Annotated in this window: 54 protein-coding genes (1 of these 54 only partly in view); 41 read left to right on the forward strand and 13 right to left on the reverse strand. The window is 60.2% G+C overall.

Features of this window, described 5'->3' with window-relative positions; all coding sequences use genetic code 11:
* Nucleotides 1–346: 346 nt before the first annotated feature.
* The 7 genes from ACFPB1_RS07950 (at nucleotide 347) to ACFPB1_RS07980 (ending at nucleotide 6004) form a co-directional block, all read left to right on the forward strand.
* Complete coding sequence (locus tag ACFPB1_RS07950) at nucleotides 347–1324, forward strand: putative sporulation protein YtxC (protein ID WP_379223783.1); 978 nt, start codon at nucleotides 347–349, stop codon at nucleotides 1322–1324.
* Between the two features lie 384 nt (nucleotides 1325–1708).
* Nucleotides 1709–3646, forward strand: coding sequence for a threonine--tRNA ligase (gene thrS / locus ACFPB1_RS07955; protein ID WP_379223785.1), 1938 nt, complete (start codon nucleotides 1709–1711; stop codon nucleotides 3644–3646).
* 198 nt (nucleotides 3647–3844) lie between these two features.
* The gene (locus ACFPB1_RS07960) at nucleotides 3845–4312 is read left to right on the forward strand and encodes a 3D domain-containing protein (protein ID WP_379223937.1); all 468 of its coding nucleotides are present in this window, start codon (nucleotides 3845–3847) and stop codon (nucleotides 4310–4312) included.
* Nucleotides 4313–4425: 113 nt separating this feature from the next.
* On the forward strand, nucleotides 4426–4950 hold the full coding sequence (locus ACFPB1_RS07965; RefSeq protein WP_379223787.1) for an RNA polymerase sigma factor: 525 nt from the start codon (nucleotides 4426–4428) through the stop codon (nucleotides 4948–4950).
* A 139-nt stretch (nucleotides 4951–5089) separates the two neighbouring features.
* Nucleotides 5090–5218, forward strand: coding sequence for a hypothetical protein (locus ACFPB1_RS07970; protein ID WP_379223789.1), 129 nt, complete (start codon nucleotides 5090–5092; stop codon nucleotides 5216–5218).
* Between the two features lie 216 nt (nucleotides 5219–5434).
* On the forward strand, nucleotides 5435–5812 hold the full coding sequence (locus ACFPB1_RS07975; RefSeq protein ID WP_379223791.1) for a hypothetical protein: 378 nt from the start codon (nucleotides 5435–5437) through the stop codon (nucleotides 5810–5812).
* A complete protein-coding gene (locus ACFPB1_RS07980) occupies nucleotides 5813–6004 on the forward strand; it encodes a hypothetical protein (RefSeq protein ID WP_379223793.1) in 192 nt (63 codons plus the stop codon).
* Here the strand turns inward: ACFPB1_RS07980 and ACFPB1_RS07985 are convergent.
* Nucleotides 6001–7299: an ammonium transporter gene (locus ACFPB1_RS07985; RefSeq protein WP_379223795.1), complete on the reverse strand. Its 1299-nt coding sequence runs from the start codon at nucleotides 7297–7299 to the stop codon at nucleotides 6001–6003. The two genes, ACFPB1_RS07980 and ACFPB1_RS07985, sit on opposite strands and share 4 nt — an antisense overlap.
* A 263-nt stretch (nucleotides 7300–7562) precedes the next feature.
* On the opposite strand from ACFPB1_RS07985, the gene liaF reads away from it, so the two are divergent.
* The 12 genes from liaF (at nucleotide 7563) to serC (ending at nucleotide 20850) form a co-directional block, all read left to right on the forward strand.
* A complete protein-coding gene (gene liaF / locus ACFPB1_RS07990) occupies nucleotides 7563–8792 on the forward strand; it encodes a cell wall-active antibiotics response protein LiaF (RefSeq protein ID WP_379223797.1) in 1230 nt (409 codons plus the stop codon).
* A gap of 7 nt (nucleotides 8793–8799) precedes the next feature.
* Nucleotides 8800–9846 carry a histidine kinase gene (locus tag ACFPB1_RS07995; RefSeq protein WP_379223799.1) on the forward strand — a complete coding sequence of 349 codons (1047 nt, stop codon included), beginning with the start codon at nucleotides 8800–8802 and terminating at the stop codon, nucleotides 9844–9846.
* Nucleotides 9833–10498 (forward strand): response regulator, encoded by a 666-nt coding sequence (locus tag ACFPB1_RS08000; protein ID WP_379223801.1) that lies wholly within the window; start codon nucleotides 9833–9835, stop codon nucleotides 10496–10498. Before ACFPB1_RS07995 ends, ACFPB1_RS08000 begins: the two co-directional genes overlap by 14 nt.
* Nucleotides 10499–10555: 57 nt before the next feature.
* Entirely contained in the window at nucleotides 10556–10969 is a 414-nt protein-coding gene (locus ACFPB1_RS08005) for a YugN-like family protein (RefSeq protein ID WP_379223803.1), read from the forward strand.
* A 184-nt stretch (nucleotides 10970–11153) separates the two neighbouring features.
* Nucleotides 11154–12776 carry a S1C family serine protease gene (locus ACFPB1_RS08010; RefSeq protein ID WP_379223805.1) on the forward strand — a complete coding sequence of 541 codons (1623 nt, stop codon included), beginning with the start codon at nucleotides 11154–11156 and terminating at the stop codon, nucleotides 12774–12776.
* A 173-nt stretch (nucleotides 12777–12949) separates the two neighbouring features.
* On the forward strand, nucleotides 12950–13642 hold the full coding sequence (locus tag ACFPB1_RS08015) for a response regulator transcription factor (protein ID WP_379223807.1): 693 nt from the start codon (nucleotides 12950–12952) through the stop codon (nucleotides 13640–13642).
* Between the two features lie 6 nt (nucleotides 13643–13648).
* Entirely contained in the window at nucleotides 13649–15112 is a 1464-nt protein-coding gene (locus tag ACFPB1_RS08020; RefSeq protein WP_379223809.1) for a sensor histidine kinase, read from the forward strand.
* 68 nt (nucleotides 15113–15180) lie between these two features.
* Nucleotides 15181–16131 carry a 4-hydroxy-3-methylbut-2-enyl diphosphate reductase gene (locus tag ACFPB1_RS08025; RefSeq protein ID WP_379223811.1) on the forward strand — a complete coding sequence of 317 codons (951 nt, stop codon included), beginning with the start codon at nucleotides 15181–15183 and terminating at the stop codon, nucleotides 16129–16131.
* A gap of 19 nt (nucleotides 16132–16150) precedes the next feature.
* Entirely contained in the window at nucleotides 16151–16660 is a 510-nt protein-coding gene (locus tag ACFPB1_RS08030; protein WP_379223813.1) for a DUF2062 domain-containing protein, read from the forward strand.
* A 134-nt stretch (nucleotides 16661–16794) separates the two neighbouring features.
* Nucleotides 16795–17856 (forward strand): 3-deoxy-7-phosphoheptulonate synthase, encoded by a 1062-nt coding sequence (gene aroF / locus ACFPB1_RS08035; protein WP_379223815.1) that lies wholly within the window; start codon nucleotides 16795–16797, stop codon nucleotides 17854–17856.
* 269 nt (nucleotides 17857–18125) lie between these two features.
* Nucleotides 18126–19550 (forward strand): type I glutamate--ammonia ligase, encoded by a 1425-nt coding sequence (gene glnA, locus ACFPB1_RS08040; protein WP_379223818.1) that lies wholly within the window; start codon nucleotides 18126–18128, stop codon nucleotides 19548–19550.
* A gap of 211 nt (nucleotides 19551–19761) precedes the next feature.
* Nucleotides 19762–20850 (forward strand): 3-phosphoserine/phosphohydroxythreonine transaminase, encoded by a 1089-nt coding sequence (gene serC, locus ACFPB1_RS08045; RefSeq protein ID WP_379223939.1) that lies wholly within the window; start codon nucleotides 19762–19764, stop codon nucleotides 20848–20850.
* A gap of 157 nt (nucleotides 20851–21007) precedes the next feature.
* Here serC and ACFPB1_RS08050 read toward each other — a convergent pair whose 3' ends face one another.
* Nucleotides 21008–21733 (reverse strand): response regulator transcription factor, encoded by a 726-nt coding sequence (locus ACFPB1_RS08050; protein WP_379223820.1) that lies wholly within the window; start codon nucleotides 21731–21733, stop codon nucleotides 21008–21010.
* Between the two features lie 112 nt (nucleotides 21734–21845).
* On the opposite strand from ACFPB1_RS08050, the gene trmL reads away from it, so the two are divergent.
* From trmL to ACFPB1_RS08065, 3 genes are all read left to right on the forward strand, one after another.
* The gene (gene trmL / locus ACFPB1_RS08055; protein ID WP_379223822.1) at nucleotides 21846–22310 is read left to right on the forward strand and encodes a tRNA (uridine(34)/cytosine(34)/5-carboxymethylaminomethyluridine(34)-2'-O)-methyltransferase TrmL; all 465 of its coding nucleotides are present in this window, start codon (nucleotides 21846–21848) and stop codon (nucleotides 22308–22310) included.
* A 149-nt stretch (nucleotides 22311–22459) separates the two neighbouring features.
* Nucleotides 22460–22708, forward strand: a complete 249-nt coding sequence (locus tag ACFPB1_RS08060) for an AbrB/MazE/SpoVT family DNA-binding domain-containing protein (RefSeq protein WP_379223941.1) — start codon at nucleotides 22460–22462, stop codon at nucleotides 22706–22708.
* Nucleotides 22709–23118: 410 nt separating this feature from the next.
* The gene (locus ACFPB1_RS08065; protein WP_379223824.1) at nucleotides 23119–24444 is read left to right on the forward strand and encodes a PLP-dependent aminotransferase family protein; all 1326 of its coding nucleotides are present in this window, start codon (nucleotides 23119–23121) and stop codon (nucleotides 24442–24444) included.
* A gap of 136 nt (nucleotides 24445–24580) precedes the next feature.
* On the opposite strand, the gene ACFPB1_RS08070 is transcribed toward ACFPB1_RS08065, so the two are convergent.
* Nucleotides 24581–24901 carry a Rieske (2Fe-2S) protein gene (locus tag ACFPB1_RS08070; RefSeq protein WP_379223825.1) on the reverse strand — a complete coding sequence of 107 codons (321 nt, stop codon included), beginning with the start codon at nucleotides 24899–24901 and terminating at the stop codon, nucleotides 24581–24583.
* Nucleotides 24898–25665, reverse strand: a complete 768-nt coding sequence (locus tag ACFPB1_RS08075) for a DUF2161 family putative PD-(D/E)XK-type phosphodiesterase (protein ID WP_379223827.1) — start codon at nucleotides 25663–25665, stop codon at nucleotides 24898–24900. Before ACFPB1_RS08075 ends, ACFPB1_RS08070 begins: the two co-directional genes overlap by 4 nt.
* Nucleotides 25666–26121: 456 nt before the next feature.
* On the opposite strand from ACFPB1_RS08075, the gene ACFPB1_RS08080 reads away from it, so the two are divergent.
* The 5 genes from ACFPB1_RS08080 (at nucleotide 26122) to ACFPB1_RS08100 (ending at nucleotide 32104) form a co-directional block, all read left to right on the forward strand.
* Entirely contained in the window at nucleotides 26122–28017 is a 1896-nt protein-coding gene (locus tag ACFPB1_RS08080) for a PrkA family serine protein kinase (RefSeq protein WP_379223829.1), read from the forward strand.
* A gap of 167 nt (nucleotides 28018–28184) precedes the next feature.
* Complete coding sequence (locus ACFPB1_RS08085) at nucleotides 28185–28571, forward strand: hypothetical protein (protein WP_379223831.1); 387 nt, start codon at nucleotides 28185–28187, stop codon at nucleotides 28569–28571.
* A 158-nt stretch (nucleotides 28572–28729) separates the two neighbouring features.
* On the forward strand, nucleotides 28730–30190 hold the full coding sequence (locus ACFPB1_RS08090; RefSeq protein ID WP_379223833.1) for a circularly permuted type 2 ATP-grasp protein: 1461 nt from the start codon (nucleotides 28730–28732) through the stop codon (nucleotides 30188–30190).
* 25 nt (nucleotides 30191–30215) lie between these two features.
* Complete coding sequence (locus ACFPB1_RS08095; RefSeq protein ID WP_379223835.1) at nucleotides 30216–31217, forward strand: alpha-E domain-containing protein; 1002 nt, start codon at nucleotides 30216–30218, stop codon at nucleotides 31215–31217.
* Nucleotides 31214–32104 (forward strand): transglutaminase family protein, encoded by an 891-nt coding sequence (locus ACFPB1_RS08100; protein WP_379223837.1) that lies wholly within the window; start codon nucleotides 31214–31216, stop codon nucleotides 32102–32104. The genes ACFPB1_RS08095 and ACFPB1_RS08100 overlap by 4 nt, the downstream gene beginning before the upstream one ends.
* Before the next feature lie 141 nt (nucleotides 32105–32245).
* On the opposite strand, the gene ACFPB1_RS08105 is transcribed toward ACFPB1_RS08100, so the two are convergent.
* Nucleotides 32246–33691 carry a SpoVR family protein gene (locus ACFPB1_RS08105; RefSeq protein WP_379223839.1) on the reverse strand — a complete coding sequence of 482 codons (1446 nt, stop codon included), beginning with the start codon at nucleotides 33689–33691 and terminating at the stop codon, nucleotides 32246–32248.
* Between the two features lie 313 nt (nucleotides 33692–34004).
* Nucleotides 34005–35861: an LTA synthase family protein gene (locus ACFPB1_RS08110; RefSeq protein ID WP_379223841.1), complete on the reverse strand. Its 1857-nt coding sequence runs from the start codon at nucleotides 35859–35861 to the stop codon at nucleotides 34005–34007.
* Between the two features lie 160 nt (nucleotides 35862–36021).
* Between ACFPB1_RS08110 and ACFPB1_RS08115 the strand changes: the two genes are divergently transcribed.
* Nucleotides 36022–37260 (forward strand): MFS transporter, encoded by a 1239-nt coding sequence (locus ACFPB1_RS08115; RefSeq protein ID WP_379223844.1) that lies wholly within the window; start codon nucleotides 36022–36024, stop codon nucleotides 37258–37260.
* A 107-nt stretch (nucleotides 37261–37367) separates the two neighbouring features.
* On the opposite strand, the gene yhbH is transcribed toward ACFPB1_RS08115, so the two are convergent.
* The gene (gene yhbH / locus ACFPB1_RS08120; RefSeq protein WP_379223846.1) at nucleotides 37368–38528 is read right to left on the reverse strand and encodes a sporulation protein YhbH; all 1161 of its coding nucleotides are present in this window, start codon (nucleotides 38526–38528) and stop codon (nucleotides 37368–37370) included.
* Between the two features lie 178 nt (nucleotides 38529–38706).
* Nucleotides 38707–39162: a hypothetical protein gene (locus ACFPB1_RS08125; RefSeq protein ID WP_379223848.1), complete on the reverse strand. Its 456-nt coding sequence runs from the start codon at nucleotides 39160–39162 to the stop codon at nucleotides 38707–38709.
* Nucleotides 39163–39242: 80 nt separating this feature from the next.
* Between ACFPB1_RS08125 and ACFPB1_RS08130 the strand changes: the two genes are divergently transcribed.
* Together ACFPB1_RS08130 and ACFPB1_RS08135 are read left to right on the forward strand one after the other, a co-directional pair.
* On the forward strand, nucleotides 39243–39629 hold the full coding sequence (locus ACFPB1_RS08130) for a DUF423 domain-containing protein (protein WP_379223850.1): 387 nt from the start codon (nucleotides 39243–39245) through the stop codon (nucleotides 39627–39629).
* Between the two features lie 174 nt (nucleotides 39630–39803).
* Nucleotides 39804–40448, forward strand: coding sequence for a DUF2238 domain-containing protein (locus ACFPB1_RS08135; protein ID WP_379223852.1), 645 nt, complete (start codon nucleotides 39804–39806; stop codon nucleotides 40446–40448).
* 79 nt (nucleotides 40449–40527) lie between these two features.
* On the opposite strand, the gene ACFPB1_RS08140 is transcribed toward ACFPB1_RS08135, so the two are convergent.
* A complete protein-coding gene (locus tag ACFPB1_RS08140; protein ID WP_379223854.1) occupies nucleotides 40528–40992 on the reverse strand; it encodes a hypothetical protein in 465 nt (154 codons plus the stop codon).
* A gap of 208 nt (nucleotides 40993–41200) precedes the next feature.
* Between ACFPB1_RS08140 and ACFPB1_RS08145 the strand changes: the two genes are divergently transcribed.
* Complete coding sequence (locus ACFPB1_RS08145) at nucleotides 41201–41506, forward strand: YunC family protein (protein ID WP_090640838.1); 306 nt, start codon at nucleotides 41201–41203, stop codon at nucleotides 41504–41506.
* Between the two features lie 93 nt (nucleotides 41507–41599).
* Here ACFPB1_RS08145 and mtnA read toward each other — a convergent pair whose 3' ends face one another.
* Both mtnA and mtnK read right to left on the reverse strand, forming a co-directional pair.
* Nucleotides 41600–42667, reverse strand: coding sequence for an S-methyl-5-thioribose-1-phosphate isomerase (gene mtnA, locus ACFPB1_RS08150; RefSeq protein WP_379223857.1), 1068 nt, complete (start codon nucleotides 42665–42667; stop codon nucleotides 41600–41602).
* Between the two features lie 17 nt (nucleotides 42668–42684).
* Nucleotides 42685–43905, reverse strand: coding sequence for an S-methyl-5-thioribose kinase (gene mtnK, locus ACFPB1_RS08155; protein WP_379223859.1), 1221 nt, complete (start codon nucleotides 43903–43905; stop codon nucleotides 42685–42687).
* A 156-nt stretch (nucleotides 43906–44061) separates the two neighbouring features.
* Here mtnK and ACFPB1_RS08160 point away from each other — a divergent pair, with 156 nt between their 5' ends.
* The 6 genes from ACFPB1_RS08160 (at nucleotide 44062) to sufB (ending at nucleotide 50068) form a co-directional block, all read left to right on the forward strand.
* Nucleotides 44062–44697, forward strand: a complete 636-nt coding sequence (locus ACFPB1_RS08160) for a DUF1802 family protein (protein WP_379223861.1) — start codon at nucleotides 44062–44064, stop codon at nucleotides 44695–44697.
* A 158-nt stretch (nucleotides 44698–44855) separates the two neighbouring features.
* Nucleotides 44856–45635: a Fe-S cluster assembly ATPase SufC gene (gene sufC, locus ACFPB1_RS08165; RefSeq protein WP_379223863.1), complete on the forward strand. Its 780-nt coding sequence runs from the start codon at nucleotides 44856–44858 to the stop codon at nucleotides 45633–45635.
* A 21-nt stretch (nucleotides 45636–45656) separates the two neighbouring features.
* Nucleotides 45657–46964 carry a Fe-S cluster assembly protein SufD gene (gene sufD, locus ACFPB1_RS08170; RefSeq protein WP_379223865.1) on the forward strand — a complete coding sequence of 436 codons (1308 nt, stop codon included), beginning with the start codon at nucleotides 45657–45659 and terminating at the stop codon, nucleotides 46962–46964.
* The gene (locus tag ACFPB1_RS08175; RefSeq protein ID WP_379223867.1) at nucleotides 46961–48187 is read left to right on the forward strand and encodes a cysteine desulfurase; all 1227 of its coding nucleotides are present in this window, start codon (nucleotides 46961–46963) and stop codon (nucleotides 48185–48187) included. The genes sufD and ACFPB1_RS08175 overlap by 4 nt, the downstream gene beginning before the upstream one ends.
* Entirely contained in the window at nucleotides 48174–48602 is a 429-nt protein-coding gene (gene sufU / locus ACFPB1_RS08180; RefSeq protein WP_379223870.1) for a Fe-S cluster assembly sulfur transfer protein SufU, read from the forward strand. The genes ACFPB1_RS08175 and sufU overlap by 14 nt, the downstream gene beginning before the upstream one ends.
* Nucleotides 48603–48670: 68 nt before the next feature.
* Nucleotides 48671–50068 carry a Fe-S cluster assembly protein SufB gene (sufB, locus tag ACFPB1_RS08185; RefSeq protein ID WP_379223872.1) on the forward strand — a complete coding sequence of 466 codons (1398 nt, stop codon included), beginning with the start codon at nucleotides 48671–48673 and terminating at the stop codon, nucleotides 50066–50068.
* A gap of 128 nt (nucleotides 50069–50196) precedes the next feature.
* Here the strand turns inward: sufB and ACFPB1_RS08190 are convergent, their stop codons facing one another.
* Together ACFPB1_RS08190 and ACFPB1_RS08195 are read right to left on the reverse strand one after the other, a co-directional pair.
* Nucleotides 50197–51252, reverse strand: coding sequence for an HD-GYP domain-containing protein (locus ACFPB1_RS08190; RefSeq protein WP_379223874.1), 1056 nt, complete (start codon nucleotides 51250–51252; stop codon nucleotides 50197–50199).
* Between the two features lie 149 nt (nucleotides 51253–51401).
* Nucleotides 51402–52148 carry a molybdenum cofactor biosynthesis protein gene (locus ACFPB1_RS08195; RefSeq protein ID WP_379223876.1) on the reverse strand — a complete coding sequence of 249 codons (747 nt, stop codon included), beginning with the start codon at nucleotides 52146–52148 and terminating at the stop codon, nucleotides 51402–51404.
* A 112-nt stretch (nucleotides 52149–52260) separates the two neighbouring features.
* Between ACFPB1_RS08195 and moaA the strand changes: the two genes are divergently transcribed.
* From moaA to ACFPB1_RS08215, 4 genes are all read left to right on the forward strand, one after another.
* Entirely contained in the window at nucleotides 52261–53262 is a 1002-nt protein-coding gene (gene moaA, locus ACFPB1_RS08200; RefSeq protein ID WP_379223879.1) for a GTP 3',8-cyclase MoaA, read from the forward strand.
* A gap of 125 nt (nucleotides 53263–53387) precedes the next feature.
* Complete coding sequence (locus ACFPB1_RS08205; protein ID WP_379223881.1) at nucleotides 53388–53870, forward strand: hypothetical protein; 483 nt, start codon at nucleotides 53388–53390, stop codon at nucleotides 53868–53870.
* Nucleotides 53871–53899: 29 nt separating this feature from the next.
* Nucleotides 53900–55342, forward strand: coding sequence for a bifunctional metallophosphatase/5'-nucleotidase (locus ACFPB1_RS08210; protein WP_379223883.1), 1443 nt, complete (start codon nucleotides 53900–53902; stop codon nucleotides 55340–55342).
* A gap of 109 nt (nucleotides 55343–55451) precedes the next feature.
* Nucleotides 55452–56175, forward strand: the 5' portion of a protein-coding gene (locus ACFPB1_RS08215; protein WP_379223885.1) for an undecaprenyl-diphosphate phosphatase. The gene runs 128 nt beyond the window's last position; only the first 724 of its 852 coding nucleotides appear in the window; the start codon lies at nucleotides 55452–55454; the stop codon falls past the right edge of the window.

A 56175-nucleotide genomic window follows, 5' to 3' on the forward strand; every position in this document is an offset into this window, starting at 1 on the left:
GAAGATATTTATGTCCGTATGAGCGGCCGCCAATGACGCACCATATAGCTTCCACACCGGTTTTTGCACAAAAAAGGCAAGAGAAATCGGCCTCTGCATTCGCAAAAACTTAAGCCTATGCTTTCGAAGTTAGTTTTTGCTCTAACTGGTCGGCCCACCCCCGACCAATCAATAACGCAAAAACTTACGCTTATGCTTTCGAAGTTAGTTTTTGCTCTAACAGGCCGAGAAATATCGGCCTCTGCATTCGCAAAAACTTAAGCCTATGCTTTCGAAGTTAGTTTTTGCTCTAACTGGTCGGCCCACCCGACCAATCAATAACGCAAAAACTTTTAGGAGTGAGCCTATGGAACTTTTCACCGTTTCTTTGCACTCGGCTTCTACCGAAGCGATCGATCGGCTCCACCGGTATTTATGCGAAGAACTTGCCGATTTACATAGCGCCGGTCACGCTGCCTTCGCCGGATTCAGCCGACCTTCCCATACGGGCATGGAGATCGTCTGCGTCGCCGACCTGCCGCGGTTCCGGCTGCAGGACGACGGGCCGGCGGTTTACCGGACGGCGTCGGTCGCGTTCGCGCGCTATATTATGAACGAGCTCGAGCCCATGCTGCTGCGGGCGATCATCCGCAAGCAGTACCGCTACGAGGAAGCGGGGGAGATCGAGACGGTGTCGCGCTACTGCCACAACATTTTGTATGGCTCCGGAACCGCGGCGCCGCAGGAGGAAGACAACGCCGCGGATATGCGCCATTCGGACCGTGAACGCAGACTGGGCAAAATCGCCGACGAGCTGGAACTGTTCCTGGCGAGCAACACGCGCCTTCATCTGGACGGGTTCGTCTCGTTCCGGCTGGCATCCTACTGGCAGGAGCTGCGCGACGTCGTGGCTTATGCCGTCGACGAATACGTGATGGATAAACAGTACCAGGAGTTCATCTCGCTGCTAAAATATTTCGTGCGCATGCAGGAAGTGAAGCTGCCGATCGTGCACGTGCTCCATCGGGGCGGCAGCGAATTCGTGCTCTATGATCAGGAATTCCAGCTGCTCGATACGGTGCCGGCCGACCGCATCGTGGCCGAGATGCTGGAATCCGAGATGAATATGGAGGACATGATCGTCAGCACGCTGATCACCGTGTCCCCGCAGCAGATCGTCATCCACACCAGGCAGCCGGAGCTTCCCGTCATGCGGACGCTGGAGACGATTTTCGAGCAGCGGGTCCGACTGTGCTGCTCGTGCGGCCAATGCGGCCATCTTTTCGACGAATCCGGCCGCCCGAGTCCCGAGTCCGGGAAGCGGGTCCGCAACGTCAGCCCGTAAGCTGGAAGCGGGTCGGGCTTGACCTTGCCGTCCCCGCGTCATATAATTAAGGTATCTAAAAGCATTGACAAAGACATGTATCTCCGTGATCGCACGGCCCAGAGAGAGGAGCCTCGGCTGAAAGTTCCTCGCGCTGCAGCGGCGATATACCCCTTTGTAGCTGTGAGGTTGAAACCAAGCGTCACGTTTGGCGGTAAGCCGCACCGGTTCGTTCCCGTTACGGAACGTCGACAAGGATCGGCCCCTCGCTTCAACGCGGAGACCGCCGATTGAATTAGGGTGGAACCACGGGTCAATGACAAGCACTCGTCCCTTCGCGGGATGCGTGCTTTTTTTATTGCGCGCAAGTCCGCAGCCAATAACGATCTGGGAGGAACGAAGGACATGGCAATTCAAATCAAGCTGCCGGACGGCGCCGTCCGGGAATACGCGCAGGGTACGACGATCGAAGACGTCGCGGGCTCGATCAGCAGCGGGCTGAGGAAGAACGCCGTCGCCGGCAAAGTGGACGGCAAGGTGGTCGACCTGTACACGCCGCTCGAAGGCGATGCCGCGCTCGAAATCGTGACGCTGGATTCCGCCGACGGGCTCGAGGTGTACCGGCACAGCACGGCGCATCTGATGGCGCAGGCGATCAAGCGGCTGTTCAAGGACCGCAGCGTGAAGCTCGGCATCGGTCCGGTCATCGAAGACGGCTTCTACTACGACATCGATATGGAAGAGCCGCTGACGGCCGATGATTTGGCGAAGATCGAGAAGGAAATGGAGCGCATCGTGCAGGAGGATCTGCCGATCCGCCGCCGCGCGGTCAGGCGCGAAGAAGCGGTGGCGATTTTTACGGAAATCAACGACCCGCTGAAGCTGGAGCTGATCCGCGACCTGCCGGAGAGCGCGCAAATCACCATTTATGACCAGGGTGAATTCTTCGATCTGTGCCGCGGCCCGCATCTGCCGTCCACCGGCCGGATCAAGGCATTCAAGCTGCTCAGCGTGGCCGGCGCTTACTGGCGCGGCGATGCCAAGAACAAGATGCTGCAGCGCATCTACGGCACGGCGTTTCCGAAGAAAGCGCAGCTCGACGAACATCTGCATTTCCTCGAAGAAGCGAAGAAGCGCGATCACCGCAAGCTCGGCCGTGAGCTGAAGATGTTCACGTTCTCGCGCGAAGTCGGCCAAGGTCTGCCGCTCTGGCTGCCGAACGGCGCCCGCGTGCGCAGAACGATGGAGCGTTATATCGTCGATCTCGAGGAGCGTCTCGGCTACCAGCATGTCTACACGCCGGTATTGGCGAACGTGGAGCTGTACAAGACGAGCGGCCACTGGGAGCACTACCAGGAAGACATGTTCCCGAAAATGATCATGGACAACGAGGAGCTCGTGCTTCGTCCGATGAACTGCCCGCACCATATGATGGTGTACAAGAGCGAAATGCGGTCGTACCGCGATCTGCCGGTCCGCGTCGCCGAGCTCGGCACGATGCACCGCTACGAAATGTCCGGGGCGCTGACGGGCCTCCATCGCGTGCGGGCGATGACGCTGAACGACGCGCATATCTTCGCCCGTCCGGACCAGATCAAGGAAGAATTTGCCCGCGTCATCAATCTGATTCGCCAGGTGTACGAGGACTTCGGCATTAAGGAATACCGGTTCCGTCTGTCCTACCGCGATCCGCAGGACACGGAGAAGTACTTCCAGAACGACGAGATGTGGGAAATGTCGCAGCGCATGCTGCGCGAGGTCGTCGAGGAGCTCGGCCTGCCGTTCTACGAGGCGGAAGGCGAAGCGGCCTTCTATGGTCCGAAGCTGGACGTGCAGATCAAGACGGCGCTCGGCAAGGAAGAGACGCTGTCGACGGCGCAGCTCGACTTCCTGCTGCCGGAACGCTTCGAGCTCGAGTACGTCGGCGACGACGGCAAGAAGCACCGTCCGGTCGTCATTCACCGCGGCATCATCAGCACGATGGAGCGCATGACGGCGTTCCTGCTCGAGAATTTCGCGGGCGCGCTGCCGCTCTGGCTGTCCCCGGTGCAGGCGAAGATCATCCCGGTCTCAACGGCTTACGAAGCGTACGCGCGCGAAGTCGAGGAGAAGCTTCAGCACGCCGGCATCCGCGTGGAGAGCGACCTGCGCAACGAGAAGCTCGGCTACAAAATCCGCGAGGCGCAGCTCGAGAAGGCGCCGTACATGCTCGTCGTCGGCGAGAACGAGGCGAATTCGGGATCCGTATCCGTGCGCAAGCGCGGAGAAGGCGATCTCGGCTCGAAGCCGGTCGCGGAGCTGATCGCGCTGCTGCAGGCTGAAATCGCGTCGAAACAGATTTAACGCCGGACGCGGCAGTATCACATGCCGCATAATGCTTGTCGTCATGGGGAATCCTTCGTGGTAAGGAGGCTACTAATCCACATGACGACAAGCTTTTTACCGCTTTACCGGATCTTGGCGGCTTGCGCCGCGGCGATCCTGTTGCTGAACCAAGTTTTCGAACTGGAATGTACGGCAGCCGGCACCGTCCGCGCGAACATGCCGAAGGAGGAGCGGGAAGTCCGCGAATCGGTCATGGCATCCGTCACGGCGAACAACGTACGTCCGATGCAAGTCGTGGCGACCGGCTATACCGCCGGCGTGGAATCGACGGGCAAGCGGCCGGGACATCCCCAATACGGGATCACGTATTCCGGCGTCAAGGTACGCCGCGATTTCGTATCCACGATCGCCGCGGATCCGAAAGTCTTCCCCATCGGGACCGTGCTGTACGTACCGGGTTACGGCTACGGCATCGTTGCGGACACGGGGTCCAAGATAAAAGGGAAGAAGATCGATCTGTATTTCGAAACGAGGAAGCAGGTCTTCACGCAATGGGGCAAACGCAAAGTGACGGTATACGTGCTGAAGCGCGGCAACGGCAAGCTGACCGAAGCCAGATTAACCCAGCTGAACGAGGCGGTTACCGCCGAGAAGACGCTGCCTCGGGCGTTGCTGGAGTCCTAACGATAGAAGCGGGAATGTTCGACGCGAGCCGTTGAACATTCTCTTTTTTTTGCGGAATCGCTGTGCTACAATTATTGTAAACGGTATCATGGGCGGAGTGGAGGCGGTTAGGCATGAACGGCGATCTGGGGCCTTCAGATGAACGGAGCCGGGCGGATAGGCGGCCATTCGACATGTTCGAGGACAAGCTGCTGCAGTTGTACCAGGAGATGATCGCGGTCGCGCTCGCCAAAGTGTACAACAAGTCGGATGCCCAGGACGTCGTTCAGGAAGCGTGGGTGCGGATCTTGACGAAGCGGCACTCGCTTCGCGAGACGGACAAGCTGCAGGCGTGGGCGAAGGCGATCACGGCCAATACCGCCTCCAACGCGAACCGGCGGTCGCGCCGCGTGCTGCCGTCCGGAGACCGGGAGTGGAGCGACGGACTTCCGGCCGCGCGCGACGAAGCCGACATCATCCTGGAGATCCGGGAGCTGCTGGGCGAGCTGGATCCCAAGACGAGGGCGCTGCTGCTGTACAAGTTCTACTACGGCTACAAGGACCGGGAGATCGCGGCCGCTTGGCAGGTGCCCGTCGGCACGATCAAGGCGCGGATTCACCGCACGAAGCTCCGGTTGAAGCAATGGATGATGCCCTGAAGGCAGGGAACAATCCCTTTGCACAGAGCATGCTTGAGCATTGGGCAGCTCCCGGTTAGCCGGCCCCGACTCGAACGGCCCATTACATAAACGCTTTGCGCTCCTGCCATACTAATTAACGTACGGGAGGTGAGCAGCAATGGCGAAAAACAAAAACAACAAAATGAACGCGTCGACGCAATCGAAGTTCAATGCGGAGTTCGCGTCCGAAAACGCATCGATCAACAACGGGAAGTCGAAGGCCGCTTCGCAAAAAGCGGAGAAATAACATAAACTCGCCTTGCGGCGCGAAGAGGGACCAGCAGCGGTCCCTCTTTTCATTTGCGGCCGCGCCGGCACCGGCCCATGGATCTGTGTGATGGGAGCTGACATCGGCGACAATTTATTGCCGTTTTTTCAGCGGATAAATGGTTTTCAAACGGCGGCGGATCAGGTAAGATAGGAATTGTAACGATTTATGACATGCAAGGATAGAGGGGTTGTCATGACGGATCCAATTTCCTACATTCCGCCTTCGCGCATGAGACATCGCAAGGCCGCCGAAGTCATTCCGTTCCTAAGCTCATACATCGCCAAGCGCGAACAGGAAATCGCGGAGATCGAACAGATGGTCGAACGCTACGAGAAGCGGCGGCAGCAGGAGGAACGCAGCTACCAGTCGATGTCGACGCTTCGCCGGCTGCTCTCCGGGAAGAAGCCCGCGCATCATCTGGCCGTCGAGTACATCCACTACGTGAAGCGCCCCATGGAGAAGGTCCGCACCCTGCGTCTTGAGATCGAGCAGGCGCGCGCCATCCTGAATACGCCCGATCCTTCCGCGATCGTCGCCGTCTCGAGCGACATGGCGGACGAGATGAACTAAATGGCCTTGAAGGGAACGAAGGCCAATATTGAGGAATCAAACGATGAAGTGAAAGCCGAACATGCAAGGAATCCAGACCGCTCCGAGCCGGGGCGGTTTTTGTTTGCTTCCAAGCATGCCAATAACGCCGGCTCCCCGCCAGACCTCTCGGTCTCGTTCGGTAAGCCGGCGTTCTCGGAAGATCGCGCCTAGTCGTGTCTTGGCGTCAAGCGTTCCACGTCGAGGAAATCGTGATCTTGGTTGTAGGCGGGCACGCCGTGGATGCCGACGTCAAGCCCGATCAGCTCCTCGTCCTTCGAGACGCGGACCGGCATGACGCGCTTGATGAGCAGGAACGACAGCCAAGTCAGCCCGAAGCCCCAGACGCAGACGACGGCGAGACCGAGCGCCTGTACGCCGAGCAGCTGCCAGCCGCCGCCGTAGAACAAGGCGGCATACTCCTGGCCGACTCCTTTGGTCATCGACGGCATGGCGAACAACCCAACAGCCAGCGTGCCCAGCGAGCCGCTGACGCCGTGGACGGCGAAGGCCCCTACGGGATCGTCGATGCCTCTGCTCTCGAGCAGCTCCGTCGCGAACACCATCGCAACGCCGCAGACGGCGCCGATCACCATGGCGGCGCCGTCGGAGACGAACGAGCAGCCGGCGGTGATGCCGACGAGCCCGGCCAGCGAGCCGTTGATGACCATCGGCGGGTCTGCCTTCTGGTAGCGGAACATCGTGAATAGGATGCATGCCGCGCCGCCGGCTGCCGCGGATAGCATCGTCGTGACGGCGATATGGCCGATGGCGCCGTTCGTTGCGCTGAGCGTGCTGCCCGAGTTGAAGCCGAACCAGCCGAACCAGAGAATGAAGGCGCCGACGGACGCGAGCGGAAGGTTGGAAGGGGGGACGATGTTGCTTTTGCCGTCCGCCGTGAATTTGCCGATCCGGGGACCGATGAAGATGGCGGCCGCCAGCGCGGCGAAGCCGCCGAGCGCGTGAATGACCGCAGAGCCGGCGAAGTCGATCATGCCGAGCTTGCCGAGCCAGCCGCCGACGCCCCAGACCCAGTGGCCGGCGAGGGGATAGATGAGACCGGTCATCGCGATGGCGTATAGGATATACGCTTTGAAATGAATGCGTTCCGCGACCGCACCGGAGACGATGGAGATGACCGCGATGACGAACGCGCACTGGAACAGCCAATACGTTTCATGCGAGATGTCGAGCTGGATATGCGACAAATCCCCGCGCAGCAAAAACCCGGACCAGCCGATCAAGCCGCCGGCGTCCTTGCCGTACATCAGCCCGAAGCCGAGGAAATAAAAAACGAGCGCCCCGAACGTGATGTCGACGAATACCTTCATAATGATACTGACGGCGTTCTTCTGCCTGACGAAGCCGGCCTCGAGCAGGGCGAACCCGCCTTCCATGAGCAGGATCATCGCGGCGGTGAGCACGACCCAGATCGTATTGAGTCCGGAGGAAAGCACTGCCGTATCCATGATCACCAACTCCTTCCAAATCTGATGTAAGGTATTAGAGGTAGTTCGTAGTCCGACACTCATTATATAAGCGCCGCGTAAGCGATGTCAACGCGCGAAGTGACAAGATGTGACATCAGTATGTAAGCGCTAACGGGATGAAGCCGGCTCTCCGTCTCGAGACGTAGCCGGCGTTCAATCGTCAGACCCTTTTATGCCGCTTGCGCCTTCCGTTATACTGGGAGTACAAACCTTGCACTACGATTTGGGAGCTGGTGGCGTTAATGAATGGTAATTTTATCAATCGTTTAATGTGGGGCCTCTTGATCATCGTCGTCGGCGTCGGGCTTCTGCTCCGTCAGGGAGGCTACGCCGACTTCGACATCGGGGCGATTTTCTCCGTCTACTGGCCCGTCATTCTGATGTTTCTGGGGGTTCAGGGGCTGCTCCAGCGGATGGCGTACGGACGCGGAAGCGCATTTGGGTCCGGTGTGCTGCTCGTACTCGGGTTTCTCTTCCTCGGACGCAATCTGGACCTGTTCGTCTGGTCGGTCGGCGACATGATCAAATTCGCCGGTCCGCTCATTCTCATTGTCTTCGGAATCTCCATGATCTTTAAGCCGAAGGCCAAGAAACGCGGCGACGAAGCGAAGGACAAGTGGAAGGACGACTGGCAGGCGTACAACTACGGGCCGACCGAGGAGCCGCCTGCACCGCCGCAAGCGCCGCCGCCGCCGCCGCTGCATCCGGATCCGACGAAGGCGTCGTTCGATTTCGGCGACGGCGGGGCGGATGGGATGGAAGCGCCGTCCGGTCAAGGCGGCGAGCAGGCGCAGGGACCGCGCCAATCGGCACCGGAACGCGCGCAAGACCCGCGTCAAGGCCCGCACCAAGGCCAAGGGCCTTATCAAGGTCCGCGGCGGGAACGGCCGGAGGGCGAAGCGGGCGGAGGCGTGCCCCCGTACGGCCAAGGGTTCCCGAACCATCCGCATCATCATAAGCGGATGAGCCACGCCGAGCGTCACGCGATCCACGCGGCGAAAGTCCGCGAACGGATCGAGCGCCGGCACTACCAGCGTTATCAGCGGCATCTGCAGCGCAAAGACCGCGTGGAATGGTGGAATCACGATCCGAACGTTCAGACCCGTTCGGGCTTCATCGGCGACATTTATTTGGGGCACGATTACTGGGAGCTCAAACCGATGAACATTTCCCACTTTATCGGCGACACGGTGCTGGACCTCACGAAGGCACAGATCGTGCCTGGCGAGACGGTGATCAATATCTCGTCCTTCATCGGCGACGTGAAGGTGTACCTCCCGAACGATTACGAATTCGGCGTGCACGTGGTATCGAGCGCGTTCGTGGGCGACGTGGCGGTGCTGGAGCAGAAGGAAGGCGGCATCTTCAAAAACATCGATGTGGAAACGCCGTATTTCCAGGAGATGGACAAAAAAATCATTCTGCACGTCAGTACGTTCATCGGCGATGTGCGGGTCACGAAAGTAGGCTGATCCGCGGATGATGGTGCGTTTGTTTCGCAACAGCAAGTGGGACATGATATTGCTCTTCGTCTGTTCCTCCGTCGTATCGGTGCTGATCTGGGAGCTCGGCTGCGGCCTGCTGCCGGACGAGGGACCGCAAAACGACTGGTGGATCGGGATCGCCGCCTTGTTCCTGCTCGTCAGCGCCGGCTTCGGCTACTGGGCGGCCAAGCGGATCCAGCGCCAGATCGACATGATGGTCATCGGCCTCAAGCAGGCCGCCCACGGCAATTACGGCACGCGGCTCCCGGAGGAAGGGGCGTTCACGCCGGCGTTTCGCGAGTTCAACGATATGCTGGAATCGCTGGACGAGCGCATGCAGTGGATCCAGCGTTCCGGCGAGGAACAGGTCATGCGCGAGACGGCCTCCAACGAGGCGGCCGTGCTGGAAGAACGCCGCAGGCTGGCGCGCGATTTGCACGACACGGTCAGCCAGCAGCTGTTCGCCATTCATATGTCCGCCTCTTCGCTGCCCAAGCTGCTGGAGCTGAATCCCGACCGCGCGAGCGGCGTTATGGATCAGCTCATCAGCATGTCTTCGATGGCGCAGAAGCAGATGCGCGGCTTCATCGCCCAGCTCCGTCCGATGGAGCTCGAGGGCCGCTCGCTGCAGGAGGCGCTGGACAAATGGTTTCCCGATTACTGCCGGCAAAACGGCCTTCAAGGCGTGCTGGAGTGGCGGGTCAAGGAAAAGCTGTCGGAAGCGAAGGAGCATCAATTGTTTCTCATCGTCCAGGAGGCGATGGCCAATATCGTCAAGCACGCGGGCGCGCAGACGGCGCTGCTCACGGTGGCCGAGACCGAACGGCAAATCGTCATGACCTTGCAGGACGACGGCGCGGGCTTCCGGGCCGATCAAGTGAAGCGCGGATCGTACGGTCTGTCCACGATGCGCGAGCGGGCAAGCAAGCTGGGCGGCGACGCCTCGATCATCAGCAAGCCGGGAAGCGGAACGAGAGTCCGCGTCACGCTGCCGAATTACGTGAACCATAAAGGAGCCGATCGAAACGATGAGCGCGAATGACGGATGGAAAATCATGATTGTCGACGACCATGACATGGTGCGGGCGGGCTTGCGCACGTATTTAATGCTGGACCCGAAGTTCGAGGTCGTCGCTGAAGCCGCGAACGGCCAGGACGCGATCGACCAGCTGCGCGCCGGCATTCCGGGCGGTCCGCCGCAGCTCATGCTGATGGACCTCATGATGCCGGTCATGGACGGCGTGGAAGCGACCCGGATCATCATGCAGGAGTATCCGCAGCTCAAGATCGTCATGCTGACTAGCTTCCTCGAGGACGAGAAGGTCGTCGCGGCCGTCGAAGCCGGCGCGGTCAGCTACGTGCTCAAGACCGTGTCCGCGGAAGAGCTGATCTATGCGCTGAACGGCGCGGTGAAAGGCATGCCGGTCATGACGCACGACGTCTCCCAGGCGCTCACGCGCGGCCTTCGGCAGCGGAGCGCGCAAGGCGCGGACGAAGGCTTGACCGACCGGGAGAAGGAGGTACTGCTCTTGATCGCCGAAGGCATGTCGAACAAGGAAATCGCCGACGAGCTGCATATCAGCATCAAGACGGTCAAGACGCACGTCAGCAACCTCTTAATGAAGTGCGAGCTGGAGGACCGGACGCAGCTGGCCGTCTACGCGCATCGAAAAGGTTGGGTAAAAACGGGATAAGGGTTAGCGAGGAGGGGCATCTTACCGGTATACCAAGGCTAAGAGGAGAATGCCCCGATGATCCCCCTGGAATCGAAGCTGGAGTCAAGCGAGAAGGAATTTACCGAAGTGAGAGACATGCTCGAAGAGCATGCGTTTGCGTTGGGCGGCAACTGGGACTACGCACACGGTTATTTCGACCGCTCCTTGGACGAGGAACGGATGGTATGGCTGCGCATGCCGTTCAACGTGATCAACGGCAGCATCGACGAGGATACGCAGGATTTGGACGCCAAGATCCGGATCGGCCGTCCGTTCGTGCTCAAGCATGTGTACAACGAAGGGCTCGACGCGGAAGCGCATGTCAGTCCGATCGGCAGCCTGATGGACCAATTCCAGGAGCCGGTCGACGCCGACGCCGAAGTGGAGTCCAAGTGGGTCACCCAAGCGAAAAAAGTGCTTGCCGAAGTAGAGGAACGCCTGCTGCACTAGCGAAGTTGATAGACAACGTATCGAGCCGGGTAAGCTGCACAGACAGCTTCCCGGTTTTTTATGTGCCATTATAATAATTTTAAGTTTGATTTAAGGTAGATTGTGCAAGATAGAACTATAGAACGAACCAACCAAAACGTAAGTCAGCGTCAACACCCATGGGAACTTTAAGGAGGAATGCAGGATGGACGATCAGAACAAGAAGAACGACTACGACGATTTCTTCAAACCGGCGGACGGCCGCGACGCCGGAAACGATGACGGGTCGACCCATAGAGCGCAAGACGACGAGCACGAGGGAGAAGGCGCCGGCAAAGCGTCCTACTATTATTCGTACGGGCCGTTCAAGCCCGGCTCCGACGCCGGCCGCGGCGAGGACGATGACATGCGGGATCGGCAAACGAGCACCTCGCCGAGCGCGCACAACGTGGAAGTGACGCCGCCGGCGCAGCTCCGGCCGTTCGCGCCGTCCCAATCGGCGCGCGGCTGGCAGCCGAAGGAATCGCGCCGCTCGCCGTTCAAGGCGATGTTCGCTTCGTTCCTCGTCGGCGTCGTCGCCGTCGGCTCGCTTATGTACGTGTCCGATAAGCAAAATTGGTTCACGTCGGAGCAGGCGTTGTCCCAGCAAGCACCAAGCTCGGCCTCCTCGGCGATCGGCAAGGCGGGCGACAACGGCAGCGTGTCTTCTGCGGCGGACGTCGTCCGGCCGAACAATATCGCCCAGCTGTTCGAGAAATCGAGTCCGGCCGTCGTCAAGATCGAGACGTTCACGCGGCAGTCGTCGCAAGGCCAGCAAGGCGGCTCCGGCAGCTTCGACGATTTCTTCAGCCAATTTTTCGGCGACCAGTTCGGCGGGCAAGGTCAAGGCGGCGGCCAGGATAACGGCAGCCAGGATAACGGCGGCCAAGGCTCCGGCGAGCTGACGCCGGAAGGGATCGGAACCGGATTCTTCTTCGATGCCAGCGGCTATATTCTGACCAATGAGCACGTCGTCGACGGGGCGGACGAAATCCGCGTCACCGTGCAGGGCACGAGCCAGCCGTACGTGGCCAAGAAACTCGGCTCGGACTACAACCTCGACCTCGCGGTGCTGAAGGTCGAAGGCAAGAACCCGTTCCCGACGCTGCCGCTCGGCGATTCCAACAAAATCAACATTGGCGACTGGGTCGTCGCGATCGGCAACCCGTACGGCTTCGACCATACGGTGACGGTCGGCGTGCTGAGCGCCAAGGAACGTCCGATCAGCATTCCAGATAGCCAAGGCACCCGCGAATACCAGCACTTGCTGCAAACGGACGCGTCGATCAATCCCGGCAACTCCGGCGGGCCGCTGCTGAACCTGAACGGCGAAGTCGTCGGCATCAATACGGCGGTGAGCTCCCAGGCACAGGGCATTGGCTTCGCGATTCCGACGAGCACGATCACCGAGGTGCTCGATAACTTGAAGTCGAACACGGCCATTCCGAAGAAGCCGATCCCATTCATCGGGGCGACGTTGGCGCCGATCAACGACGCGCTGCAGAAGGAGCTTGAACTGTCGAACAACAAGGGCTCCGTCGTCTCCGACATTATCTACAAATCCCCGGCCTATATGGCCGACCTGAGACAGTACGACGTGATCACGGGCATGGACGGCAAGAGCTACGACTCGCCGGATGACCTGATCGCCGCGATCAAGACGAAATCGGTCGGCGACAAGGTGACGCTGAACATCGTGCGCAACGGCCAGAAGATGGACCTCAGCGTCACGATCGGCAACAAGAACGATTTCGAAGCGCAAACGCAGCAACAGCAGCAGAACCAATAACGCAGCCTGTCGTACCCGAGCAACGACCGAACCAAGGGGCGCAAGCAGTCTTGATGGCTGTTCTTGCGCCTCTTTTTGCGCATGGCGGAACGGATGCGTTTCACCGCCGCGCTGAAGTACGATATAATGTAGAAAGTTTTGGACGAATCGATATTTGACCCTGGGGGATTGCCATGAGACCGCATATCTTGGTAGTGGACGACGACGAGAAGATCACCTCTTTGCTCCGGCGCAGTCTGGCGTTCGAGGGCTATGAGGTGGCAACGGCCAACAACGGCCTGGAGGGCTTGAAGCAGATGCTGTCCAGCGACCCGAATTTGCTGATATTGGACGTGATGATGCCGCAGGTGGACGGCTGGGAAGTGTGCCGCCGGGTCCGGGAGGGCGGCAGCTCCGTGCCGATTCTGATGCTGACCGCCAAGGACGACATCCAGGACCGGGTGCGCGGGCTCGATCTCGGCGCCGACGATTATCTCGTTAAGCCGTTCGCGCTGGAGGAGTTGCTCGCCCGCGTCCGGGCGCTGCTCCGCCGCAAGCCGGATAAGCTCGAGGAGAGCGCGAGCCGGCTGCAGTTCGAGGACCTGACGCTGGACCTCGATTCGCGCGAAGCGATCCGCAACGGAAGACGGATCGACCTGACGGCGAAGGAGTTCGATCTGCTGCAGCTGCTGATGCAAAATCCGCGCCGGGTGCTGACCCGCGACGCGATCATGGATAAAATTTGGGGTTACGACTACAGCGGGGAATCCAACGTGCTCGAGGTTTATATCGCCATGCTGCGCCAGAAAACGGAAGACGGCCGCGGCTCGAGGCTGATCCAAACGGTGCGCGGGACGGGCTACGTGCTGCGGGGAGAAGGAGGCTGAGGCGCGATGTCTATCCGGCTTCGGCTGACGCTGTGGTATTCGGCGCTGCTTGCCGTGACGCTGTTTATATTCAGCGTGTCGATCTATCTGTTCGTCAATTACAATTCCTATCGTGACGCGAAGAACGAAATCCAGGAGCAGCTCCGCAATATGAACATCGTCGGTTCCCTGGATTATTTCAACGGACTTAATTTGGATTTTGATAATCCGTTCGCGAGCAACGTCTACATCCAAGTATCCAACTACACGAATGGCAATATCGTGCAATCGGACAATTTGACGCGGGCGAAAAAGAAGTTTCCGGTACCGGACGCGAACACGGCCCGCGAAGGCTACGTGACGCTCAAAGTCGACCAGTACAAATTTCTCACCTATCAATATCCGCTGCATCTGAAGCAGAACAAGCAGCTGGTCGGCTTGCTGCAGATCGGCGTCTATACGGGCCCGATCGACAATTACATGCGCAACCTTCGTACGATTCTTATCATCGCGTCGTTCGCCGTGATCGCGATCGCCTTCACGATAGGTCTGTTCCTCGCGCGGCAGGCGTTCCGGCCGGTCGAAAACGTCATCCGCGCCGCGAAGAGCATCCAAAACGAGTCGGATCTCAGCATGCGGATTCCGCGGATCGGCCCGAACGACGAGCTCGGCCGCCTGACCGACACGCTGAACGGCATGCTCGGCCGGATCGAGACGACGTACAACGAGCTCGACGACGCCTACAAGGCGCAGCGGCGGTTCGTGTCGGACGCGTCGCACGAGCTGCGCACGCCGCTCACAACCATTCGCGGCAACATCGAGCTGTTGGAGCGGATGTGGCCGCCGGCGCTGGAATCGGGACACCCGGAGACGGGCGGCGAGACCGAGGAGGACCGCCGGATGGCGATGACGCGCGAGGCGATGCACGATATCGCGGGCGAGGCCAAGCGCATGTCGAACCTAGTCAACGATCTGCTGGCGCTCGCCCGCGCGGACGCCGGCTACCAGATGGAGAAGACGCTGCAGCCGCTGCTTCCGCTTGTCGAAGACGTCGCGCGCCGGGCGCAGCTGCTTCCAAGAAACGCCGATTGGAAAATCGGGAACCTAACCGCCATTCACAACGTACAAGTAATTGCGCACGCTGATTTTTTGCGGCAGCTGCTGTTCATTTTCGTGGAAAATGCGTTCAAGTACACGCCAAACGGATATGTCGAAATGCGCGCGGTCCGTTCGCAGGACCAGGCCGGCATCATCATCAAGGATACGGGCATGGGCATGAACGCCGACGAAGTGCCGCATATCTTCGAGCGGTTCTACCGGGCGGACGAATCACGCGGACAGACGAGCGGAACGGGCCTGGGCTTGTCCATCGCGAAGTGGATCATCGACGAGCACGGCGGTTCGGTCGAGGTCTCGACGCGCGAAGGACAGGGCACGACGTTCACCGTCTGGCTGCCGATTGCTTTCCACGACGATGTGAATGAAGTATAATTATTGAGGCGATCCGGCATTCGGTTCGTCAATTGGATGGTTGAGCAGGGAAAGCAGGTGCTGGTTTCATGGAAATTGTGAAAATATCGCCGCGCGGCTATTGCTACGGCGTCGTCGACGCGATGGTGCTGGCGTTGCAGACGGCGCGGAACTTGGATTTGCCGCGGCCGATCTATATTTTGGGCATGATTGTTCATAATAGTCATGTGACGGAGGCGTTCAAGCAGGAGGGCGTCATCACGCTCGACGGCGAGAACCGGCTCGAGATTCTGGAGCAGATCGCGAGCGGTACGGTCATCTTCACGGCTCACGGCGTGTCGCCGGAAGTGCGCAAGCGCGCCGAAGAGAAAGGCTTGACCGTCGTCGACGCCACCTGCCCGGACGTAACCAAGACGCATGATCTGATTCGCGATAAGGTCGCCCAAGGCTACGAGGTCGTCTATATCGGCAAGAAAGGCCATCCGGAGCCCGAAGGGGCGATCGGCATCGCGCCCGGCCACGTGCACCTCGTCGAACGCGAGTCGGACATCGACGCGCTCTCGCTGAACGCGGAACGGATCATCATCACGAATCAGACGACGATGTCCCAATGGGATATCCGCCATCTGATCGGCAAGCTGCTCGAGACGTTCCCGGGGGCCGAGGTGCATAACGAGATCTGCCTGGCGACTCAGGTGCGGCAGGAAGCGGTGGCCGGCCAAGCGAAGGAAGCGGAGCTGTGCATCGTCGTCGGCGACCCGCGGAGCAACAATTCCAATCGGCTCGCGCAAGTGTCGGAAGAGATCGCGGGCGTGCCCGCGTACCGCGTCTCGGACGTATCCGAGATCGAACGGCAGTGGCTGATCGGCAAGAAGAGGGTGGCCGTGACGTCCGGCGCTTCCACGCCGACGCCGCTGACGAAGGAAGTCATCGCCTATTTGGAGCAATACGAGGATGAAAACCCCGAGACCTGGGAGATTCGGCGCACGGTGAATATGGAGAAGCTGCTTCCCGCGATTCGCTCGAAATCGGCCAGGTAAGTGAAAGGAGCGCAACCGCATGTCTTCACCGAGAAAACCGCGCTCGATCAGACGGTGGATCAAATATAAATACACCCAATTGATGCGGGCCCCCGGCGGCCCTTCCATCGTGGCCCTTGGCTTCTCGATCGGCATTTTCGTCGAAATGTTCACGCTCCCGACCTACGGGCTGGCGTTTTTTCTAATATTTCCGCTGATTTACTGGTTCGGGGCCAGTTTGGCCGGCGCATTGGTCGGATTCGTGTTTGGCAAAATCATTTTCATTCCGGTCGCATTCGTCAACAGCATGATCGGCGGCCTCGTCCTGCCGAATCATCTCCAGTTTCATATTCCGGTTATCCCGAATTGGCTGAATCATATTCTGCTGGTGAACTTGAAGCTGATCGTCGGCGGCATCATCGACGGGTTCCTGCTCGGTGCGATCTTCTACTTCCCGGTGCGGTTCGCGATCAAGTACGTGGCGGACAAACGCAAGGAGAAGCGCAAGCTGCGCCGCAACGCGCTGGAGGCAAAGCCGCTCGCGGAATGAATGACCAACAGCCGGTCTCTTGACGAGGCCGGTTTTTTTGGGTATAGTTACTTTAACGGTTAAAAGCATAAAAGCCTAAAAGCGTCGAAGCTTAAAAGCGTATGCGCGTTTAAGTGTGAAAGGGGAACTGATCTATGATCGTCATTACGAAGAACAACGAGCCGGAAGAGCGTATCACGGAAATCGTCCAGCATATTGAGAAGGCCGGTGTGCAGACGCATGTGTCGCGCGGCACGGACCGTACGGTCATCGGTATCATCGGCAAGGCGGAGCCGACGCTCGCGGAGCATCTGCGCCAAATGAAAGGTGTCGAGAACGTCATCAAAATCTCGAAGTCCTATAAGCTCGCGAGCCGCGACTTCCATCCCGACGATACGGTCATCGATATCAAAGGCGTGAAGATCGGCGGCGGCAACCTGACGATCATGGGCGGACCCTGCGCGGTGGAGACGCCGGAGCAGATCGACGAGATCGCGCGTCTGGTCAAAGCGGCCGGCGGCCAGGTGCTGCGCGGCGGTGCGTTCAAACCCCGCACGGGTCCGTACAGCTTCCAGGGCATCGGCGTCGAAGGTCTGGCGATGATGGCGGAAGCGGGCAGGAAGCACGGCCTGCTCACGATCACGGAGGTCATGACGCCGGAGTACGTGGACATTTGCAGCGAATACGCCGATATCTTGCAGGTCGGCACGCGCAACATGCAGAACTTCGACCTGCTTCGCAAGCTCGGCACGGTGAAAACGCCGGTGCTGCTGAAGCGCGGATTCAGCGCGACCTACGACGAATTCCTGAACGCGGCCGAGTACATACTCGCCGGCGGAAATCCGAACGTTATGCTTTGCGAACGCGGAATCCGAACATTCGAAACTTACACGCGCAACACGCTCGATCTCGCCGCCATTCCCGTCCTGCAGGAGCTGAGCCATCTGCCGGTCATCTCCGACCCGAGCCACGGCACGGGCCGCCGGGAGCTGGTCGAACCGATGTCCAAGGCATCCGTCGCCGCGGGCGCAAACGGCCTCATTATCGAGATGCACACGGATCCCGACAACTCGATGACGGGGGACGGCGTGCAGTCCCTGTTCCCGGACCAATTCGCGCGGCTGCTCAAAGAGCTGGAACAGCTTGGAAACCTGGTCGGCAAGCGGTTCGATACGCCGAAGGAAGACGCGGAATACTTCAAGACCTGGATTAAATAATCGCCGCAAAACGGCGTCGCTATAGGGTTTGCAAAGCCGGAGCCGCCTCATCCGAGGCGGGCTCCGGCTTTCGTTTTCCGGCGCTGAAAAGAGGCGAAACCATTCATGAAAAATATGTGAAGTTAGCTCACAATGGGATCAAAAAATACCTGACATAGCTATTGACGAGACTAGGCCTTAATTCTATAATTACAGACATAGTTTAGTGCAGAAGTTGAACAATCAATGTCCTACACATCGCAAATGTTCGGAAATGGAGGAAATACCTAATGTCAGTTCAAAACGTTTTGAACACGATTAAAGAGAACAACATCATGTTTGTCGATTTCCGCTTCGTGGATCTTTCCGGCCACGCGCACCACATCACGCTTCCTGCGACGGAAGTGGATGCCGATACGTTTGTAAACGGCGTTGCCTTCGACGGCTCCTCGATCCCGGGCTTCCGCGGCATCGAAGAATCCGACATGGTGATGATGCCGGACACGGAGTCCAGCTTCATCGATCCGTTCATGGATCACCCGACATTAAACATAATGTGCAACATTTATACGCCGGACGGCGAGCGTTATGAACGCGATCCGCGCAGCATCGCTCAAAAAGCCGAAGAATTCCTCCAAAAATCGGGCGTAGGTACGGCAGCGTTTTTCGCGCCTGAATCGGAATTCTTCATTTTCGACGACGTTCGTTACGAAAGCGGCATGAACACGTCCTTCTACTCCGTGGATTCCTCCGAAGCCGCTTGGAACACGGCCCGCAAAGAAGAAGACGGCAACCTCGGCCACAAAATCCCGGTCAAAGGCGGCTATGTGCCGGTTGCTCCGGTCGATTCCCAGCAAGACATCCGCAGCGAAATGGTGCGCCTGATGCAAGAATCCGGCCTCCGCGTCGAGCGTCACCACCACGAAGTGGCGACGGCGGGCCAAGCGGAAATCAACTTCCGTTTCGATACGCTGACCAAAACGGCTGACAACCTGATGAAATATAAGTACATCATTAACAACGTGGCTCGCCAATGGGGCAAAGTCGCAACGTTTATGCCGAAGCCGCTCTTCGGCGACAACGGCAGCGGGATGCACGTTCACCAATCGATCTTCAACGGCGATTCCCCGCTGTTCTACGAAAAAGGCGCTTACGCGAACCTGAGCCCGATGGCGCTGAACTACATCGGCGGCATCCTGCATCATGCTCCGGCGCTGATCGCGCTGACGAACCCGTCGACGAACTCCTTCAAGCGTCTGGTGCCAGGCTACGAAGCGCCGGTTAACTTGGTGTTCTCGAAAGGCAACCGTTCCGCGGCTATCCGTATCCCGGTTGCGGCTGTTACGCCGAAAGGCTGCCGCATCGAGTTCCGTACGCCGGACTCCACGGCTAACCCATACCTGGCGTTCGCGGCCATGCTGCTCGCAGGTCTGGACGGCATCAATCGCAAGCTGGATCCGATCGCGCTCGGCTACGGTCCGTTCGACAAAAACATCTACGAACTGTCCGACGAAGACAAGAAAGAAATTCGTTCGGTTCCGGGCTCCCTGGACGAAGCGCTTGACGCGCTGGAAGCCGATTCCGCATTCTTGACCGAAGGCGGCGTCTTCACGCAAGACTTCATCGACAACTTCGTCGCGTTCAAGCGCGCTGAAGCCAAAGCTGTCTCGATCCGTGTTCATCCGCACGAGTACAGCCTGTACTTCGACTGCTAAATCGCACTTGATATCCGCATAGGTAACAGCGAGCTCTCCGCCGGAGGGCTCGTTTTTTTATTGTCTAACCCCCCTCGAAGCTAGCATATGGAGCTAAATCCGAATATTATTCGTGTAAATTTTGTTTTTTGTTCGACTTTATGACTTGAAGCGCCGCCGCAAAATTGCTATCATAACTCATAAGCAAATTCGAAGAGTGGAGTGAGTGTCAGTGACGAATCGCGCGTACAACTTTAATGCCGGTCCGGCGGCCCTGCCGCTTGAAGTGCTGCAGCAGGCGCAGCAAGAGTTTATCGATTATGCGGGAACGGGCATGTCCATCATGGAAATGTCGCACCGCAGCGGCGTGTTCGAAAGCGTCAACGACGGAGCGCAAACGCTGCTTCGCGAATTGTTCGGCATTCCGAGCCATTATAAAGTGTTGTTCCTCCAGGGCGGCGCCAGCACACAGTTCGCCATGATCCCGATGAACCTGCTGACCGCGGGCAAGACGGCCGCATTCGTGCATACCGGCAGCTGGGCGGAGAAGGCGTACAAAGAAGCGAAGCTGTTCGGCGAGACCGCGATCGTTGCGACGTCGGAAGCCGACAAATTCAACCGTATCCCAGCCTTAAGCGATATTCAGCTTCCGGCGAATGCCGCTTATCTCCATATCACGTCCAACGAAACGATCGAAGGCACGCAGTATGCCGCTTATCCGGATACCGGCGGCGTAACGCTCGTCGGCGACATGTCGAGCGACATCCTGAGCCGCCCGGTCGACGTCGGCAAGTTCGGCTTGATTTACGCCGGCGCGCAAAAGAACCTGGGACCTTCGGGCGTGACCATCGTCATCGTGCGCGAGGATCTTGTCGAATCGAGTCCGAAATCGCTGCCGACGATGCTCCGGTACGATACGCACGTCAAGAACAACTCCCTCTATAACACGCCGCCGTCCTTCTCGGTCTACCTGGTCGGCCTGATGCTCCAATGGATCAAGAACAAAGGCGGCGTCGCCGCGATGGAGCAGTTCAACCGCGACAAAACGAAGCTGATCTACGACGCGATCGATCACAGCGGCGGCTTCTACCGCGGCTTCGCGGATACGGGCAGCCGGTCGCTCATGAACATTACGTTCCGCCTCGGCACGGAAGAGCTCGAGAAGCAATTCGTCAAGGAATCCGAGCAGCGCGGTTTCGTGGGTCTGAAGGGCCACCGCAGCGTCGGCGGCTTGCGCGCCTCGACTTATAACGCCGTTCCATTCGAGAGCTGCAAGGCGCTGGCGGAGTTTATGAACGACTTTGCGAAGCGCAACGGCTAAGAAGGGGTGAAGCGTGTGGAACGGACTACGCGCGGCACGCGTCTCCAATCGCTGTTGCAGTCTCATGCCTTTTAGTTCATGATGAAGAGAAGAACACAAAGAGACCGCCAGTCCCGGATGGACGGCGGTCTTCTGATTGGATACACGTTCTCGCGGATTAAGCCAGGGAGGAATCGACGGCGGTGCTGCTGCCGGGTCCGGACAGCTTGTAGCCGACGTTGCGTACGGTCATGATGTACTCCGGCGTACGTGCGTTCTTCTCGATTTTGTCGCGAAGATGGCTGATGTGGACGTCGACGATGCGCGTGTCGCCGAGGAAGTGATAGTCCCAGACGCCGTGAAGCAGCTGCTGGCGGCTGAGCACCTTGCCCCGATGACGGCAAAGGAAGAGCAGCAGCTCGAATTCCTTCGGCGTCAATTCGACCGGCTTCCCGTCGATTTGCACTTCGCGCTGGTCCGCCAAGACCGACATCCGTCCGATTTCATGGACCACCTGCTCACGGGCGCCCGGCAACGCCTGCGTTCTGCGGAAGATGGCTTGAATGCGCGAGAGCAGCTCTTGCGGTGAGAATGGTTTTGTCATATAATCGTCAGCGCCGTTGTCGAGACCGGCAATCTTGTCCGTGACGTCTTGGAGCGCGGTTAACATGATGATCGGAACGGCATTGTTTTGTTTGCGAAGCTCCCGGCATACTTGGATTCCGTCCATTTTCGGAAGCATGAGATCGAGAACGATGAGATCGGGACGAAACGGCTTCAAGAGGTCGAATACGGCCTCCCCATCTTGGACGCAGCGTACTTCATAGCCGGCCAGCTTCAGATTGAATTCCAGCAGCATGGAGATGGAAGGCTCGTCATCGACGATTAATATTTTCTTCTTCATCGTTTATGATCTCCTTTTCGTGCAATGATAATTTTATTTTAAAGGCCGTATTTTCACAAAAGATTAAACAAGCGTAAAAGCTATGTAAAATATAGTGAGGTGTTAACAAGCAATGGCATTCCATATCGTGCTTGTCGAACCGGAAATTCCGGCCAATACGGGCAACATCGCGCGCACCTGCGCCGCTACCGGCGCGATTCTGCACCTGGTGCGCCCGCTCGGGTTCCGTACCGACGACAAAACGCTGAAACGCGCGGGACTCGACTACTGGTACGCCGTGGACGTCCGCTACCACGATTCCTTCGCGGAGCTGCAGGAGCAGTATCCGGAAGGCCGGTTCTTCTGCGCGAGCACGCGCAGTTCCAAGGTATATGCCGAGCATTCGTACCGGGACGGGGATTTCTTCGTCTTCGGCAAGGAGACGAAAGGGCTGCCGCAGTCGATTTTGGATGCGTATCCGGACACGTGCATTCGCGTGCCGATGACGGACAAGGTCCGCTCGCTGAATTTGTCGAATTCGGTCGCCATCGTCGTGTTCGAGGCGTTCCGTCAGCTCGGTTACCCGGGCTTGACGTGATGCAGGGCCGCGGCTGCGCCGCATTTGCAGAATATTAAGCAATTATTAAACATTGCAGGATTAGCCAGGTTACTATCGAACCTTAGTACGATGCGGAATCTGTCATCACATGATAGCTGACAAAATGCGACTACAGGAGATGTGTAATGGTGAAACCGGCTGGCGTTGTGCGGAAAGTGGACCAACTCGGGCGTATCGTGCTGCCCAAGTCCCTTCGAAGAAGATATCAGATGAACGAAGGCGACCCCGTGGAGATTTTGGTGCAGGGGGATCATATTATTTTGGAGCGCTACCGTCCGCGCTGCGTGTTTTGCGGCGTACTGGACGATGTGCGGGAATTCAAGGAACGGTACCTGTGCGGCAAATGCATGTCGGAAATGGCGAAGCTTCGGCGGTAGGCCCAGGACCGGCAAGCGGGAACTAACAAGAGGGAACTAACAAACAGGAACTAAAAAGAAGCTTTCGAACGCTGCCGAGGACAGCGCGAAAGCTTCTTTTTATACGGCGATGCATGCCGCTGCAATTACATGCCTTTGGTCTTGTCGTCGTTGTAGGACGCCGTCAACATGGCGAGCAAGAACAAGACGGAGACGGTAATGACGATCAGAAAATTCACTGTCATAACGCTTACCCCCTAAGATGCCGTGGATATGGCTCCAAACTTCGCAAATACTCCCCCTCATTATACCCAACGAAACCCAAAAAGAAAACGTTCCAAGATGTGAACAAGTTGTTACAGCCGACGTAACATGTGGCGTCCGCCCGCCTTCCTGCGTACACTACAGCATGAGGGAAAGGGAGGGACGGCATGATGGCCAACAAGCGATCTCGGATCGGAACGCGTGCCGGCGGCGTCCAACCGCTGGCGGAGCTGTTAGCGGAGCAATCGCCGGCGCGGCGGAGAGAGCGGCAGCACGGCGATCGGATATCCTTCGCGGGCGATTGGCCCGAGGAGGGCATCCCGTCCGTGCGGCGGGCAATAACGGAAGCAATCTTAACGGAAGAAAGCGATACGGAAGCAATCGCAACGGAAGCAAGCGATACGGAAGCAATCGCAACGGAGGCAGCCGATTCGGCGCTCGGGCGCCCGGGCGGCGAAGCTGCGGATGAAGACCGGCCGGCCCCATCGGCTTCGGAACGGCTCCGTGAGCTGCTCGCCGAGCGGCTGGCGGGCCATGGGCTGCCTGTCGAGGCTGGCAATCTCGCGATCTCGCCGCAGGGAGAGCCCGTCCTCGCCTGGATTGCGCGCGGGCTGCTTCGGCCGGGAGACGCGGTGCTCGTCGAAACGCCAGCCCCGCCGGCTTGTCTGCAGGCGTTCCGGTCCGCCGGCGCCGTCGTCGTGCACGTGCCTTGCGACGAGCACGGGATACGGCCCGAAGCGGCGGAGCGGCTTGCCGAAGCGCATCGGCCGAAGTTCGCGCACGTCATGCCCGCGCTCGGCCATCCGGCCGGCGGGGTATGGAGCGAGTCCCGGCGCGAAGCGCTGCTCGACGTCGGCCGCCGCTGCGGCATGCTGCTGCTGGAGGACGACGCGTACGGCGAATTGCGCTACGGCGAGGCCGAACGCGGGCGGAGCCTCTTCGCGATGAGCGCCGATGCGGCGGGAGGCGGCGTTATATACGCAGGCACGTTTGCCGCCGCGCTGGGGCCGGAGCTGTCGGTAGGCTGGGCGGCGGCCGAGCCGGGCCTCCTCGCGAGGCTCGATGCGGCTCCGCGGACGCCGGCCTCGGCCTCGAACGCCGGCGCGCATGCCGAGGAGGCACTCCTCCGCCTGCTGGCCGGGGGCGGGCTCGACGAGCTGCTGCGCCAGCTTAGTTTAACCTATAAGGAGCGAATGTATCGGTTAGATGCGCTGCTTCGCGAACGTAATTGGATCGACGCGGGCGCCTCGTGGACGGTGCCGAAGGGCGGTCCTTTCCTGTGGCTGGAGCTGCCGGAAGGGCTCGATGCCGAAGCGCTGCTGCGCGCCGCGGAGGCGAATGGCGTCGCCTTCGATCCCGGCACGCCGTTCTACGCCGCGGATCCGCCGCGAAATCGCCTCCGTCTAAGCGTCGCCGGCACGGCCGGCGACCGGCTGGGCGAAGGGGTTGCGCGCTTGGCCGAGGCGGTGGAGGCGTTTCTTGCCCGTTCGTAATCGTCATCGATTGCATCTCTCCGATTCGATTGCCGCAATCTCTAGCCTGCGATTCCGGTCGCGAGAGCGATAAAAGAGCGGCGTCCGCACGGGCGGGCGCCGCTCTTTCTACATTAATATGGCTTCGGAATTAGGATCAGGTCCTGACGACGAACCGCCCGTCTTCGATCTCGAGCGGCGTGCAGGCGAGCTGCTCGCCGGGAATGTTGGTCGCCTCCCCGGTAGCCAAGTCGAAGCACCAGTAATGGAGCGGACAGACGAGCTCGTTCAGATGAGGACGGACCATGCCGCCGGCATGCGGGCAAATGGCGGAAATCAAATTATAACGCTGCGGCTCGCCGTCCTTGCGCGGCGCTTCCACGATATAGTGCGGTTCGTTGTCCACTTTCACGTGCGCGGGGAATGCGCCGAAGTCGTCCACGCTGCCGATGATTTTGACCGAATGCTGTTCGCTCATGATCCATGCTCTCCTTTATAAATGAGTTCGTTTCCGGCCGCCTGCCCGCCGGCGCGCTTTCGCTGCCAATCGTCCAGGATCGCTTCGTTGAGCTTGACGGCCGCTTCGCCTTCGGGCCTCAGCCGGTAGAGGCCCCGCTCCACGCGCTGAAACCAGCCGTAATAGTCCTTCTGCAGAAACGGGCCGGCCCGGGCGACGTCCGCGTAGAGCGCCGCCTCGCGCGGCGACAGCATGCCGTGCCGGCTGATCGCCCAGGCGATGCGCAGCGCCTTTTCGCGATAAGCGGTTACAAGTTTGCGGTTGTTGCTGCCGCCCGTATTGTAATCGCCGCTGCGCTCGCGGAATTCGTTAAGCAGCCGCACCTGGCGCGCCCGCCGCTGCCCGCGCACCGGCGGATCGCCCGGCTGGCACAGCATCTCGATGACCGGCGGCTTCGTCTTGTAGAACGTGACGGTCATGAAGCCGATGCCGAGCATCCGGCACAGTTCCGTCAAGTCGCCGAAGCGCTGGTTGTGGGCGCCGGCCTTCTTGCGGTTGCGCTCCACGGCCAGGATGACGCTGCCGTTCAGCCGCAGCCGCTCGACGCCCTGCAGCAGCAGCGCGAGATTGAACGTCTTCTTCATTTCAACCAATACGGTATCTCCCGAATCGGGATGGATGGCGACCAGGTCGCAGTGCATGACTTCGCTCTTTACTTCGTAGCCCTGCGCCTCGAAGAACGCCTTGATCGGCGGGTACAGTTCCGTCTCGTGTTTGACGGCCATTGCCCGTTCCCCCTTTCGCGCGGAGATTCTTTGGCGATTATATCATATTTGGACGCGTCCCTCAGCTATCTTCAAGCGGTGACATGGAGTGTCATTCATTTTTTGCGGCGGCAGGCCGGGGATCCGGTCGAATCCGCTCGGCGTTCGACATGGCCGCGCCAGGCTTGGAAACGCCTGCTGTCATTTGGGTTTTCGGCTCGGCCACCCGCGAAACGACGCTTGTTCGCCGCCGCGGCGCTTACGGCGTTTTTGTAAAAGCCGCCCGTATTCGCGACGGATTTTGTAGAAAACTTGTTTAAATTATTGGGCAACTTCCCTTAAGAAAGCGCATAGGATTGTATTACTTCAATAAAAAATGCCGGGCAGCTTTAGAAGGCGGGACCCTAAGAAGACCCCCCCGCGACCCGCATGGCAGAGGCAAAGAGAAACACCGGGATGCACGAGAGGAGGTACGGCATGGATATTTTGAAACGAATTTCGGAGTACAAGGCGGAAAGTGAGAAGCTGGCTTGGCAGGGCTCTTTCAAGGATTACATCGAGTTGCTGAAGCAGGATCCAACTCCGGCCATGACTGCGCATGCTCGTGTCTATGAAATGATTGAGTCGTTCGGGGTGGTGGATGACGGTTCGCACAAGAAATACAAGTTTTTCGAACAAGAGATATTCGGCTTGGATCGTGCCGTCGAGAAACTGGTAGAGGAATATTTCCATTCATCGGCTCGCCGGTTGGATGTGCGCAAACGGATTTTGCTGCTCATGGGACCCGTCAGCGGGGGCAAATCCACCATCGTCACGATGCTCAAACGAGGACTCGAGCAGTTCTCGCGTACTCCTAAAGGCGCCGTCTATGCCATTAAGGGCTGCCCGATGCACGAAGACCCGCTTCATCTCGTTCCGAACGAGCTTCGGCCGGAGGCCGAGCGCGAGCTCGGGGTCCGCATCGAGGGCAACTTGTGCCCGTCCTGCCAGATGCGCCTGAAGACAGAATACGGCGGCGAAATCGAGAACGTCCAGGTCGAACGCGTGCTTATCTCCGAAGAAAACCGCGTCGGCATCGGCACGTTCAGCCCTTCCGATCCGAAATCGCAGGATATCGCCGACCTGACCGGCAGCATCGACTTCTCGACCATCACGGAGTTCGGCTCCGAATCCGATCCGCGGGCATACCGGTTCGACGGCGAGCTGAACAAGGCGAACCGCGGCCTGATGGAATTCCAGGAGATGCTAAAGTGCGACGAGAAGTTTCTGTGGAACCTGCTCTCGCTGACGCAGGAGGGCAATTTCAAGGCGGGCCGCTTCGCGCTGATCTCGGCGGATGAGCTCATCGTCGCGCACACGAACGAGACGGAGTACAAATCGTTCATCGCCAACAAGAAGAACGAGGCGCTCCAGTCGCGGATGATCGTCATGCCGATCCCGTATAATCTCAAAGTGTCCGAGGAAGAGAAAATCTACAATAAACTAATCGGCCAGAGCGACATGAAGCATATCCATATCGCCCCGCATTCGCTGCGGTCGGCCGCGATCTTCTCGATCCTGACCCGGCTCAAGGAGACGAAGAAGCAGGGCATGGACCTCGTCAAGAAGATGCGCATGTACGACGGCGAGGAAGTGGAAGGCTACAAGGAAGCCGACCTCAAGGAGATGCAGAGCGAATACATCGAAGAGGGCATGTCGGGCATCGACCCGCGCTACGTCATTAACCGGATCTCGAGCGCCCTCATCAAGCAGGACCTCTCGTGCATCAACGCGCTCGACGTGCTGCGCGCCCTGAAGGACGGTCTGGATCAGCATCCGTCCATCACGAAGGACGAACGCGAACGGTACCTGAACTTCATCTCGGTTGCGCGCAAAGAGTACGACGGCCTGGCGAAGAAGGAAGTGCAGAAGGCGTTCGTCTACTCCTTCGAAGAATCGGCGCGGACGCTGTTCGAGAACTACCTCGACAACATCGAGTCGTACTGCAACTGGACGAAGATCAAGGATCCGCTGACGGGCGAGGAAATGGATCCGGATGAGCGCCTCATGCGGTCCATCGAGGAGCAGATCGGCGTATCCGAGAACGCGAAGAAGGCGTTCCGCGAGGAGATTCTGATCCGCATCTCGTCGTACTCCCGCAAGGGCAAGAAGTTCGACTATTTCAGCCACGAACGGCTGCGGGAAGCGATCGAGAAGAAGCTGTTCACCGACTTGAAGGACATCGTCAAGATCACGACGTCGACCAAGACGCCGGACGAAAAGCAGCTGAAGCGGATCAACGAGGTGTCGAAGCGGCTGATCGACGAGCACGGCTACTGCCCGGTTTGCTCGAATGAGCTGCTCCGGTACGTAGGCAGCCTGCTCAACCGTTAATCCGCCGGCCCGAACGGAACATGGCCATGAAAAACCGCAGCATGCGTCGCAGCATGCTGCGGTTTTGTGCTATCCGGGTCCGGACAGGTGATAAACCGGTACGGTTATGCTAGAATAGGAACAAAGACAGGAACATGTGTTCTTATTATGGTGAAGGAGTGTAGGGAATGAAGCTGCTGCTGCAAAACGAGGAAGGTGCGCCGCGCTGGATCGCCGTCGAAGACATCCGACTGATCGCGCCGTCGCCGAACGGGCCAGCGTTCACGACGAGCGACGGGACCGTGTACCGTTATGCCCAGACGATGGAGGAGCTGGACCGGATGTTCGGCTTGTATGGGTTCGCGCGGCTCGACCGCAACGTGATCGCTAACGTGGAGGCGGCGGAGCGGTACGATCCGGAGCTGAGAAAGGTGTTCTACGGCCAGCCGCGGGGTGCGCAGGACGGAGAGGGGGAGGAGCTGTACGCGACGGTGTCGGGGAAGAACGCGCCTAAGGTCAAGCATCTGACGGCGCGCGAGTACGGTGGTGTCTATGAAATTTGCGGCGCGGCTTAAATGTGAATATTATGTTATGTAAGTTGACATATAGTTCGGGGTTAGATATGATTTAAGTACCAAATACGAATGGTACTCGGCAATATCATTCGGAAATGCGAAAATAGCTCACATTCTTCGACAGGAATGGACAACTGACGGCTTTGGAGGCGGAAATCATGTCGATGGCGATGCAATCGCAATTCCACGCTTATGATCCACAATCGTTTTACGACGAGATGTTCGAACGGGACCTGACCGTTCGCCCCCACTACGAAGGCGTCTACCGAACGTTCGCCCGCATGAAGCCGCCGGAGCTCGCAGCCCGGCATGCCGCTATTCAGCAGCGGATGCTGGAGGAAGGCATTACCTTTACGCTGTATGCCCAGAACCAGCGCGAACCGCTCGAGCGGACCATCCCGTTCGACTACATCCCGCGCGTTATTCCGAAGCACGAATGGGAGCACATCGAAAGAGGCATGAAGCAGCGCGTAACGGCGCTGAACGCGTTCCTTCGCGACGTCTACCATGGGCAGGCGATCGTGCGCGACGGCATCATCCCGCGGAGAATGATCGTCGGGAACAAGTATTTCCGGCCGGAGATGGCCGGGCTCGACGTGCCGCAGGACGTCTACATGACCGCGTCGGGCATCGATTTGATCCGCGACGAGCAAGGCCGGTACTTCGTACTGGAGGACAATCTCCGGACGCCCTCCGGGTTCTCTTACCTGTACAAGGGACGCAGCCTGATGAGCGAGCTGTTCTCCGACTTGTACCTGTCCAGCGCCGTGTCGGACATCGAACGCAGCCTGAACGTGTTCCTCCGTTCGCTCCGCAGTCTCGCCCCGTCCGGAAAGCGCGATCCGCTGATCGTGCTTCTGACCCCGGGGGCGTACAACTCCGCTTACTTCGAGCACGCCTTCCTCGCGCAGCAAATGGGCATCCATCTGGTCGAAGGCCGGGATTTGGTGTACCGGGATCATAAGATCTACTTGCGCGGGCTCGGCGGATTGCGCCAGGTCGACGTCATTTACCGCCGCCTCGACGACGAATATTTGGATCCGCTGGCGTTCCAGTCGGACTCGCTGCTCGGCGTGCCGGGGCTGATGAACGCCTACCGCGCCGGCAACGTCGCCATCGCGAACGCCCCGGGCACCGGCGTGGCGGACGATAAAGCAATCTATGCCTACGTCCCGGAAATGATTCGTTATTATTTGAATGAAGAACCGATCCTGCATAACGTGCCGACGTACATCCTTTCCCGGCCGGAGGACCGCGACTACGCGCTCGCGCACCTGGACCAGCTCGTCGTCAAGGAGACGTCGCTCTCCGGCGGGTACGGCATGCTGATCGGGCCGGCCGCGACGCGGAAGGACATCGACCTGTTCGCGGACGCCATCCGCCGCGATCCGGGCCGATACATCGCCCAGACGACGATGCGCCTGTCGCGGGCGCCGGTCATGATCGGCGGCGCGATGCAGCCGCGGCATATCGACCTGCGCGTGTTCGTGCTGGCCGGGGGCTCGGAGCTGCACGTCATTCCCGGCGGGCTGACCCGCGTCGCGCTGCAGGAAGGCTCGCTCGTCGTCAATTCCTCGCAGGGCGGCGGCGTGAAGGATACTTGGGTACTGAGCCGCTAAGGATGAAGAACGGAGGGATGAACGTATGCTTAACCGGAACGCGGAAGCGTTGTTTTGGATCGGACGGTACATGGAGCGCGCGGAGAATCATGCCCGGCTGATCGATGTCCACTATCACCTGCAGGATGAAGACGCGCCGCCCATTCCGCGGGACGGCGCGGATGGCCGGTCCCCCGCGCTGTGCAAGTGGGGACGGATCGTCGACGCGCTGGGCAGCCGCGCGGCGTACGAGCAGCAGTACGGCAGTGCGTACAACGAGCAGGACGTCGTGCATTACGTCACGCTGGACCGCGATCACGCGAATTCGCTGGTGACCTGCGTCAATCACGCCCGGGATAACGTCCGGACGCTGCGCGAGAAGCTGCCGAGCGAGCTGTGGGACGTCGCCAACGGCTTCTACCTGTGGCTCCGCGAGAAGCAGGCCGGAGACCCGGCGCGGGAGTCGCCGCATCAGTTTTTCGGGCGGATCAAGGAGTGGACGGCGCTGTTTTGCGGGGTGACGCAGTCCGTCATGCCGCGCGAGAACGAATGGCATTTCATCGAATGCGGCCGTTACCTGGAGCGAACCGAAAATACGCTGCGGATCATTCAATCTGCCATCGCGGCAAGCGCCTCTGCGGCGGAAGCGGGGGACGACAGCGAGCTGTATCCGTACCTGCAGGCGGTGCTGCGCTCCGTGAGCGGTTATCAGCCGTTCCGGCGCCACTACGCGGACGGGGTATCGGCGGATGCGATCATCGAGTTCCTCGTTCTAAACGAGGCGTTCCCGCGCTCCGTGCAGTTCTCGCTCGACGCGCTGGATCGGAATCTGCGCGGCATCGAGCTGCAGGAGAAGCAGCTGCGCGCCGCGCACGACCGGATCATCCGCCAGGTGGTGAAGCTGAAGGCGGAGCTCGCCTGCCTCGAGCGGGAGGACTTGGGGCTTGACCGCGAAGGCGCCGTGACCGGCCGCCTGCTGCTGGCGGCGGGGCAGCTCGGCAACGCGTTCGCCCAAACCTTTTTTCGCATCGGGGAGGCCACCGCATGAAGCTGCATATCTCGCACACGACGCAGTACACGTACAAGGAAGCGGTCGGGGACAGTGTCAATGAGGTGCGGCTGACCCCGTTCACGAACGAGCAGCAGTCCTGCTACCAGCATGCGATCTCCGTCGAGCCGAACGCGCCGCTGTTCAGCTACGACGATTATTTCGGCAACCGCGTGCACGCGTTCTCGGTCAACCGCCAGCACCGGAAGTTGACGATCCGCTCGACGATGACGGTCGTCACGCGGGAAGCCTTCAAGCCGCAGCTCGGCAAGGACGGCTTGCCCGCGCAGGAAGCGTGGACGTGGCTCGCTGGCGAGCAGGCGGCTAACCGCTTCGCCGAATACCTGCTGCCCACCGCGTACACGGACATCACGCCCGAGGTGGCCGCCTTCGCGGACGCGACGATCCGGCGCGAGCCGGAATCCGGCGCGGAGCGGCTCGGCGTGTACAGCTGGCTGCTCGCCCTCTCGAACAAGATCCGAAGCGAATTCGTCTATGATCCGGAGGCGACGGACGTCCACACGATCGCCGGCGATATGCTGCGGCGGCGGCGCGGGGTGTGTCAGGACTTCGCCCATCTGATGATCGCGGCATGCCGGTCGAAGGGCGTGCCGGCGCGCTACGTCAGCGGCTATCATTTCGTCGGCGACCTGCAAGGCGGCAGCGCGGACTTCGAGCAGGCGTCCCACGCCTGGGTCGAAGCGTACGTGCCGGGCCTCGGCTGGTGCGGCTTCGATCCGACGAACGACGCGCTGGTCGGGGAGCGCTACGTCAAGCTGGGCCACGGCCGGGACTACAAAGACATCGTCCCCGTCAAAGGCGTCTACATGGGCACCAGCGAGGCGATGCTGGACGTGACGGTCGACGTAAAACGGGCCGATGATTAAGCGGCGGCGGTGCCCGGTCTTAGGGTACCCCACCGGTATCTCGCCCCTGATCGCGCCTGCCGGCATCGCAAATAACGCCCGTTCCGGGAATCCGGAACGGGCGTTTCCATGTATTCGGCCGACGATTGCGGCGCATTCGCTTCAAATAAACTTCCGGCTCGTCTTCTTCCCGTCGCAGCTGAACACGATCCGTTTGTCCTCCACGATCGTCTCCAGGTGAACCGACTTGCCCCACAGGTGGACGACGTAGGGGAGCGTCTTCTCGACGTACTTGAGGTCTAGCTCCACGCCTTCGTACTGGTGGAACAGATAGAGCTCGCCGACGCGGTTGAAGTCGCCGTCCGTGACGACGATGCTCGGGAAGCCGCCGTTCACCCGCGAGAACACGAGCTGGTCGCGGACCGATTCCCACGCCTTGTCGGTAATTTTCCACTCTGCGCCTTTCTTCTCGAATACGTACAGGTCCAGCTCGTTCACGAGCTGCTTCGTCAAGTAATTGCGGAGGAAGGAGATGTCGGAATCGAACTCGCGGACCTCGAACATCTTCTCCCGTCCCCGGCCCGGCTTGCGTCCCATCCGGTCCCGTTCTTCCTGCGTCGGATTGTCCCAGCGCTTCTCGATGTCCTCGAAAATTTTCAGGCCGAGGTAGTAGGGGTTCAGCGAGTGCCGGGAGGGCTGCACGACCGACGAGTTCAGATGGGCGAATTCGATCGTTTCTTCGCTCGTCAGGTCCAACTCCCGGATGATCCGCTGATGCCAGTACGACGCCCAGCCTTCGTTCATGATCTTCGTCTCGATCTGCGGCCAGAAGTACAGCATCTCGTCGCGCAGCATCGACATGATGTCGCGCTGCCAGTCCTGCATGTTCGGGGAGTATTCCTCGATGAACCAGATCAGGTCCTTCTCTGGCTGGGGCGGGAATTTCTTCGGCTCCGCGTTCGTCTTCGCCTCAGCGGCGGCCGCTTCCTTGTCTTCGTCGTCGAGCCCCCACAGATCGTCGTACTGCGATTGCCGCTTCGGCTTCGCGCTTTGATTCTCCTTGCTCAGGAGCTCGATGTACTGGGCTTTGTCCAGCTTGTACGGCCGGATGATGGTGGAATCGACATGCTCCTGGATGGCGAGCACCGCGTCGATGAACTTCTCGACTTCTTCGGTGCCGTATTCCATCTCGTACTGGCTGACGCGTTCCGCGGTCGCGGACATGCTCTCGACCATATTGCGGTTCGTCATGCTGAAGCGGGCGTTGTTCTTGAAGAAGTCGCAGTGGGCCAGCACGTGCGCGACGATCAGCTTGTTCTGGATGAGCGAGTTGCCGTCGAGCAGGAACGCATAGCACGGATTGGAGTTGATGACGAGCTCGTAGATTTTGCTGAGGCCGAGGTCATACTGCATCTTCATCTTATTGAACGTCTTGCCGAAGCTCCAATGGCTGAAGCGCGTCGGCATGCCGTAGGCGCCGAACGTATAAATAATGTCCGCCGGACAGATTTCATACCGCATCGGATAGAAGTCAAGACCGAATCCTTGCGCGATTTCGGTGATTTCGTCAATGGCTCGTTCGAGCGCTTTGATCTCGTCCTGGTGCACGTTCACTTCCCCCTCGCAACGCGAATTGTGTTCCATAGCTATATGTATGGGAAGGGGGGAAACGATATGTCCCGCTGCCGCCGCCGGACTGCTAAAATTGTAGTCCGCACGTTACTCGGCCATGCTCCGGCGAAGAAGTACGCATTTCCCGGTTGGCTCTGGATCGGCCGCCGCGACACGGAAGCCGCCGGCACCTGCGCCGCGCAGCCTCCTTCTGCGCCGCGCAGCCTCCATCTCCGATACGCGGACAACCCCCGCCGATGCCGGCGGGGGTTGTCCTGGTTTGGTTTCGCGTCTAGATGGCCATCCGCGCTTACGGATTGACCGGCGGCAACTGCGACACGTAGCTGTCGGAGAGCTGCAGCAGCTTGAGCGCCCGCATGTACTGGTCTTCCGTGGTCGGGACGGCCGCTGCGGCATTGCCGTGCAGCGGATGGTTCGTGCCGTCCTTGAACGCCGTGCCGGGGACGAACATCTGGGTGTCCGTGATGAGCGAGCCCGTCGGCAAGTAGTACCGCTCCGGCAGCAGGTTGGACGGCTGATTCAGCAAATCCTGGCCGAAATGGATATGGTCCTGCAGCGAGATGCCGAGCAGGTTGGCGACGGTCGGCAGGATGTCCGACTGGCCGCCGGTTTCCTTCAGCTCCATCGGCGTCGTGATGCCCGGCGACGAGATGATGAGGGGAATGTTGATCATGTCCGAGTTCGTATACTCGCGCCCGTAGATGTCCTTCATCAGCTTCTTCTCGCCGTTGTTCAAGGAATAGATCGGGAGACCAAGGTGGTCGCCGTAGACGACGAACACGCTGTTGTCCCAAATGCCGCGCTTCTTGAGATCGTCGATGAACTGGCCGAGCGCGTAGTCGGCGTAATTCTGGGCGCGAATGTAATCGCCGACGAACGTGCCTTCGTATTCCGGCGGCAGCGTGAGCTTGTACTTCCGCGGCGGGATGGAAAACGGATGGTGGGACGACATTGTGATCAGCTGCGAGTAGAACGGGCCGTTCTTCTGCATCGCGCCTAGCTGTTCGGCCGTCTTCTTATAGAGCACTTCGTCGGAAGGGCCGAAGAAGACCATATCGTCATGGCCGAACCAGGTTTGGTCGTAGTATTTCTCGAAGCCGAGCGCCTTGTACAGTTCGCCGCGATTCCAGAATTCCACGAAGTTCGTATGGAACGTCGCCGTCTGATAGCCGTTCGCCTGCATCAGCTTCGGCAGGCTCGGCAGCGCGTGGTTCGTATAGACGACGGACGCGGCGCCGGCCGGCGGCGTGTAGAAGGACGTGTTGACGACGAATTCGGCGTCGGACGTATTGCCCTGTCCCACCTGTTGGTAGAAGTTCGAGAAGTAGATATGCTCCTTCGCGAGCTTGTTCAAGTTCGGCGTCACTTCCTGTCCGCCGATTTTGAGGCCGATCAGGAAGTTTTGGAACGCTTCCATTTGCACGATGATCAAGTTTTTGCCTTTGGCGGCGCCCCGGTATTTCGGCTCGGCCGGTTCCGTGATGCCTTTCTCCCGGTCGATCGCGGCCTGTGTGATGTCGCTCATCGGAATCGTCGGCTGCTTCGGGTCGGAGAACAGCGTGTACACCTCGTAATTGAGGATGCCCATGTCTTCGGCCTTCACGATTTCGTTCATGCTGGCGCGGTTCGGCAGGATGTTGAACAGGCACAGCGCGAGCGAGACGGCGAAGAGGGCGGAGACGACGGCCTTGTTGAGCGGCAGCTGGCTGATCCGCTTCCAGTTGACGAACCGCCTGCGGCGCGCAAGCAAGGCGACGAGCACGACGATATCGAGAAAGATGAACAAATAGTAGGGCGCGAGAAGCGAGAAGACGCTGCTCTTGACGGCGGTGACCTGGTTGATCTGCTCCAGCGCGTGGTACGTAACGATGATGCCGAAATACTTGTAATACATGATGACGGCGAACAGGATGGCGGTGACGAGCAGGTTCACGGTCAAGTAATACACGAGCTTGCGCTTGGAGGCGAACCATTCGATCAGGCAGAACAGCAGCCAGAAGAACGGCATTTCGGTGACCAGCAGCGTCCAGGACGGTCCGCCGTCGAAAATAACGAAGTAAGCGAGCATGCTTTTAAGCACGAGAATGAGCGTAAAGAAGACGAACGGCCGTACCTGAAAAATCCGCCTGAATGACCATGCCGGCATGAAAATATCCTTCCTTTCAACACGCGTACTGCAATTCCCATAACGTTCATTATGCCCCCTTTGCCAACGGTTTGTCAAAATGGCAAATCTGGCGAAATTTCGGCGCCGTTCCCATGGTATACTGGAGCAAAACCATGACCGCCGAGAGGATAGCCGACCCTTGACGACCGCATTCAAAACCAAATTGGACGCCTTCAAGCTGGGCCTCGGACCGAGAGCCTGGCACAACTTCCGCATCGATGCAGGCGCTTCCGTACTATTCAGCTTCTTCAACGTCGTCTTCAACCAATTCTATGTTCCCATGGCGATCCAGCAGGGGGCGTCCAACTTGCAGGTCGGCATCATATCGGCCGCGCCGGCCGTCGGGCTGCTCTTTTCGCCGCTCTGGGCGGCGTTCATCGAGCGGTCGGACCCGAAGCCGTTCGTGATCGTCCCGAACTTGATCGCGCGGGCGCTCATCATCCTGCCGGCGTTCTTCGGGGTGCCGCTCGCGTACGTGGGGGCCGCGCTGCTGTTCCACATGCTGATGGGCATCCAATCGCCCGGCTACGCGGCGCTCGTCATCCGGATGTATCCGCCGGAAACCCGCGGCCGGCTGATGGGCAATACGCGGGTCGTCATGGGCGGCCTCATGATTCCCGTGGCGTTCCTCGTCGGCCGGTGGATCGACGCCGCCGGCCCGTCAGGACCGCTGCTGTTCGCCGCCGCGACCGGCGTGCTGTCGATCCTCGTCTTCGCGCGCGTCAAGGCGCGGAAGGCCGCGCCGCCGAAGCTGCTCGGCGCGAAGCGGTTCAATTTCCGCGAGCAGCTGCAGCTCGTCAGGCAGAACCGCGAGATCGCGGTGTTCTTCCTCGCCTGCACTTTCACCGGCTTCGGCAACATCTTGGCCGTACCGCTGTACAACATCATGCAGGTGGACCGGCTCGAGCTGTCCAACACGCAGATCGGGATCGCGCGCGCTATCTATTACATCTGCCTGCTGTCCGCCTACTTCGTCACCGGCCGCGTCATCGACAAGCTGTCCGCGAAGCATACGGTCGCGTTCGGCCTCGCGGCGTTCAGCATCGTGCCGTTCTGCTACGCGCTGCTCGGCAATTATGGCGCCGTGCTGATCGGCAGCGGCATCCAGGGCTTGGGCGACGCCATCTGGGATATCGGCTTCCTCGCCTACATGTTCCGGCTCGCCCCGGGGCGGGAAGCCGTCGTCGTCGGCCTGCACTTCATGCTGTTCGGCTTTCGGGGTACGGCCGGTCCGCTGCTCAGCACGTTCTTGGCGGACTCGGTGCCGCTGCCGTACCTGCTCTTCGGCGCCGGCGTCTGCGGGCTAATCGGGCTGACGGCGTTTCTGGCGTATAACCGCGGAACGCTGCAGGTCCGCGGGCGCACCGCATCCATGTGAACGCGAAGAAGCCTCCCGAGCCGCCGGACGCATCCGGGGCGGGAGGCTTCTTATCAGGATCATGCCGTGGCTTGCGGGGCCGGCTCGCCTGAGACGGCCAAGACGGTTTAGACGGCGACCTCGCGCTTGCGGAAGAACGATTTCAGCGCGTTGTAGACTTCGCCTTTTTCCTTGATGACGTAATGCATGAAGTTCGGCAGGTTGATATGCTTGTAGGCCGACATAAGCGTGCTGGAGCGGTTGTACTGGTTCACTTCGCCGTAGCCGAACAGGTTGGCGCGCTTCAGCAGCTCGCCGATTAGCTTGACGCAGCGCTCGTTGTCGCTTGTCAGGTTGTCGCCGTCGGAGAAGTGGAACGGGTAGATGTTGTATTTCGAAGGCGGGTACCGGTTGTCGATGATGTCGAGCGCCTTAATGTACGCGGAGGAGCAGATCGTGCCGCCGCTCTCGCCGCGGGTGAAAAATTCCTCCTCCGTCACTTCCTTCGCCTCGGTATGGTGCGCGATGAAGACGATCTCCACGTGCTCGTACTGATGCCGGAGGAAGCGCGTCATCCAGAAGAAGAAGCTGCGGGCAACGTACTTCTCGAAGCTGCCCATGCTGCCGCTCGTATCCATCATCGCGAGAATGACCGCGTTCGACTGCGGCTTGATGATTTCTTCCCACGTCTTGTAGCGCAGGTCGTCCGGCGAGATGCCGTGGATGCCCGGCGCTCCGCTCGTCGCATTGCGTTTTAGGTTTTCCAGGATGGTCCGCTTCTTGTCGATGTTGGACATGATGCCTTTCTTGCGAATGTCGTTGAACCGGATTTCCGTCGTCTCCAGCTGGTCGCGGTCCTTCTGCTTCAGGAACGGCAGCTCCAGCTCCTCGAAGAGCATCGTTTCGAGCTCCGCTAGGCTGATTTCCGCTTCGACGATGTCGTCGCCGGGCTGATCGCCGGCGTTTTCGCCTTTGCCGCCTTTTTGCGCAGAAGCGGGGTCGACGCCGAGCACGTCCCCGACCTGGCTGTCGCCGTCGCCTTGGCCGACGTGCTTGTTTTTGTTGAAATTATAGACGAACCGGAATTCGTCGAGACTGCGGATGGGCACCTTGATGACATGCTTGCCGTCCGACATGATGATGTTTTCCTCAGAGACCAGGTCGGGCAGGTTTTGCTTGATCGCTTCGCGTACTTTTTGTTGGTGTCTGGCTTGATCTTGATGTCCCTTCCGGTGCAGCGACCAGTCCTCACGCGACACGGTATACAGCGTTCCGTTGTCCTCTGCCATGCGTAGACACCTCCATGACCAAATGCTTGTTGTTATTCATTGTATTCAGGAGGCCGCGCGATATGTGAGGCAAAATGCCCGGGATAGCCCGCCCGATTGTTCGCCGCGGGGGCTGGAGCGATGCGCGAAAAGACCGCGGTCCGTGAAGGACGCGGTCTTCTGGCAAGCGCTTCGCGGTTTACGAAGCGGTTCCGCCCAAGGCGAGCCCGAGCAGAATCAAGCCGGCGAAGCCGACCGGCAGCAGCGCGTTGACGATGATGCCGATGATCGGGAACGTCTTGTATTTGTCCTTGGCACAAGCGCCGACGATGCCGAGAATCAGGCCGACGAGGCTGCCGACGAAGGACAGGAGCATGAGCAGGCCCGATACGAGGACCGGCATGACGGCGTTCACGTCGCTAAACCGGGCTTCCAGGTCGTCGCGCAGCTGATTGTAGTTGCTCTCGCTCCCGAACTGGTCCATAATAAAGGTTGTTGTCGTGATGATGGCCACGGCGAAGACGATCAGGCTGAGCAGCCCGATGACGAACGAAGCGATGCCCAGCTTGGATTGGGTTTTCTTCGGCGCGCCCTCGTCCGGATCGGGCGGGTAACCATAGGGCGGATTGCCGTGATCGGCTTGATGCTCATTCAAGGGGATCACTCCTCCGTCGTCGTTCGATATCGATCATTTTATCTTATTTTACAGACCTTGGAAAGGACGGATGCGCGAAGATGTTTAACAAATACGGAGCTTACGGGGCGATTCACGCCCTGCTCGCCGTCGCGCTGGGCGCTTTCGGAGCGCACGGGCTGAAGAGCAAATTGACGGAGGACATGCTGAACGTCTTCGAAACGGGCGTCCGTTACCATATGTTCCACGCGATCGGCCTGCTGCTCATCGCCCTGGCCGCGGACCGGATCGGCCGAAGCAACAACGCGATCCGCTGGGCCGCGCGGCTGATGCATCTCGGCATCTTCCTATTCTCGGGCAGCCTGTATGCGCTCAGTCTCTCGGACGTGAAGTGGATCGGCATCATTACGCCGTTCGGCGGCCTGGCGTTTATCGCCGCATGGGCACTCGCGGCGTACTCCATTTGGAGAGCGAAGCGGAGCGAGTAGGAGGAGCGAATAGGGGACATAGAGCCGCATTGCCTTTCGAGGGCGATGCGGCTCTTTTTTGCGGCGGAGGAACGGCGCGCGGCTGGCGCAGGGATTCCGCGCGCCTCCGAACGGTTCATACCCCGCGGAAAAGAAGTTCATACTATATCGAAAATGAGGAAGAAGGCGCGTCCAATGGACTTAGGCTCGAGACGAACGCAATTCCCGTTACGATTGCTGATCGGCTTCCTGGCCGTCGCGGTCTGGTCCGTCATTCGACCCTACGATTATCTGACGTGGTCGGCCGAGGCCGCCCCCGCGTTGATCATCGTGATCCTTTTGGTCGCGACGTTTCGGAAGTTCAGGTTGACTTCGCTGCTGTACGGCTTGTTATTTATTAGCCTGGTCATCATGTTGATCGGCAGCCACTACACATACGAACGCGTGCCGTTGTTCGATGCGATGCGGACTTGGTTTCATTTGAAGCGAAATCATTTCGACCGTTTCGGGCATTTGTTTCAGGGTGCGGTAACGGCGCTCGCGGCAAGCGAATTGTTGCTTCGCTGCGGGGTCGTTAGCCGCGGCAAGTGGCTGGCCGGAATCGCGATATCAAGCGCGCTTGCCGTGAGCGGCCTTTACGAAATCGCGGAATTCCTCTCCTTTCGGATCTTTGGCGGCGACGTCGATTTGTTTCTCGGCCATCAAGGGGACGAGTGGGACGCGCAATGGGATATGCTGTCCGGTTTAACGGGCGCGGCCATCGGCATGGCAGGCCTGAGGAGACCCCATTCGAAGCAGATCGCCAAATTGGGCGGCGCGCCAGGCGAGCTTGGCCGCTGATGGGCGGTCGGACCGGCCGCCGGAGCCGGTCCGACCGAGCAGACCGAGAGGGGGACGCTTCCCCAAGTGAGGTGATCGATCAAATAAAATCGTCGATCTCGTTCAGGCCGAACGCGTAGACATGTTTCTCGTCCACGTGATACACCGTCAGCACCTGCGACGCCTCGTCGAGCTTGAGGATTCGGCACGGGATGCTCAGCTTCACGCCGAATCCTTTGTTGACGACGATGCGGATTAGGGAATTGTTCGCGATGCAGTCCGCGATCCGCCGCATGATGGCAGGCTCGTCCGGCGCAGGCGTCTGCGGCCGCGCGGCGGCGTCGTCCGGGATGGGGATGGCTCTCGGCTCCGCCCGTGCTTCCAATGCCGCGATCATGCGGCCCAGCTCGTGGCCGGAATTGATCCGGTAGTCGGCGAAGCCGGCATCGTTCAGCAGGCGCAGCAGCCGCTCCAGCGCCTTCGCGGCGGATTCGCTTTCGACAAGCAGGTCGACGTTGAACAGATGCGCGTTCGGCCGTTCGCCGCGTTGATTCGTTGGATTCATGGGACCATTCTCCAGTAGTTAGTTCGATAGTAACCCTAATCATACCACTAAAGACCCGGTTTATGTAGTCCTAATTGCCGCGCGGACGTGCCGCGATGAAGGCGCAAAGACCGTGCAAATGGCCAACACTCCGCGCCGCGGCGCCGCATATAGTGAAGAAGCGATTCAGGAAGGTAATGCTGGTGCATCGCGGGAGGAGGTGGCTCGGATGATGCGAATGGTACCTATTCCGCTTGCGGACGGCAGCACGGCGCTCGGCGTCGAAGTGCTCCTGCCGAAGACGACGCTGCTCGCCGTGACGACGGATAAAGGCTATATTATGTGCGGGGCGCTCGACGTCGCGCTGCTGAACGACCGGTTGAAGGACCGGGGCATTATCGCCGGCCGTGCGGTTGGCGTCAGAACGCTGGAGGAATTGATGGAAGCGCCGCTCGAATCGGTAACGGGGAAAGCGGAATCGCTCGGCATTACGGTAGGCATGAAAGGGGCGGACGCCCTGCTCTTGATGGTATAAATCAGACCGCAAAGCCGCACGCGGGCACACGAAATCAGGCAGCCCGGCACGAAGGGATCTCGTGCCGGGCTGCCTTTTTGCGTTTCAAGCGAATCAGACGTTGTCGAACAGCTTCTTCAGATTGACGTCGAACGGCGGGCGAACGATGCCTTTCTCGGTGATGATCGCGGTCACGTATTCGTGCGGCGTGACGTCGAACGCGGGATTGAACACCTTCACGCCCACCGGCGCCGTACGTTTGCCGAAGCCTTCCGTAATCTCTTCCGGGCTGCGCTCCTCGATCGGAATTTCGGCGCCGGACGGCGTGTTCAGGTCGATCGTCGACAGCGGGCAGGCGACGTAGAACGGAATGCCGTGCGCTTTGGCAAGCACGGCTACGCTGTACGTGCCGATCTTGTTGGCGACGTCGCCGTTGGCCGCGACGCGGTCCGTGCCGACGATGACGGCATCCACCCAGCCCTTGCTCATGACCATGCCGGCCATGTTGTCGCAGATCAGCGTCACGTCGACGCCGGCCTGCTGCAGCTCGAACGCGGTCAGCCGCGCTCCCTGCAGCACTGGCCGTGTCTCGTCCGCGAAGACGCGAAGCGCGATGCCCTGCTCCTGCGCGAGGTAGAACGGCGCGAGCGCCGTGCCGTATTTCGCCGTCGCGAGGCCCCCGGCGTTGCAGTGGGTCAGGACGCCCATGCCGTCCTCGAAGAGCGTCAGCGCATGCTCGCCGATGAGGCGGTTCGTCGCTTCGTCCTCGCTCTGGATGGCGATCGCTTCCTGCAGCAGCGCGTCCTCGCAGGCTGCGAGACCGGCTTCCGACGCGGCGAGCGCTTCGGCGCGCGCCTTCATGCGGTCGAGCGCCCAGAACAGGTTGACGGCCGTCGGGCGCGACGTCGCGAGGTAGGCGGCTGCTTCATGCACGGCTTGGAGCCAGGCAGGCTTGTCCGCGCCGGTCCCGCGGCTGCCGAGCACGACGCCGTAAGCGGCGGCGATGCCGATCGCCGGCGCGCCGCGGACCTTCAGATGGCGGATCGCTTCCCAGACATCCTCCTTGGAGACGAGCGGCAAATAAACGATCTCTTCGGGCAGCAGCCGCTGATCGAGCAGATCTAGCTGCGATCCGGACCAGATGACCGATTGTAAACCTTGGTAAGTCGTGGATTCAGTCATATCGTGTCTCCTTTTCCTTAAGCCCTCGCAGCCGACGAAGCCGATTGAACGGCGGCAATCGCCTGATGGATGGAAGCGGCGCCGCGGTTCAGCTTGATCAGTGATTTGCCGATTCGCAGGGCGAGCCGCTGGGCGCGCTCGCGCGCCGCCGCGTCCTCGAGCTTGTCGATGTCGGCGACGTGCGCGAGGCCGACGACGCGGCGCACCATTTTGCAGCCGGCGAAGCCGATCGCGTCCTGCAGCAGGCGGCGCATGTACGATTCCTTATAACCCGGCGCGGCGTTCGCCAGCCGGTCGACGCCGTGCTCGTTCCAGAGCGCGAGGAATTTCTCCTCGAACTGGGTCCAGATGTCGGCGACGGTTTCGAGCAGGTAGTCGCGGTACTGCTCGCGCTCCGCGTCGGACTTGTCCCAGCCTTCGCGGGAAGCGTAGTTCAGCAGCAGATTCGCGAGCACCGCGCCGATATCGAAGCCCATCGGGCCGTAGTACGCGAACTCGGGGTCGATGACCTTCGTCGATTCCGGCGTGATGAAGATGCTGCCCGTGTGCAGGTCACCGTGGAGCAGCGCCTGTGCGTGCGTCAGAAACTTCTCGCGGAGCAGGGCGACCTCCAGATGCAACTCGCCGTCGCGCCAGAGCGCCTGTGCTTCGTCGCGGATCGTCTCTTCGAAGCTGTTGGTGTCGGCGTTGCGGTACGGATCGTCGAAGATCAGGTCCTCCGTGATTTTGCACAGCTCGGGATTGGTGAAGCTGCGGGCGAGCAGCTTCTTGTCCTGCTGGTTGTGCCCGAGGTCGCTCGTGAAGAAGAGCGTGCGCGCCAGGAACGTCGAGATATGGCCGGCGAAGAGCGGGTACCGGCTGCCCTTCATCAAGCCTTGGCGCATGATGACGTGGTCGCTCAGGTCTTCCATGACCGTCAGCGCGAGCTCGGCATCGTACAGATAGACCGCCGGCACGAGGCCGGGCGCCAGCTTGCCTTCGAGGATGAGCGCTTCGCTCTCGATGCGCGCGCGGTCCAGCGTGAGCGGCCACGATTCGCCGACGACCTTGGCGTAAGGGAGCGCCTGCTTCATAATGATGCTGCGTCCCGCCGCGGGATCGGCGATGCGGAACACGAGATTCAGGTTGCCGTCCCCGATCTCGCGGCAAACCAGCTTCGCACCCGGCTCGAAAACGCCGTCCAGCTTGCGGGCGATTTCAACCGCTTCGGTTTCGTTTAAAGGATGATAAGCAGACATGAACTGTCCACCTCCGGATTTAGAGTAGGAGAGAAGTCCCGTCGCGTCGACGTTCGGACCCCAAATATGTATAGTATAGCGAAATTTTTTTCGCGTTGGAATACCCGCCTTTGTTATAATGATTCTAAACAGACCGAAACGAGGGTGAATCGAACGATGGACGGCATATTGGGAAGCACGGTGGAGAACGCGGAAGCGATGACGGAATTGAATGCGATCGAGACGGAGCCTTGCGCGGCGCTCAAGGAATGGGCCGTCGCGGTCAAGGCGCTTGCAGAGGGCAAGCAGATTATGGTGCTGCGCAAAGGCGGCATCTCGGAGGAGACGCGCGGCTTCCGGTTGAGATCGAAGCGCTTCTTCCTGCTTCCGGCCTACGAGCACCAGAAGCCGGAGCTGCTGAAGGAAGCGTACCGGGACGACCTGAAGGCGGTGCTGGCCGGCTGGACGCCGGGATCGCCGACGGTGGAGATCGCGGCTTACGCCGAAGCTGTAGACGATATCGAAATCTACGATCAGGAGACGGTGGACCGGCTGGCGAATTATCATATCTGGACGGATACATTTACCGAAGAGCGTCTAAAATGGAAAAGGAAGCAGCCGCTTCATCTCCTGCTTCTGCGCGTGTACCGGCTGGAGAAGCCGGTGACGCTGCCGATGCGGGACGCGTATACGGGCTGCAAGTCCTGGGTCGGGTTGGACGGAGTTCCGGAATTGACCGGCGGGCAAGCGGTGCTGAGCGATGAGGAATTCGCCCGCCAAGCGGCGGAAATCCGCGCGGCCGCGGTCCGGTAACGTTTGGCCCTGCCCCCTTGGGGGACTAGGGCCGATTGCTTTATACGAGCACATAGACTAATATATAATTGAGAATCATTGAGAATCAGTTTAGAGTGATTACAAAAGAGGAATTGTTTCAATATGAAACAACGGACTTTCGGAGGGAGCAGCATACCATGGCAACACATTTCAAGATCGACGACCTGAAGGCCGCCATCGAAGGCAAAGATATTTTGAAAGGCATCAACCTTGAGATCAAGGGCGGAGAAGTTCATGCCATCATGGGGCCGAACGGTACGGGCAAGAGTACGCTGGCGTCGGCGCTCATGGGTCATCCTAAATACGAAGTAACGGAAGGCGAAGTCGAGCTGGACGGCGAGAACCTGCTGGAGATGGCGGTCGACGAGCGCGCCCGCGCGGGCCTGTTCCTCGCGATGCAGTATCCGAGCGAAATTACCGGCGTCACGAACTCCGACTTCCTGCGCAGCGCCATCAACGCCCGCCGCGAGGAAGGCAAGGAAATTTCGCTGATTAAGTTCATCCGTCAGATGGAAGGCAAGATGAAGGAGCTCGAGATGAACCCTGAGTTCGCGCACCGCTACTTGAACGAAGGCTTCTCCGGCGGCGAGAAGAAACGGAACGAGATCCTTCAAATGATGATGCTGGATCCGAAAATCGTCGTCCTCGACGAAATCGACTCCGGCCTCGACATCGACGCGCTCAAAATCGTCGCGAACGGCGTGAACGCGATGCGTTCCGAAGACCGCGGCTTCCTGATCATCACCCACTACCAGCGCCTGCTGAACTACATCAAACCGGATTTCGTTCACGTCATGATGCAGGGCCGCATCGTGAAGTCCGGCGGTCCCGAGCTGGCGGAGCGTCTGGAGAACGAAGGCTACGACTGGGTCAAGGAAGAACTCGGCATCGTGGACGAAACGGTCGGACAGGTTTAATTCGGAGAGGAGTTTTTGGAAATGAGCACACAACTATCGACTCCGGTAAACCGCCAAACCGTTTCGGCATTGTCCCAAAGCAAAGGCGAGCCGGCATGGCTTGAAGAGATTAGAACGAAGGGCGCCGAGCTGGCGGAAACGCTGGAATGGCCGACGCCCGAGAAAGTCCGCATCGGCCGCTGGAACCTGACGGCCGTCGGCGCGCATAAGCCGCAGGCCGCGATCGCGTCCGCGGAAGAGCTGCCCGAGGCGGTCCGCGAACTGGCCGGACAATCCCCGGCAGGCCTCGTCGTGCAGCGCAATTCCGCCAGCGTGCTCCGTCAGCTGTCGCCTGAGCTTGCGGCGAAAGGCGTCATATTCACGGATCTCGAAACCGCGGCGCGCGAGCACGGCGACCTGGTGCAGAAGTATCTGTTCCAAGCCGTTCCGCAGGACGAGAACAAGCTGACGGCGCTGCAATCGGCGATCTGGAACGGCGGGGTTTTCCTGTACGTGCCGAAGAACGTCGAAGTGGAGCTTCCGCTGCAGGCGCTGCTGTACAGCGACGACGCCGAAGCGGCTTTCGCGCCTCGCGTACTTGTCGTGGCTGACAATCACAGCCGCGTCACGTACGTCGACAACGTGGTCAGCACGTACGGCGAAGCCGCGAAGCCGGTCACGAAGCCGACGATCGTGGAAGTCATCGTCAAGCCGGGCGCGCACGTCCGCTACGCGACGGTTCACAATATGGACGGCAATCTGGTCGACCTGACCGTCCGCCGCGCCGTCGTCGAGAACGACGGCCGCGTCGAATGGGTCATCGGCGACCTGCATGACGGCCACACGCTGTCCGAGACGCAGTCGCTGCTGAAGGGCAACGGTTCATCGTCCGACGCGAAGGTCATCAGCATCGGCTCCAAGTCGCAGCAGATGAGCCTGACGACCGGCGCCGTCCATTTCGGGCGAAACACGGAGAGCGACATGGTGACCCGCGCGGTCATGAAGGACCAGGCGACGGCGATCATCAACGGCGTGACCAAGATCGAGAAGGGCGCGACGAAGTCGAACGGCCAGCAGACCGAGAAGGTGCTCATGCTGAGCCCGAAAGCGCGCGGCGACGCCAACCCGATCCTGCTGATCGACGAGGACGACGTCAAGGCGGGCCACGCGGCGAGCGTCGGCCAAGTCAATCCCGAACAAGTTTATTACCTGATGTCCCGCGGCATTTCGAAAAAGGATGCGGAGCGCCTCATCATCTACGGATTCCTGACGCCGGTCGTGACGGAAATACCGGTCGACGCGGTTCGGGAACAGCTCCAGCGTCTGCTGGAAAGGAAGCTTGAAGGATGAACGTGCATGCGATCAGAGAGCAATTTCCGATCCTGCATCAACAAGTGAACGGGCATCCGCTCGTTTATCTGGACAGCGCGGCGACTTCCCAGAAGCCGCGTTCCGTCATTGATGCGGTCGTTCGCTATTACGAGCGCGACAACGCCAACGTGCACCGCGGGGTTCACACCCTCGGCTCGCGCGCCACGGACGCGTACGAAGGCGCGCGCGAGAAGACAGCCAAGTTCCTGAACGCGGCCAGCCCGCAGGAAATCATCTTCACGCGCGGCACGACGACGGCGCTCAATCTCGTGGCGTCCAGCTACGCGAGAGCCGTCTGCGGCGAAGGCGACGAAATCGTCATTACGCAAATGGAGCACCACTCCAATCTCATCCCGTGGCAGCAGGTCGCGAAAGCGACGGGCGCCTCGCTCAAATACATTCCGCTGCAAAAGGACGGCTCCATCCGGCTCGAGGACGTCGAAGCGACGATCACGGACCGGACGAAGATCGTCTCGGTCATGTACGTGTCCAACGTGCTCGGCGTCATCAACCCGATCAAGGAAATCGCGGCGATCGCGCACAAGCGCGGCGCGGTCATGGTCGTCGACGGCGCGCAGAGCACGCCGCACATGAAGGTCGACGTTCGCGACCTGGACTGCGACTTCTACGCGTTCTCGGGCCACAAGATGTGCGCGCCGACCGGCATCGGCGCTCTGTACGGCAAGAAGGCGCTGCTCGAAGCGATGGAGCCGGTCGAATTCGGCGGCGAGATGATCGATCACGTCGACCTGTACGATTCGACGTGGAAGGAGCTGCCGTGGAAGTTCGAAGGCGGCACGCCGATCATCGCCGGGGCGGTCGGCCTCGGCGCGGCGATCGACTTCCTGAACGAAGTCGGGCTGGATAACATCCAGCGGCACGAGCACCAGCTCGCCGCCTATGCCTACGACCGTCTGAGCACGATTGAAGGCATCTCGATCTTCGGGCCGACGGAGAACCGCGTCGGTCTCGTGACGTTCAATCTCGAAGACGTACACCCGCACGACGTGGCGACGGTGCTGGACACGAAGGGCATCGCCGTCCGCGCGGGCCATCATTGCTGCCAGCCGCTTATGCGGTATCTGAATGTTTCGTCGACGGCTAGAGCAAGCTTCTATCTATACAATACCGAAGAGGACGTTGAACGGCTCGTTGACGGCCTCCAGCAGACAAAGGAGTTCTTCGGTTATGGAATTGGATGATCTGTACCGCAGAGTGATCATGGATCACTACAAGAACCCGCGCAACCGCGGGAGCTTGGACGACGACTCGCTGACGATCAACTTGAACAATCCCACCTGCGGCGACCGCATCACGCTGCAGCTGCAGGTGGAAGACGATATCGTGAAGCAGGCCAAATTCACCGGCGAAGGCTGCTCCATCAGCATGTCCTCGGCTTCCATGATGACGGAAGCCGTCAAGGGCAAGACGACGGAAGAGGCGCTGGCGCTGGCCGAGAAATTTTCTTCTTTTATCAAAGGCGAAATCGCGGAGTTCGACGAACTCGAGGATATCGAGGCGCTGTCCGGCGTCACGAAATTCCCGGCGCGTATCAAGTGCGCGACCCTGTCGTGGAACGCGCTGCGCAAGGGCATCGAGCACCGTCAGCAATTATAACGCGCCCCGGCGCGTATCATAGAAGTAAGACGCAGGACTTATGAATCAGGAAGAAGGAGGCCGTAACGATGGCGAAGCAAATGCCAGATTTGGAAGAATACAAATACGGATTTCGCGACGAGCATAAGGCGATTTTTGAATCCGGCAAAGGTTTGACGCCGGAGGTCGTGCGCACGATCTCGGAAATCAAGGGCGAGCCGGACTGGATGCTGGAATTCCGGCTGAAGGCGCTGGAGCAGTTCAACAAGATGCCGATGCCGAAATGGGGCGGCAACATGGACGATCTGGATTTCGACGATATCCAGTATTACGTCCGCCCGTCTGAGAAGCAAGGCAAGACATGGGAAGAGGTGCCGGCCGAGATCAAGGAAACGTTCGATAAGCTGGGCATTCCGGAAGCGGAGCAGAAGTTCCTCGCCGGCGTATCCGCGCAGTACGAATCCGAGGTCGTCTACCACAGCATGCAGGAAGATCTGGAGAAGCAGGGCGTCATCTTCACCGATACGGACACGGCGCTTCGCGAATATCCGGAAATCTTCAAGCAATATTTCGGCACGATCATTCCGCCGTCCGACAACAAGTTCGCGGCGCTGAACAGCGCGGTCTGGTCCGGCGGCAGCTTCATCTACGTGCCGAAGGGCGTCAAATGCGAAATTCCGCTGCAGGCGTACTTCCGGATCAACTCCGAAAACATGGGCCAATTCGAGCGCACGCTCATCGTGGCCGATGAAGACAGCTTCGTGCACTATGTCGAGGGCTGCACGGCGCCGATCTATAGCACGAACTCGCTGCACAGCGCGGTCGTCGAAATCCTCGTGCTGAAAAACGCGCGCTGCCGCTATACGACGATTCAGAACTGGGCGCCGAACATCTACAACCTCGTCACCAAGCGCGCCGTCGCGGAAGAGAACGCGACGATGGAGTGGGTCGACGGCAACATCGGCTCCAAGCTGACGATGAAATACCCGGCGGTCGTCCTGAAAGGCCGCGGCGCGAAAGGCATGGTGCTCTCCATCGCCGTCGCGGGCAAGGGCCAGCACCAGGATGCGGGCGCCAAGATGACGCACCTCGCGCCGGACACGACGTCCACGATCGTCTCCAAGTCGATCAGCAAGCACGGCGGCAAGGTGACGTACCGCGGCTTGGCGTCGTTCGGACGCAACTCCGAAGGTTCCAAGGCGAACATCAAGTGCGATACGCTCATTCTCGATAACCAGTCGACGTCGGACACGATTCCGTATAACGAAATCATGAACGACAACATCACGCTCGAGCACGAGGCGACGGTATCCAAGGTGTCTGAGGACCAGCTCTTCTACCTGATGAGCCGCGGTCTGACGGAAGCGGAAGCGACGCAAATGATCGTTATGGGCTTCATCGAGCCGTTCACGAAAGAGCTGCCGATGGAATATGCGGTCGAAATGAATCGTTTGATCAAATTCGAGATGGAAGGCTCGATCGGCTAACGTACCACGATCGCCGCATCGTCCCCGAACGAACGAAAAAACTCCGGGAAGGCTTCGCTGGAAGCTTTCCCGGAGTTTTTTGCGCTGCGCCGTGTTCGAGCGAGCCGAGCATGCGGATCGCTCGAACACTACATGAACACGTGCTTGACTTCGTAGTCGCGTTCGACCGCCAAATCCACGAAGCGTTCGCCCAGGCGGACGAGCGGCCGGAAATAGTCGGACGAGTGGGTCAGGACGATCGTGCCTGTCTCGCCGGATTCGAGCTCGACCCGCTTGCCGATGAAGTTCGGAATCATGTGGCGGATGAACGTATGCGTCGTCTCGGGATCAAGCTCGGCGAAGCTCATCCGGTAGAGCTCCTTCAGCACGTGCAGCAGGTCGCGCTTCTTCTGGTAGACGCGGGACGAGATCATCGCGCTGTAGACGTCGGCGACGGCGACGATCTTGGAGACGGGATGCATGGCGGAGCCGGGCAGGCAGTTCGGATAGCCGGTGCCGTCGATCCGTTCGTGATGCTCGAGCGCGACCGTGGCGGCGATCGATTCGCCGAACGACTCGCGGATGATGCGGTGGCCGAAGACGGTATGCTGCTTGATCGTCTCGAATTCGTCCTCGGACAGCTTGTCCGGCTTGTTCAGGATGTCGTCGCGAATCTGGCACTTGCCGATGTCGTGCAGGAAACCGGCTTGTCCGATCTTGACCGCCGCTTCTTCGCCGTACCCGAGCCAGGAAGCCAGATAGTACGAGAGCATGCCGACTTGAACGGAATGCTGGTACGTGTAATCGTCCTTCGTGTTCAGCAGCAGCAGCATCGAGACGACGTCCCGTTCCATCTTGAAGTTGTCGACGAGGGGCTGGAACGTCTGGACGACGTCGTCCTCGGCGATTTTGCCGTGCTGGAACGCTTCTTGGAACAGCTGCTCGCAGCCGTTGACCGCGTCCTGATAGACCGGACCTACGGTCGGCAGCCACTTGGGGTTCAATCCGGATTCGATCGTGCGGATCGCCGGCTCCTCCGCCGCTCTCGCCTCGATGTCAACGTAGTCGATCCGATGCTGGAACAGCTTCGCGATATCCGCCGCGTTCAGTTCCTTGCCCGCGGACAGCACGTGCAGGCCGTAGGCGTTAAAGGTATCGCCTATCAGTCTGTCTCCTTCTTGCAGCTCCGTCACATGAATATGCATGATCCACCTCTAAGCGGCCATAAAATGGGCAAGATAGTAGGCTATTGGCAGCGATTACCAAAAAATGGGCAATAAGGTCCTATATCGCAGCCGAGTACAAAGGCCTATATACCTTATCGGCACGATACCGCCGCTTGTTAAGCCGGGCCTTACGCTTCAGACGGACCTTGCGCCATCGGATTCCACGGACCTTGCTGATGCCCCTTCCATTCGGAGCCGTCCTCCCAAATTTCCCGCTTCCAGATCGGCACGATCTGCTTCAGACGCTCGATCGCGTACCGGCTCGCTTCGTAGCAGCCTTCCCGATGGGGGGAGGAGACGGCGATGACGACGCTGATCTCGGCGATGTCCGCGACGCCGGTCCGATGCCAAATGGCGCACATCGTGCCGGGCCAGCGTTCGGCGATTTCGTCGCCGATCTGCCGCAGCGTCTTGACGGCCATGGGCACGTAGGCTTCATACTCCAGGCGGACCGTCCGCTGGCCGTGCGTCCATTCCCGCGTCGTGCCCGTAAACGTCAGCGCTGCGCCGTTGTTCGGCACGATGACCTGCGCCGTGACGGCTTCCACCGACAAAGGCTCGGGCGTGACCCGGTACCGGGCGTCCGCGCCTCCGGCCGTTTCATCGGCGGCGGGCTCATCTTCGCCGCCCGACACGGGCGGGAGCAGCGCGAGTTCGTCGTCCGCCCGCACCGGCTCGCCGTCCGCCGCATAGGCCTGATTACGCGCCATGAACGACGCGGCGATCAGCTGAGCATGCGCCGGATAGCGCGCGGCGAGCGCGTCTTTGAGCTGTGCGACGGTCAGTTCGTCCGCGGTCAGCTCGAGCTCCGCGGAGGGGCCGCCGAGGCGGTCGGCCAGGCCGGCGAACAGCCGGACGTTCCATTTCACAGTCATGTCAAAAATCCTCTCGCTTCAAAGGGTAATGGTTCCCATAGCATACCATATCGGGTGCAAAAATGTTATGCTAGGAGGAGTAACGGAAGAATCGCAAAGGAGAGTGCGAGCCATGTCAGCGTTAACCGATCGATTCGGACGCGTCCACGATTATTTGCGCATTTCCGTGACGGACCGCTGTAATTTGCGCTGTCTGTATTGCATGCCGGAGGAAGGGGTGCAATTCGAGCCTTCGGAAAATCTGCTCGGATACGGCCATATCGCCGAAGTCGTGCGCGCCGGCGCCCGTCTCGGCATTTCGAAGCTGCGCATCACGGGCGGAGAGCCGCTCGTCCGGCCGGGATTGCCCGGACTGGTGCGGGAGCTGGCCTCCATCCCCGGCATCCAGGACATCTCGTTAACGACCAACGGCGTGCTGCTCGCGGATCAGGCGGAGGCGCTGCGGGCCGCGGGCCTGAAGCGGGTCAACATCAGCCTCGATACGCTGGATGCGGCGAGGTTCCGGTTCATCGCCCGGCGCGGGGAGCTGCGGCGCGTGCTGGAAGGCATCGAAGCCGCGGCGGACGCGGGCTTCGCGCCGATCAAGCTCAACTGCGTGCTGCTGAAGGGCGTCAACGAGGACGAAATCGCCGCGTTTCTGGATATGGCGGTCAAACGGCCGCTCCATGTCCGGTTCATCGAATATATGCCGATCGGCCATGCCGACGACAACTGGCGAAACCACTACCTGCCGCTGTCGCGTGTGCTGGAGATCGCCGGAGAGCTCGGCCTGGCCTACGAGCGGATCGGAGACGTCCTCGGCAACGGACCGTCCGACGATTACCGCATCCGGGGCGGAGCGGGCACGTTCGGGCTGATCCACCCCGTGAGCGACCAGTTCTGCACGCGGTGCAACCGGCTGCGGCTGACGGCGGACGGCAATTTGCAGCCCTGCCTGTACTGGGTGGATGAGCTGAATGTGAAGCCGGCGCTGGGGAGTCCGGAAGAGCTGGAGAAGCTGTTCCTGAAGGCGCTGGCGATCAAGCCGCGCAACCACGAGATGGCCGCCAAGCTGGCGGACGAAGCGCAGTCCCACGAGCCGACGGCGCGCCGGATGTCCCAGATCGGCGGCTGACCGCGGGCGAGCCGGCGGCAAGCGCGAGGGACGGCGGCCCATGAAGCCGCCCTATTAAGAATGAACATGAATTCAAGGTCGAACCAGCAAGCAGCAACTACGGGACGGACGGAGAGGATAAACCGATGACGCAGCAGCAGCAACGGATTGCCGTGCATGACGGAAACCGGGAGCCGGTCTTTTTGTCGCCGGAAGAGATGGCCGTCATGGCGGGCGCCGTCTTTCCGCTGGCCGAGCGCGTGAACGGCGCCGCCGGCGAGGCGTTCGATTTCGGAGCCTGGTTCGCCCGGTTCCGGGAGCGGGAGAGCGCAGCCGGTCTCGGCGAGCCGCTGCCGACACACCTGAAGCTCGAGGGCGCCGACGCGTTCGAAGCCGTCATCCCGTGGGAACAGCTGGCGGACGCGGCGGTGCAGTTCGCCCTCGCCGGGTCGCCCCTGCCGAAGAACGGGCCGATCCGGCTCTACGTTCCGAACGGGTCGAGCGAATGCCTGAACGTCAAGAGCATCGTCGCCTGCCGGTTCCTGCGCGACGAAGCGCGGCGCGGCGAAGCGTCGTACGGGTTCAAGCGGACGTTCTCGGCGGACGACTTGCGAATCAAGAAGCCATAACCAACGCCGCACAGAACCGGGAGGCAGTCATGAAGGAATCGGCAACGAAAGCGCCTGACGTCGTGCTGCTTCACAGCAACGACATCCACAGCAGGCTGGAGCAGGCGGCCAAGATCGCGGCTTACATCGAGAAAACGCGGCGCGAGTACGGGAACGACCATGTGCTGGTCCTCGATATCGGGGATCACATGGACCGCATGCGGGTCGAGACGGAAGCGAGCGACGGCCTGGCGAATGTCGAGCTGCTGAACGCGGCCGGCTACGACGCCGCGACGCTCGGCAACAACGAAGGCTTGACCTTCACGCCGGAGCAGCTGGACGAAGCGTTCGGCGAGCGGGCGAAATTCCGGACGGTGTGCGCGAACTTGTTCCGGAGCGAGGACGGCGGCCGGCCGGCCTGGATGCTGCCGCGGACGGTGATCGAGAAGGCCGGCATCCGCTTCGGCCTCGTCGGCGCGACCGCGGCGTTCGCGCAGTTTTACGCGCTGCTGGGCTGGGACGCGTCCGACCCGCTCCAAGCGGTGGCCGAGCAGGTCGAGGCGGTGCGGCCCGAGGCGGACGTGGTGATCGTCCTGTCGCACGCCGGGCTGCCGTTCGACCGGCGGCTGGCCGAGACGGTGCCGGGCATCGACGTCATTCTGGGCGGGCATACGCATCATCTGCTGGAAGAGCCCGAGCTTGTCGCCGGAACGTACCTGTGCGCGGCCGGCAAATACGGGGATTACGTCGGGCGGGTGGACATCCGCTACGACGCAGGGACGGGCCGCGTGGCGGTCGAAGCCGGCTGCGTGCCGATGGCCGCCTATCCCGAGGACCCGGCCGCGAGCGCCGTCATCGGCGGCTTCCTCGCGGATAGCGGGCCGCGGCTCGCCCGCGTCGTCGCCGATCTGCCGGCGCCGCTTCCCGCGGTTTACGGGCAGGAGTCGCCGCTTCCGAATCTGCTGGCCACCGGCCTGCGCCGCTGGACGGGAGCCGAGATCGGCCTCGTGAACGCGGGCCAGCTGCTGGGCGGCCTGGCCGCAGGCGGCGTGACGGCCGGCGATCTGCACGCCCTGTGCCCGTCGCCGATCAATCCGTGCCGCCTGACGCTGACGGGCCGCGACATCCGCGCGAGCCTGGAAGAAGCGCTGCTGCCCGACTATATCGAGAAGCCGATCCGCGGCTTCGGCTTCCGGGGGCTCTTCCTGGGGACGCTCGCGGTGGACGGGCTCGAAATCCGGTATGACCCCGCCGGACCGCCGGGCGCCAGGATCGCTTCCGTCGCCGTGAACGGGGAACCGCTCGACGACGACCGCGCGTACGCGGTTGGGACGATCGACATGTTTACCTTTGGCGTCGGCTATGAGAAAATCAAGAACGGCACGGACGTCGCGTATTTTCTGCCCGAATTCATTCGCGACGTTCTGGAGCGGGAGCTGCAGGACGGCGAGTCCGTCGCGGGCAGCTTCCGGACGCGCTGGTCAGCGATATAGACCGCGCGGATCGATGCAAGCGGCGAAAGCGCGCCGTCTTCCCAAGGGCGCCGCGCTTTACGCAAATCGTCAGGCAGGAATCCGGCAATAACAGTTTCAGGAGGGTAAAATGGGAGACATTATTCATTCGATTATTCTAGGAATCGTGGAAGGCTTAACCGAATTTTTGCCCGTTTCATCCTCGGGTCACATGATTTTGACGAACAAGCTGCTCGGCATCGCATCGGACGACCAGGCCATCGTGACATTCGAAATCATCATTCAATTGGCGGCCATCCTGGCGATCGCGCTCGTGTACCGCAGCCGGATCGCGGATCTGTTCGGGCTCTCGCGCCGCACGGAATCGCTCGGCACGATCACGTCCGGCCATGCCGCGCCGCGCCGCAAGCGCCTGAATCTCATCCACGTCGCGCTCGGCATCGTGCCGGCCATGCTGCTCGCTTTCGTATTGAAGGACGTCATTAAAGGCGAAGGCTTCAACCAAGCGCCGGTGCTGCTGTCGCTCGTCATCGGCGGGATCTACATGATCGTCGCGGAGAAGCTGTCGAACTCCGGCCGCATCCGCGTCAAATCGGAGACGATGGACGACATCTCGTACCGCCAGGCATTCGGGATCGGCCTGCTTCAGTGCCTCTCGCTCTGGCCGGGCTTCTCGCGTTCCGGCTCCACGATCGCGGGCGGGATGCTCGTCGGGACAAGCTATAAAGCCGCCGCGGACTTCTCGTTCCTGATGGCCATTCCGATCATGGTGGCCGCGTCCGGCTATGAGATGCTCGACAGCTACAAATACATCACGGGCGACAATCTGTCGTTCTTCATCGTCGGCTTCATCG

Source organism: Paenibacillus sp. GCM10023250 (assembly GCF_042653205.1).
Classification (GTDB): Bacteria; Bacillota; Bacilli; order Paenibacillales; family Paenibacillaceae; genus Paenibacillus_Z.

Bases quoted from the DNA above. Each gene is read 5' to 3' on its own strand.
- ACFPB1_RS07950 (WP_379223783.1), top strand. From the start codon at position 347: ATGGAACTTTTCACCGTTTCTTTGCACTCGGCTTCTACCGAAGCGATC.
- thrS (WP_379223785.1), top strand. From the start codon at position 1,709: ATGGCAATTCAAATCAAGCTGCCGGACGGCGCCGTCCGGGAATACGCG.
- ACFPB1_RS07960 (WP_379223937.1), top strand. From the start codon at position 3,845: ATGCCGAAGGAGGAGCGGGAAGTCCGCGAATCGGTCATGGCATCCGTC.
- ACFPB1_RS07965 (WP_379223787.1), top strand. From the start codon at position 4,426: ATGAACGGCGATCTGGGGCCTTCAGATGAACGGAGCCGGGCGGATAGG.
- ACFPB1_RS07970 (WP_379223789.1), top strand. From the start codon at position 5,090: ATGGCGAAAAACAAAAACAACAAAATGAACGCGTCGACGCAATCGAAG.
- ACFPB1_RS07975 (WP_379223791.1), top strand. From the start codon at position 5,435: ATGACGGATCCAATTTCCTACATTCCGCCTTCGCGCATGAGACATCGC.
- ACFPB1_RS07980 (WP_379223793.1), top strand. From the start codon at position 5,813: ATGGCCTTGAAGGGAACGAAGGCCAATATTGAGGAATCAAACGATGAA.
- ACFPB1_RS07985 (WP_379223795.1), bottom strand. From the start codon at position 7,299: ATGGATACGGCAGTGCTTTCCTCCGGACTCAATACGATCTGGGTCGTG.
- liaF (WP_379223797.1), top strand. From the start codon at position 7,563: ATGAATGGTAATTTTATCAATCGTTTAATGTGGGGCCTCTTGATCATC.
- ACFPB1_RS07995 (WP_379223799.1), top strand. From the start codon at position 8,800: ATGATGGTGCGTTTGTTTCGCAACAGCAAGTGGGACATGATATTGCTC.
- ACFPB1_RS08000 (WP_379223801.1), top strand. From the start codon at position 9,833: ATGAGCGCGAATGACGGATGGAAAATCATGATTGTCGACGACCATGAC.
- ACFPB1_RS08005 (WP_379223803.1), top strand. From the start codon at position 10,556: ATGATCCCCCTGGAATCGAAGCTGGAGTCAAGCGAGAAGGAATTTACC.
- ACFPB1_RS08010 (WP_379223805.1), top strand. From the start codon at position 11,154: ATGGACGATCAGAACAAGAAGAACGACTACGACGATTTCTTCAAACCG.
- ACFPB1_RS08015 (WP_379223807.1), top strand. From the start codon at position 12,950: ATGAGACCGCATATCTTGGTAGTGGACGACGACGAGAAGATCACCTCT.
- ACFPB1_RS08020 (WP_379223809.1), top strand. From the start codon at position 13,649: ATGTCTATCCGGCTTCGGCTGACGCTGTGGTATTCGGCGCTGCTTGCC.
- ACFPB1_RS08025 (WP_379223811.1), top strand. From the start codon at position 15,181: ATGGAAATTGTGAAAATATCGCCGCGCGGCTATTGCTACGGCGTCGTC.
- ACFPB1_RS08030 (WP_379223813.1), top strand. From the start codon at position 16,151: ATGTCTTCACCGAGAAAACCGCGCTCGATCAGACGGTGGATCAAATAT.
- aroF (WP_379223815.1), top strand. From the start codon at position 16,795: ATGATCGTCATTACGAAGAACAACGAGCCGGAAGAGCGTATCACGGAA.
- glnA (WP_379223818.1), top strand. From the start codon at position 18,126: ATGTCAGTTCAAAACGTTTTGAACACGATTAAAGAGAACAACATCATG.
- ACFPB1_RS08050 (WP_379223820.1), bottom strand. From the start codon at position 21,733: ATGAAGAAGAAAATATTAATCGTCGATGACGAGCCTTCCATCTCCATG.
- trmL (WP_379223822.1), top strand. From the start codon at position 21,846: ATGGCATTCCATATCGTGCTTGTCGAACCGGAAATTCCGGCCAATACG.
- ACFPB1_RS08065 (WP_379223824.1), top strand. From the start codon at position 23,119: ATGATGGCCAACAAGCGATCTCGGATCGGAACGCGTGCCGGCGGCGTC.
- ACFPB1_RS08070 (WP_379223825.1), bottom strand. From the start codon at position 24,901: ATGAGCGAACAGCATTCGGTCAAAATCATCGGCAGCGTGGACGACTTC.
- ACFPB1_RS08075 (WP_379223827.1), bottom strand. From the start codon at position 25,665: ATGGCCGTCAAACACGAGACGGAACTGTACCCGCCGATCAAGGCGTTC.
- ACFPB1_RS08080 (WP_379223829.1), top strand. From the start codon at position 26,122: ATGGATATTTTGAAACGAATTTCGGAGTACAAGGCGGAAAGTGAGAAG.
- ACFPB1_RS08085 (WP_379223831.1), top strand. From the start codon at position 28,185: ATGAAGCTGCTGCTGCAAAACGAGGAAGGTGCGCCGCGCTGGATCGCC.
- ACFPB1_RS08090 (WP_379223833.1), top strand. From the start codon at position 28,730: ATGTCGATGGCGATGCAATCGCAATTCCACGCTTATGATCCACAATCG.
- ACFPB1_RS08095 (WP_379223835.1), top strand. From the start codon at position 30,216: ATGCTTAACCGGAACGCGGAAGCGTTGTTTTGGATCGGACGGTACATG.
- ACFPB1_RS08100 (WP_379223837.1), top strand. From the start codon at position 31,214: ATGAAGCTGCATATCTCGCACACGACGCAGTACACGTACAAGGAAGCG.
- ACFPB1_RS08110 (WP_379223841.1), bottom strand. From the start codon at position 35,861: ATGCCGGCATGGTCATTCAGGCGGATTTTTCAGGTACGGCCGTTCGTC.
- yhbH (WP_379223846.1), bottom strand. From the start codon at position 38,528: ATGGCAGAGGACAACGGAACGCTGTATACCGTGTCGCGTGAGGACTGG.
- ACFPB1_RS08130 (WP_379223850.1), top strand. From the start codon at position 39,243: ATGTTTAACAAATACGGAGCTTACGGGGCGATTCACGCCCTGCTCGCC.
- ACFPB1_RS08135 (WP_379223852.1), top strand. From the start codon at position 39,804: ATGGACTTAGGCTCGAGACGAACGCAATTCCCGTTACGATTGCTGATC.
- ACFPB1_RS08140 (WP_379223854.1), bottom strand. From the start codon at position 40,992: ATGAATCCAACGAATCAACGCGGCGAACGGCCGAACGCGCATCTGTTC.
- ACFPB1_RS08145 (WP_090640838.1), top strand. From the start codon at position 41,201: ATGATGCGAATGGTACCTATTCCGCTTGCGGACGGCAGCACGGCGCTC.
- mtnA (WP_379223857.1), bottom strand. From the start codon at position 42,667: ATGACTGAATCCACGACTTACCAAGGTTTACAATCGGTCATCTGGTCC.
- mtnK (WP_379223859.1), bottom strand. From the start codon at position 43,905: ATGTCTGCTTATCATCCTTTAAACGAAACCGAAGCGGTTGAAATCGCC.
- ACFPB1_RS08160 (WP_379223861.1), top strand. From the start codon at position 44,062: ATGGACGGCATATTGGGAAGCACGGTGGAGAACGCGGAAGCGATGACG.
- sufC (WP_379223863.1), top strand. From the start codon at position 44,856: ATGGCAACACATTTCAAGATCGACGACCTGAAGGCCGCCATCGAAGGC.
- sufD (WP_379223865.1), top strand. From the start codon at position 45,657: ATGAGCACACAACTATCGACTCCGGTAAACCGCCAAACCGTTTCGGCA.
- ACFPB1_RS08175 (WP_379223867.1), top strand. From the start codon at position 46,961: ATGAACGTGCATGCGATCAGAGAGCAATTTCCGATCCTGCATCAACAA.
- sufU (WP_379223870.1), top strand. From the start codon at position 48,174: ATGGAATTGGATGATCTGTACCGCAGAGTGATCATGGATCACTACAAG.
- sufB (WP_379223872.1), top strand. From the start codon at position 48,671: ATGGCGAAGCAAATGCCAGATTTGGAAGAATACAAATACGGATTTCGC.
- ACFPB1_RS08190 (WP_379223874.1), bottom strand. From the start codon at position 51,252: ATGCATATTCATGTGACGGAGCTGCAAGAAGGAGACAGACTGATAGGC.
- ACFPB1_RS08195 (WP_379223876.1), bottom strand. From the start codon at position 52,148: ATGACTGTGAAATGGAACGTCCGGCTGTTCGCCGGCCTGGCCGACCGC.
- moaA (WP_379223879.1), top strand. From the start codon at position 52,261: ATGTCAGCGTTAACCGATCGATTCGGACGCGTCCACGATTATTTGCGC.
- ACFPB1_RS08205 (WP_379223881.1), top strand. From the start codon at position 53,388: ATGACGCAGCAGCAGCAACGGATTGCCGTGCATGACGGAAACCGGGAG.
- ACFPB1_RS08210 (WP_379223883.1), top strand. From the start codon at position 53,900: ATGAAGGAATCGGCAACGAAAGCGCCTGACGTCGTGCTGCTTCACAGC.